Source organism: Sphaerisporangium corydalis (assembly GCF_025506355.1).
GTDB lineage: Bacteria > Actinomycetota > Actinomycetes > Streptosporangiales > Streptosporangiaceae > Sphaerisporangium > Sphaerisporangium corydalis.
Window position 1 is genome coordinate 1 of the sequence record NZ_JANZYP010000055.1, and the last position, 56736, is coordinate 56736.

Below are 56736 nucleotides of genomic sequence, written 5' to 3' on the forward strand. Positions count from 1 at the left end.
CTCCCTCTCCCCTGGACCCCCCACCCCCTGACCCCCACCCCATCCCTCGACCCCGCCGGGCCGCCGGATCTCACTGGAAGCGCGGACCCGGCCGCGTACCAGGATGGGGATGGGGCGCGGTGACCGGGATCGACCTGGTATGGGCCCGCGAGCCGATCCCCGCCGGGCGGCGAAGCGTGTTCCTGGCCGGGCCGACACCGAGAAGCGAGGACGTGCCCTCCTGGCGGCCGGCGGCGATCGAGGCGATCACCCTCGCCTGGACCGGCCCAGGCCCGCTTACCGTGCTCACCCCGGAGTCACGCGGCGGCGTACGCGCCGAGCACTACGACGACCAGTTCGCGTGGGAGAACGCCGCCCGGGAGTCGGCCGGCGCGATCCTGTTCTGGATACCCCGCGACCTCGCGACCCTGCCCGGCTTCACGACCAACGTCGAGTTCGGCCACGACGTCCGCTCCGGCCGCACCGTGCTCGGCTGCCCGCCCGGCTGCCCGAACCCCGAGCGCAACCGCTACCTGATCCACCTGGCTCACCACTACGCGGTCCCGGTCCACACCACCCTCGACGCCACCGTGACCGCCACCCTCGCCCTCCTGCCCCCACCCCACCCACCCGTCCCGGACACGTGATCGACCGTCAGGGCCCGGCGGAGGGCGTCAGCCCTGGGGGATCGCCCGGCGCCGCAGCAGAAGTCCGGTGGCGGCGACGAACGTGACCAGGAGGCCGGCCAGCACGAGGAGCCGCCCGTCAGGCCCGCTCGTGCCGCCGCCCCCGGTCTCGGCCGAGCCCGCCGGCGTACGCGTCACCTTCCCGTCCGGGTTCGCCGGCATCCGGGTCACGATCTCGGTGACGGTATGGGTCGGCCTCGGAGAGGTGGCGACGGGAATCGGGTCCGGGCTCGTTCCGGTGGGGGTGGTGGTCGGCGTAGGGCTGCCGGTCCGGCCCTGGCCGCCCTGGGTGACGGTGAGGGGATAGGTCGTCAGGTCGTTCGCGTTCAGCACGTCACACTCGATCGACGGTGCGTTGGGCCTGAGGCCGAAGTTCATGGCGGCGGCTCGCACCGTCCCCGTCCCCGCGTCGAGTGGGGTCGTCTTCAGGGCGACCTCGGTCGTGGGCAGCGGGACGACCTGTCCCGCGCCGGCCGCGCCGGGCGTGCCCACCCCTGTCGCCGAGCTGAGCCTGGTGATCCCGCTGATCGACGCGTACGCGTAGAGCTTGGTGTCGCTGGACAGCCCTCCGCCGGGCGCCGTCAGCCCGGTGCCGGCGTAGGTCCCGCGCCAGCCTATGGTCATCTGCTGCTCGGTGACGGCGCCGGTCGGCACGGTCAGCTCCACCTTGACCTCGATGTCCTGGCTCTGGATCCCGGCGCCGGTGCATCGGTACTTCACGACGTCGGTGACGACCCGCGAGCCGTGCCGGTGCCCGGGGACGGCGGCCTGGGCCGGGGGACAGCAGAGGCCGAGGCCGCCGGTCAGGGCCGCAGCGACGAGGACGGAGCGGATGCGCAAAATATCTCCTGTTATGCAAGATGCAACACAAAGGGGACGGAATGCGCGGTGGCTCGGTTGTCGTTGTGGCCGGATCCGGACACCGGCCCACCCTGCGGTGGGGTGGGTCAGCGGTCGCGGACATCGCAAGGTGGGCCGGGCGGTGGGGGTGGGTCAGAGGTCGGGGCCGGCGGAGAACATTACGGGGCGGATTTCGATGCCGAGGCCGTTGACGTGGGTGTCGGGGATGAGGAGGGCCAGTTCGATCGCGCGTTCCCTGGTCTCGCAGTCCACCAGGTAGTAGCCGCCCATGTGCTCCTTGGCCTCCGCGTACGGGCCGTCGGTCACCGCGGGGACGCCGTCCAGGCGGCGGACGGAGATGCTCGTGGCGGGGTCGGCGAGGGCGTGCGTACTGATCATCTCCCCGGACTCCTGGATGGTCTTGAGGAACGCCCCGTGGCCGTTCATCACCGCGTCGCGCTCGCCGGCCGGCAGGGCGTCCCAGACGCGGGGGTTCATCTGCATGATCAGCATGTATTTCATGGTCGGTCCTCAGGGGTCGGGGGAGCCCTTTCCGGGCGCCTCTCACCGGGGGGTCGGAGCAGGCGGCCCATCCTCGACATCGCCGGAAAAACGGATTCCGGGCCGTGGTGACGATCGGCCGGAGTGAACGGTTACCAGGCCGGGCCGGTGTGAGTGCCGGGAGAAGTCGGTTCCGGGTCGCGCACGGTGGGGTCGTCGGGGGAGGTCGGGTCGCGTCGGGGGAGGTCGGGTCGCGGCGCGGGGCGTAGGCTCGCGGGGGTGGGGACGCGGTTGATCCTGGTCGAGGGGATGGTCGGTGCGGGGAAGTCGACCGTCGCCGAGCGGATCGCCGGCAGGCTGGTCGCGCGGGGGGAGCAGGCGCGGGCCTTCAACGAGTTCGCCCCTGACCATCCCATCCGGACCGAGGCCGTCGACCTGCTGCGCGCGGCGCATCCGGAACCGGTGTGGTCGCCCGGCGACGTCGGCGAGGACGGCCTGGCGCGGGACCGCCGGGTGTACGCGGACGGCCAGTGGGACCGGCTCGCCGGACGCTGCCGGTTCGGCCGGGAGACCCTGGTCCTGGAGAGCACCTTCCTGCAGAACTCGGTGCTGCCGCCCTTTCTGGACGGCGCGCCGCCCGCCCGGGTCGTCGCCGTCGCCGCCGGGATCGTGCGCCGACTGGCGCCCGCCGCGCCCCTTCTGGTCTACCTGCGGCCCACCGACATCGCCGCCGCGGTCGAGCGCGTGCACCGGGCCCGGGGCGAGCCGTGGTCGTCCTGGAACCTCGCCTCGGTGGCCGGCCTTCCGTGGGCGCGGAGCCGGGACCTGCGCGGACGCGACGCCGTCATCGAGTTGTACCGCGCGTGGGAGGTCGTCGTGCAGGACGTGTTCGACGCGTACCCCCACCCCAAGATCATGATCGACGACCCGCAGGACGACTGGGACGCGACGCTGACCAGGATCGAGGCCAGGGCACGCCCGTGACCGGACGGGGTGGGGGTCAGTAGCCGACGCGGAAGGTCGCGTCCTGTTTGTCGGTGGCGGAGGAGGCGGTGGTGATCGGGTCGATGCGCAGCACGTAGTTGTAGTGCCGGATGTAGCGGGTCGGCTGGCTGTACGACCGGAATGACGACCAGGACGAGTCGGCGAACCCGGCGACCCGGTAGAACGTCGCGTCCGCCTTGAACGCCGTGGAGGAGTCGGCGGTGTTCAGCACGAGCGCGAAGCCGGACTGCCGCAGGTACATGCCCGGGTAGTTGACCGACTGGAACGACACCCCGGCCGCGTCGGCCAGGCCGGGCACCAGTTTCCACTGCTGGTCCTGGTACGGGTCGAACGGGTAGGTGTCGATGCGGCCCACGTTGTTCTGGTGGCGTACGTACCGGTCCGGAAAGTTGTAGGACTTCAGCCGGTTCCAGGCGGGCGACCCCCACTTCGCGATCAGGTCGCTCATCTCGGTCGCGGTGATGGGCGTGATCCCGGGGTGCTTGGAGTTCAATGGCTGGGTGTACGCCCGGTCGCCGAGCGCCGTCCACGAGCCGCTGCCGAGGTCGCCGGTCTGCCAGGAGAAGAACCGCCCGTTGGGATTGTAGGTGTCGCCCCACATGTACCAGGTGTTGCCGGTCAGGGACTTGTACAGCTCCGGCGCCTCCACGCCGCGTCCCGGTGAGATCGCCCCGGTGTGGACGCTGAAGCTCCCCGGGTCGAGCGAGCCGGACCGGGCTCCGAGCAGGGAGCCGTTGGTGTTGTTCTTGAAGTACAGGTAGTTGACGGACCCGCTGGAGACCAGGTCGCCGTCGATGGCCGCGTAACCGGGGTCGAAGAACGTCTGCGGCCCGGTGGCGGTGGCGAAGTCGGTGGTGTAGTCGACCATGATCACATCGTGGCCGCCGGTGGCCGCCGAGTAGATGATCGCGTACTGGCCCCGGGAGGCGTCCCAGAACGCCTCGGGCGCCCAGCTGTGGGTGGCCAGCGAGTGCAGCTTCAGCCGATGGTAGTTCGTGAAGGTGCGCAGGTCCGTCGACTGCCAGACGTGGATGTACTGGTTGTTCTGCGTGAAGTCGGTGCCCTTGAGATCGGTGGCCAGCACCACGAACGTGCCGTCCTGTTTGCGCAGGATGAACGGGTCCCGCAGGCCGCCGGTCCCCTGCGTGGGGGTGACCACCGGGTTGTTCTGGTTCAGCGGGGTCCAGTTGAGGCCGTCGGAGCTGACCGCCAGATGCAGGCCGTAGTTCGCCCCCGTGGTGGCCGGCGACTCGGTGAAGTACGCCATGGCGTAGCCGGAGTAGGTGGCCGCGAAGGCGGCGCCGGTCCGGGACGTACCCGCCGCGCCGGCCACGAGCAGCACGGAGACTCCGAGGAGCACCGACAGCAGCCGTCGGAACGCGGACGCGAGCGGGGAGGTGCCGTGCATCTCGATGCTCCCTCGTTTGTGAGCGCTAACAGCGTGGAGCCGATCTCCGGGCATGCTTTTCTCGTCCCGCACGTCCGGGCCGGATATCCATGCGGAACGGCCCGCCGGAGTTCGGAGTGCCGGAGCTTGTCCGTTCGCGGTGACTGGACGCGATGGTGAACGTTCACATCGGCACCTGTCAAGCGGTGAGCACCCGGGGGAGTTATGCCGGGAATCTCTTCGCCGGGAGGGGAATGCGGGCCGAACACCTCGTCTGCGTGGGCGGAGGTCCGAGAGATATGTCGAAACACGCGCAAAGGGAAGGGCGGGACCGCCCGGTGCCGAACGGTGAAACGTTCAGGCGATTTCGGGTACGCCGCCGGTCGGTGCACGCGAAAGGGATGTGCTCCTGACGGCAGCACTTGACTCGATTCCGAAGGCGAGTTAACACTTGCGGGCAGTCATTCCCGGTCCGGTTCGCGGCCTGCCGTACGGCCGGATGTCCCTGCCCGCCACGACGGGTCGGCCACACGAATGTTAGCGCTAACAGGATTCCATGGGAGAGGACAGGTGCCCAAGGACGCACGACGCCGGCACGCGCCGCTGCCTGCGTCGGGAACGACCTCGCCGCAGGCGCGGGCGACCAGAGGTGGTCCCGTTGAGCCGCCGTGACGAGGCACGAAGCCCCCGACTGGAGTCATGATGCACACCTCCTCCCTCTCCCCGCCCGCCAGGAAGATCGTCGCGCTGGTCGCGGCCGTTCCGGCCCTCGCCCTCGTCGTGGCCCTCGCCCTGGTGCGCCCGGCCGGGGCGGCCATCCCCGCCGCCGCGCCGACCACCCCGCCCGCGTCCTATCCCGGCCCCGGAGTCGTGACCGGCAGCACCAGCGTGCACGACCCGTCGGTGGTGAAGACCTCCAGCGGCTATCTGCTGGCGCACACGGGCAACAACATCGTCCTGAAGACCTCCACGGACCGGACGGCCTGGCGGGACGCGGGCGTGGCCTTCCCCGGCGGCGCGTCCTGGACCAGGTCGTACACCGGCGGCAGCGCCAGCCTCTGGGCCCCCGACATCTCCTACCGCAACGGTAGGTACTACATGTACTACTCGGCCTCGACGTTCGGCTCGCGCAACTCGGCGATCTTCCTGGCGACCAGCACGACGGGCGCGTCCGGGACCTGGGCCAACCTGGGCCTGGTCATCTCCACCACCTCGTCCAGCAACTACAACGCGATCGACCCCAACCTGATCGTGGACGGCTCGGGCCAGTGGTGGCTCGCCTTCGGCTCGTTCTGGACCGGCATCAAGCTCATCCGGCTCGACCCCTCCACCGGCCTGCGCTCCGGGACCTCGATCACCTCGATCGCGCAGCGCACGGGCGGCTCCACCGCCATCGAGGCGCCGTTCGTGTTCAGGCACGGCTCGTACTACTACCAGTGGGTCTCGTTCGACGCGTGCTGCCAGGGCGCGGCCAGCACCTACCGGATCATGGTGGGCCGGTCGGCAAGCGTCACAGGGCCGTTCGTGGACCGCAACGGCACCGCCATGACCTCGGGCGGCGGCACCCAGGTGCTGGCCGGGCACGGCAGCGTCCACGGCCCGGGGCACCAGGCCGTGATCGCCGACAGCGACTCCGAGGTGCTCTTCTACCACTACTACGACAACGCGGGCACGCCCCGCCTCGGCATCAACCTGATCGCGTACGACGCGGCGGGCTGGCCGTTCGTGTACTGATCCCCGGGGCCCGTACGGAGCCGGTCGCTCCGTACGGGCCCGAGGCGTGCCTCAGCCGGCCAGGATCTCGAAGCCGGTCGCCAGCGCGTCCAGCGTCTCGGCGTCCGCCTCGGCGTCGGAGGAGCCGAGGCCCAGGCAGTACATCAGCCCGCCGGTCGCGACGAAGTACTCGCGCACCGACCACAGCCCGTGGCCCGATGCGCGGTCGAAGTCGAGCCGCACCGCGGCCTGGTCGCCGAGGTTGCCCTCGCTCACCTCGAACCGCCCGAACCCCAGCGCTTCGAGGCGGTCGCGGGCCCGCTCGGCGGCCGAGGCGGCCGTGACGCCCTCGGCCGGCCGGCGGAACACCAGGCACGTGCGGTGCGCCTTGTCGTGGGCGACGAACCTCGCCACCTCGTACTGGCTGTTGGACGGGTCGGGCTCGCGCTCGGCCCAGCTCTCGGGGATGTTCACGGCGAAGCCGTACTCGGCCTTCTGGACCCTGCGGAAGGGGACGCGCGCCATCAGGGCGCTCCTTTCTGACAGCAGGAGGCGCCGGGCGGCGGTGTAGGACAGGCCGGTGGCGCGCGCTCGCGCGCGGACCAGCCGCTTGAAGTCCCGGTGAGCCGTCAACGTCGCCTCCACGTTCCGGTCGTGCCCCCCGGCGGCACGAAACGAAACAGGCAACGGTCGTTGGATCCGAGAATGCGCTCCCCTTTGCCTCCCGAACGGGTCGGCGCTGCCGGGAGCGCCGGAGGAGGCTGGCGAGGACGATCGCCGAGGCCACCAATCTGCGGCAGACCGCCCGGTCCTGTCAAGCCGCCCCCGGCTTCGCCGCTGCCGCCCACCGGCCGTCCGGGCGCGGGGCGGACCGAGGCGGGGGCCACAAGGTCTGGGTGGTCCAGGGGTCACAGGTCCGGGTCGGTGGTGTTCACCGGGGCGTCCGGGTCGAGCGGACGCCGGAGGGCGACGATCATCATGGAGAAGTCGGCGGAGGCGACGATGCGGTCCTCGCGGTCGGTGACCCGGCACTCCACCACGATGAGCTGTCGGCCGGCCTTCAGGACGTCGGCCCTCGCGTACACCATGTCGCCGTGCGGCCTGCCGAGGTAGCGGACGTGCAGGTCGGCGGTGACCAGGCTCTGGCGGCCCGGCTGGAAGCCGCTGCCGCGCGCGGCGGCCGCCCCGGCGGCGACGTCGATGAGGGTGGCGAGCGCGCCGCCGTGCAGGTTCCCCGTGCTGTTGAACGACTCGGCGCGCACCGGCATCGACAGGATCGCGTGCCGGTCACCGATCTCGACCATCTGGATGTCGAGCAGGGCGTGCAGCGGCGTCCGGTCGCGGAGCGAGGACCGGACGAGGTCCTGCTGCGCCCCGGGCAGGTCCGCGATGCGGATCGTCCCGGCGGGGATCGGGGAGGACTCGGCCATCATGGTCTCCAACGTCGTCATCCGGGCCGTGCCGACCGCGCCGGCCGTGCTGAACGCGCGCCCGAGCGGCCTCGGACACGGGTAAGAGCGATCCTCTCAGGGGACCATGGCGATCTTGTCAGGGGATCAGGGCGATCTTGCCGGTGACCCGGCGGCCGAGGACGTCGGAAAGGACGCGCCCGCCGTCCTCCAGCGGCGCGGTGGCCGGGGCCGCCGGGTCCAGGGTGCCGTCCGCGACCAGGTCGAGCAGCTCGGCGAGCAGGGCGTACTGCCCGGCCGGGTTGCCGGTCGACCAGGACCCCCAGTCGACCCCGGTGACCGTGCGGTTGCGCAGCAGGACCTGGTTGAGCGGCAGCGAGGGGATGGTCCCGGAGGCGAAGCCGATCACGAGATAACGCCCGTCCGCCCGGAGCGCCCGCAGCGCCGGTTCGGCCAGGTCCCCGCCCACCGGGTCGTACACGAGGTCCACCCCGCCGCCGGAGAACTCCCGGGCCGCGTCCTTGACGCTGCGGCCGGTCGTGTCGACCACGGCGGCGGCCCCGGCGTCCAGGGCCGCCCGCCTCTTGTCCTCGCTGGACGCCCCCGCCAGGACGGTGGCGCCGAGCGCGACCGCCACCCGGACCGCCGCCAGCCCGGCGCCGCCGCCCGCGCCGAGGACGAGCACGCTCTCGCCTTCGCGCAGCCCGCCCCGGTCACGCAGGGCGAACAGGGCGGTGCAGTGGCTCTGGGGGAACGTCGCGGCGCGGGCGGCGTCCAGCCGGTCCGGGATCGGCACCGCCGTTGCGGCCGGGACCACGACCCGCTCGGCGAAGCCGCCCACCCCGCACACCGCGACGACCCGGGTGCCGGCGGCGGGGGAGGTCACGCCGGGGCCCACCGCGCTCACCGTGCCCGCGACCTCGCCGCCGGGCACGAACGGGGGCGGGAGCTTGATCTGGTACCTGCCGTGGACGAGTAACCCGTCCACGAAGTTCACCCCGGCGGCCTCGACGGTGATCGCCACCTCGCCGGCGGCCGGTTCCGGCGTCTCCCGCTCGGCGACCGCGACCGACCCCAGCTCTTCACAGACCAGCGCACGCATGCGCGCCAGCATAGGGGGACGCCGAACATCGTTCTAGCCGGGCCCGGTGGTCTCGGCGATCACCGCAGGTCGTGATCGCCGGCCCCGGGGTGGCCGAGGTCCCTGGCGGCCGGCTCGCCGTCACCCAGGACGGCTCGCCGTCACTCCAGGACGGCTTCCCGTACGGGGTGCCGGGACGACGACCAGGGTGTGGGAGGCGGTGCCGAACGCCGCCCGCCGGCCCATGTCGACCTGGGCGACGCCGGTCAGGCCGGGCACCCGCACCGGTGACAGGCGGGTCTTCTCGGTCCCGTCGCCGAGCTGGCCCTGGAAGTTGAACCCCCACGACCACACGGTGCCGTCGGAGCGCAGCGCCTCGCTGGACCAGAAGCCGGCCGTGGCCTGGACGACCCCGGACAGCCCCGGCACCACGCCGGGTACCGTCCGGCCGGTCCTGGTGCCGTCGCCGAGCTGGCCGTTGCCGTTGTCCCCCCAGGCGTAGAGGGAGCCGTCGGCGCCCACGGCCAGGGAGTGGTCGTCGCCTCCGGCGATGCCGACGGCGCTCGCGGCCAGCGCCACCCGCACCGGCGCCGTCCGGACCGTCACGGTGCCGTCGCCGAGCTGGCCGCTGGTGTTCAGCCCCCAGGCGTAGAGCCGGCCGTTCACGCCCAGCGCCAGGCTGTGCAGTGTGCCGGCGGCGACCCGGACGGCGTTCCCCGGTCCCGGCACCCTCACCGGGGCCGGGCGGTCGTCCCGGGTGCCGTCGCCGAGCTGGCCGTGGGAGTTCAGCCCCCAGGACCACAGCGAGCCGTCCGCGCCCGCCGCCAGGCCGTGCGACGACCCGGCGGCGACGGCGGCGATCACCGGCAGGCCGGTCACCTGGGCCGGGACCGGCCTCGGCGCCCCCGAGCCGTTGCCGAGCCGGCCCGCGTCGTCGCTCCCCCAGGACCACACCGTGCCGTCGGAGCGCAGCGCCAGCGTGAACCCGTTGCCTGCGGCGATCGCGGCGACGTCCGCGAGCCCCGGCACCGGCGCGGGCACCGCCCGGTTGATCATGGTCCCGTCGCCGAGCTGGCCGTCGGCGTTGTCACCCCAGGTCCACACGGTGCCGTCGGCGGCGACGGCCACGCTGTGGTCACCGCCGGCCGCGACCGCGGCGAAGTCGTGGCCCGCTCCTGCCACCGCCACGGGCCGTGCCCGGGAGGTCTCGGTGCCGTCGCCGAGCTGGCCCGAGGTGTTGTAGCCCCAGGCCGCGGTACGGGTACGGACCAGGGCGACCGGGGCGGCGGTGGCGCTCGGCGGCGGCCCGGTGGCGAGCCCCATGACCATCGGTACGAACAGGTTCCGCGGCGAGGCCCACAGGAGCTTGGTCATCGCGCGACCTCCTTCGGCGACCGGGGACGGACCCGCTTGAGGGGTCCCACCTGGAGGGCGTGCCACCACGTTCCACCCCGGGCCACCCGGCCCGCCCGGCTCAGCGCCCGGCGGCCTGGCGTACGGCGTCCAGGGAGGGGGTGGCCGGCCTGCGGAGCAGCCGGGACAGCTCGCCCGACGGGGTGGCCGTCCACCCCGCGCGGAAGGCGGCGTACAGGTCCAGCAGCGGGTCGACGGCCGCCGGGGGGAAGCCGGCGGCCACGACGCCGGCCCGGAACTCCTCTTCCGGCACGTCCCGGTAGGGGATGTCCTTCCCGGCGAGCTCCGACGCCAGCGCCGCCAGGTCGGCCCAGCCGATCGCGTCCGGGCCGTTCAGCTCGTACGTCCGGCCGTCGTGGCCGGGCTCGGCGAGGACGTTCGCCGTCGCCTCGGCGAGTTCGCCGGTGGTGGCGGGGGTCACCCGGGCCCCGGCGGCCGGTGCCGCGAGCACGCCGGTCGAAAGGGCCGACCGCACGTCACGGGCCAGCGCGGCGGGCAGCCCGTAGGTCAGGCGCAGGATCGTCCACGCGCCGGAGGATCCGGTGACGAGCTTCTCGGTGCCGGGGCGGTCGCTCGCGGCCGGAAGCGCGCAGGTGTCGAGGTCGGCCCAGCTCGTGAGGACGAGCCGGGTGGCGCCCGCGGACTTGGCCGCGCGGATCGCGGACGCCTGCTGGGCGGCGCGTACGGCCGGGGCGGTCCCGTAGTTGGTGCCGTTGATCAGGATGGTGCCCGCGCCGGCGAAGGCGTCCGCGAGCGTCTCCGGGTGGTCGAAGTCGCCCCGGCGGACGCGCACCCCCCGCTCGGCCAGGGGCGCCGCCTTCGCGGGGTCGCGGACACTGACGGCCAGCTCGCCGGCCGGCACCGCCGCCAGCAGGTGTTCCACGACCGAGCGGCCGAACTCGCCGTTGGCACCGGTAACTATGATCATGCTGATCCTCTCGGCGACGCCTCGTCGGCTGAGACTAAAGTGGGGCGAGCGCCCCGCTTTCACGATACGGGGCGGGCGCCCCGCTTACAAGCCCGGGAAGGAAGCCATGCCGGACGCCCTGCCGCGCGACGCCCAGGAGCGCAGGCCCCCGCGTGCCGACGCGCGCCGTAACAGGGAGCGGGTCCTCGCCGCCGCCCGCGAGGCCTTCGCCGCCGAGGGGCCCTCGGTCAGCCTCGACGAGATCGCCCGCCGTGCCGGGCTGGGCGCCGGCACCGTGCACCGCCACTTCCCGACCAAGGAGGAGCTGCTCAAGGCGGTCATCGCCGACCGCCTGACGGCCCTGGCCGAGGAGGCGGCCGGGCTCGCCGGCGCGGGCGACGCGGGGGAGGCGTTCTTCTCGTTCTTCCACCGCCTGGTCGCGACCGCCAGGGGACATCTGGCGCTTTCGGCGGCGTTTGCGGGCGCCGAGGAGCTGGCGGACGCGGTCCGGGAGCCCGGCGCGTCCCTCCAGGCGGCCATCGGCGTCCTGCTGTCGCGGGCGCAGGAATCGGGCGCGGTGCGGGGCGACATCGGGCCTGAGGAGCTCCACGCGATCATCGGCGGGGTGCTGGTCATGGAGCGGCGGCTGTCGTCGGCGGCGTCCCGCGGCCGGGCGATGGCGGTGGTCGTCGACGGCCTGCGTGCCTCGTCCTGACGAAATCTAGGCCAGGAAGTCTTCTTCAACACCCCAAAACAGCGCTATCGTGATTAAATGGCACATATAGCCCCATACAGCTCAGGTCGTGGCCCATGTCACTGAAAGCCCATCCCGATGTCTGATCTTCTGATCGCCCTAGGCCGGATGAGGAAGGCCTTCAACAGCCACGACTTGGGCGCGTTGGCGCAGTGCTTCGGCCAGCGGGCCGTCCTGGTCGCCCCCGACGGCATCGGCCAGGACCGGGAGGAGATCATCTCCTACTACGGCCAGTTCATGGACGCGTTCCCCGACGCGAGGTGCACGCCCCAGTCGGTCACCGAGTCCGGTGACGTCATCGTGGCGGAGTACACCCTCACCGGAGTGCACAAGGGACCCATGCTCGCCCCGGGAGGAGGGGTGATCGAGCCGACCCTGCGGCCCATGACCATCCGTGCCTGCAGCGTGTCCTTCATCGAGGACGGCGTGATCGCCTGCCATCGCGTCTTCTACGACCAGCTCGAACTGGCCGCCCAGCTCGGCGCCACCCTTGAGTTCGCCGAGACCGAGGCGTGGGCCTGACGCCGATCACCGCTTGACAGTGCCGCGCCGAACCCCCCTAATGGCGAGATAGCGACACCCGTCCGGGGAGATCGGGCCCCTTCCGGTCCATCCCGCGAGGGGGTGCGGGAAGCGTGCGACGAGGCTCCCCGCAGCCGGTGAGGCCATGATCAGGCTCTCCCGGCGCCCCGCCCCGGGACCTCTGGCCCATGCGGGAACCGGCCCCCCGGCGGGCAGCGTCGTCCCCCGGCGCATCCGCCTGATCTCCGGCGTCACGGTCGCGGCACTGGTGCTGCTGTTCACCGTCCTCGCGACCACCAGCCAGAGCGCCCGCACCGGCCTGCGGATCATCGGGCACGGCGCCGGCCCGCAGGTCGTCGCCACCGCCGGGCTGTACTTCGCGCTCAGCGACATGGACGGGCAGATCGCCCAGGTCCTGCTGCTGGGAAAGGACCACCCCGAACGTCGGCAGGCGGCGCTCCAGCTCTACGACCGCCGCCGAGGCGAAGCCGGCCGGGCGCTGTTCCGCGCCTCGGCGCTCGCCGGTGACGACCCCGCCCAGACGCGGACGACCCAGGCCGTACTCGACGGGATGGGCCGGTACGAGCGGCTCGCCACCCGGGCGCTGCAACTGGACGAGCAGGCCGGGCACCAGGCCGGCCCCCCGCCCGAGCGCGTCCTGTCGATCTACCGCGACGCCACCGACCTGATGCGCGAGGAACTGCTGCCGCAGGCGTACAACCTCACCCTGGAGAGCGGCACGAACGTGCGGAGGGTCCACGACGAGACGCGCTCGTCGCTGGCGGCCGGGCGCGCCGTCGTGGCGGTCGCCGGCGTGCTCGCCCTCGGGTGCCTGGCCGGCCTGCAGGTGTTCCTCGCCCGCCGGTTCCGCCGGGTGATCGGCCCGGCGCTGGTGGTCGCCACGGCCATCGCCGCCATGTACGCCTTCACCGGGTTCGGCCTGCCGGCCCGGGAGGCCGAGACGCTGCTCACCGCCAAGCGGGACGGCTTCGACACCGTGCTGTCCCTGGCCAGGGCCCGCGCGATCGGCAACGGCATGCGCGCCGACCAGACCCGTTACCTGCTGGACCCCCAGCGCGCCGACACCTACGAGCACACCTACCTGGACGCGGCGCAGTCGGTGCTCTACGTCGAGGCGGGCAACGTGCGCGAGTACCACGAGCGGATGTCGGCCGCAGCCGGACCCTCGGGCTTCCCCGGGTTCCTCGGCGCCGCGCTCACCGAGCGGGACGGCGAGGGCGCGCGGGCCGCGTTCCTGGCCTACGTGCGCTTCCAGGGGGCGGACGCCACCCTGCGCGCGCTGCCGGCCCAGGACCGGCACGGCGAGGCCGTCGCCGTCCGGCTGGCGTCGCTGGGCGAGGAGTTCGACGGGTACGACGCCAGGGTCCTCGCGCTGTCCGAGCGACACCGCGCCGTCTTCGAGCGCGCCATCGCCCAAGGGGAGGACGCCCTGGCCGACCTGCTGTTCCTGCTGCCCGCGGCCATGATCTCCATCGCCGTCCTGGTGGTCGCGGGCATCCTGCCGCGCCTCAACGAGTACCGCTGAATCGAGTACCGCTGAAAGGAGGGCCATGCGGGGCGACCACGGCTTCGGCGCCGTCCGCACCGCCGCCCGGCTCACCGCGTTCATGACACGGGTCGCGGTCGCGCTCGCCGTCCTGCTCGCGCCGGCCTGCGGCGCGACCGGTCCCGATTCGGTGGCCGGCAAGGGGACGCTGGTGGTCGGCGTACGGCCCGACCTGCCAGGACTCGGCCTGCGGCTGCCTGACGGCACCTTCGAGGGCTTCGACGTCGACGTGGCCGCCTACCTGGCCGCCAAGCTCGGGGCGAAGGTGCGGTACGTCGCCGTGCTCGCCGCCGACCGCGAGGCGGTCCTGCTGGACGGGCGGGCCGACCTGGTCCTCGCCACCTACTCCATCACCCAGGAACGCAAGAAACGGGTCTCCTTCGCCGGCCCTTACCACGTCTCCTACCAGGACATCATGGTCCGCTCCGGGCAGAAGGGCATCGGCAACGTGCGTGACCTCGCGGGGCGCAGGATCTGCGCCGTGGCCGGCTCCAACGCCGCCGAGCGCGTCGTCGAGGAACGCGGGGTGGCGGCCGAGCTCGTCCCCGCCACGGACTACGACCAGTGCCTCGCCCTGCTCAAGGACGGCGCACTCGACGCGATCACCACCAACGACGTGATCCTCGCCGGCCTCGCCCACCGCGCGGGAGGCGGCCTGCGGCTGGTCAACGCCCGCTTCAACGAACAGCGCACCGGCGTCGGCATCCGCAAGGGCGACCTGGACGGCTGCGAGGCCCTCAACCGCGCGATCACCGACCTCTACCAGGACGGCACCGCCGCCAGACTCCTGCACAAATGGTTCGACGGCACCGGCCTCGACCTCACCTCGATCCACATCCCCCGCTTCGAGGGCTGCGAATGACAACGGGCACCCGGTCGCGCAAGGTCGTCGTCGCCTGCCTGGTGGGCACCTCGCTGGAGTGGTACGACTTCTTCCTGTACGGCACCGCGGCGGCGCTCGTGTTCGGCCGGCTGTTCTTCCCCCAGGCCGACCCGCTGACCGGCACGCTGCTGGCGTTCGCCACCTACGGTGCCGGGTTCGTCGCCCGCCCGATCGGGGGCGTGCTGTTCGGCCACTTCGGCGACCGGGTGGGCCGCAGGAACGTCCTCGCGGTCACGCTGATGGTCATGGGAATGGCCACGTTCCTCATCGGCCTGCTCCCGACGTACGCCACCATCGGCGCCGCCGCACCGGTCCTGCTGGTCGTGCTGCGCTTCGTGCAGGGCCTCAGCCTGGGCGGCGAGTGGGCCGGCGCGGTGCTGCTGTCCATGGAACACGGCCATCCCGGCCGGCACGGTCTGGACGCCGGCTGGCCGCAGGCCGGGGTGCCCGTGGGCAACCTGCTGGCGGTCGGGGTGTTCGGCCTGGCCGGCGCGGTCCTGCCCGCCGACGCCTTCCTGACATGGGGATGGCGGGTGCCGTTCCTGCTCTCGGGCCTGCTCGCGCTCGTCGGGATCTGGATCCGGGCCAACATCGCCGAGTCACCCCTGTTCGTCGAGGTCACCACCCGTTCACGCCTGCCGCTGACCGAGGTCATCCGCACCCAGCCGCGAGCCCTGCTGTCCGCCTTCTGCGCCCGCCTCGGCGTCGACGTCGCCTACTACGTCTTCACCCTCTACCTACTCACCTACCTCACCGCCACCCCACGCGCGGGCGCCGCGCAGCCGCCCCTCGTCGCCCCGAACACCGCCACCGCGGACGCCGGCTTACATGCCGCCACCGTGGACGCCGGCCTGAATTCGGCCGCCGCGGACTGCGGTCTGCACGCCGTCTTCGTGGCCTCCGCCGTCCAGGTCCTGCTCATCCCGCTCTTCGCGGCCCTGTCCGACCGCCTCGGCCGCCGGACCGTCTACCTGGCCGGTGTGATCGTGGCGGCGGTCTGGGTCTTCGCCTTCTTCCCGCTGCTCGACCTCGGCTCCTTCCCCGCGATCCTGCTCGCCGTCGGCGTCGCCCTGGTCGCGCACGCGGCCATGTACGGCCCGCAGGCCGCGTTCATCGCCGAACTGTTCGCCACCCGGCTCCGCTACAGCGGCACCTCCCTCGGCTACCAGCTCGCCGGCGTCGCCGGCGGCGGCCTGGCCCCCATCGTCGCGGTCCTCCTCCTCGACCACTACGCCACCACCACCGCCATCTCCCTCTACGTCGTCGCCACCCTCACCCTCACCACCCTCGGCCTCGCGATCGCCCCCAAGCCACCACCTGAGCCACTGGGCACGCGGTCGCCGACCGTCCCCCAAGGCTCCATCTGACATCTCCGTAGCCTCGGCGCCGTCGTCCTTTCAGTGCCGGACGGCGATATCGAGGTGGACGCATTGAGGTGGAGTGGACGTTGCGACGGAGGGAAGTGATCCTGATCCGCGCGCTCCAGTCGCCGGTAAAGCGCGAAACACCGAGCAAATTTGATCAACGTCGGCTCATGCCTGTGTAGGTCCTTCGCCTGAGGCCGTACTTCGGTTCAGTTTCAGCGCCCACGGTTACCAGAGTGATGTATATGGTCTTATTTGACGGATTGATGCGGGTGTTCCTGGAGGCGTGGATGCGGCGTTCGTCCTGGGTCAAGTTGATGGCCGGACCAGGAATCGTGCTGATTCTCCTTCCTGTTCTGACCGACGTCGCCACGGGAGCCCTGCCGGAATCCTGGAAACCGTATTCGTGGGTCGCCTGGCCACTTGCGATCCTTCTGGCGAGCTGTATCGCGGTCAACGAGGTCGGCCGGCATCATGCTGATCATGCCTTGGCCGACCCGCGTCCGCTATCACCGGTCGCCAACACCTGTGGTGATCAGGTGTGGAACATACCCGCACCTGTGCGAACGTTCCACGGTCGTCAATCGGACCTCGAACGGCTGAAAGCCGCATTCACCGTCGAACAGGCCGGCCCTTTCACCCGCGCTGTGGTGGCGCTGCACGGGCTGGCGGGAATAGGCAAGACCCAACTGGCGCTCGCTCACGCCGCCGACCGTCGTCACCTATTTCGCGTGGGCTGGCTGGTGCCCGCGACGGAGCGGTTGACGGCGGTCACCGCGATGGCGGAATTGGCCGAGAGACTTGGGGTCGGTGACAGCGACCGGGAACGGGCTTGCCGGCGCGTGGTCGAGCATCTCAGCGCCCGAGGCGACTGGTTATTGATCTTTGACAGTGCCCCGGATCGACAGAGTTTGACGGGACTCGTCCCTGTCACCGGGGAGGGTCAGGTACTGATCACTTCGGTCGATCCGCACTGGGACACCTTGGCACGGCCGATGCGAGTCGAAGCGTTCTCCGATGCCGACGCGATCGCTTTTCTGCGCGGGCGTCGCGGTGGTGACACAACCCCGGCAGAGGAGAAGGCGCTGGTCGAACTGGTCGATCAGCTGGGCGGTCTGCCCTTGGCGTTGGAGCAGGCCGCGGCATACTGCACGGCCGGTGCCATCGGATGGCAGGAATTCATGCATCGCTATCGCGCCGATTGTGTCAACGTCTTGGGACGTCACCTTCCATGCGACTACGCCACTCCTCTCACCGTGACCTGGCGACTGACGCTTCGATTGATCGACGGATGCAATCGGGCCGCTGGACAGTCGTTAAGGATTCTGGCCTTCTATGGTCCTGCTCCCGTACCCCGGGATCTGATCTTCTCCCGGGTCGCCGGTCTACCTCGTGCGTTGCGCCGGGCTTCAGCCGACCCGGTGAAGGCGGACGAGGTCGTCGCCACGCTCCTGTCCTGCTCGCTGGTGAACCCGGCGGATACGGCGAGGCCGGACGCTGCTCAGTCTGGAGCGACGGACCTGCAGTTGCATCAACTGGTCCAGACGGTGATCCGGGACTTCACCATCCAGGGGTCAGCCGTAGCCCGGCCTCGGTCGGTCGGCAGCTTGTTGGAACGGTCATGGACCTCTGACCGATATGCACGTATTGCCATGGACGTCCTCCTGGCGGCCACTCCTGCGGATGCCCGAGACTCCCGCCACGGCCCCCGTTTTGTGGCACTCCTCCCTCACGTCCAGGCTCTGCTGGGTCATGCCGATCGGCTGCAGATCGTGTCCAGGAATCTTGCGACTCTTCAACACATCTACGGCAACTTCCTTGAGTACCGTCGGCACGACGGCGCCGCGCGGTTTCTGCTTGAACGAGCACTCCAGGCTCGTCTGGCCACTCTCGGCGCCCGCCATATTGAGACTCTCGAGACCATGTCGCTTCTGGGGTTCGCTCTACATCGTGATCCAACTCAGCGACGCCGGTCTCTCGATCTATGCCGGCAGGCTCTCACCGGCTACCGGCGCCATTTCACCGATCACCATCCCGCGACCCTCACCGCCATAACGTATCTGGGTGCCGCGTTCTTCGGTCTGGAGAAGATCGAACAGGGCCGGGACATGTGTGAGTACGCACTGTGGGGGCGGCGTGCCACTTTGGGTGATGATCACCCCGACACCTTGAGTTCGATGAACAATCTTGCGGTCATGCTGTGGCGTTCTGGGGAATTCAGGAGGGCCAAGGAGTTGGCCGAGCAGGCGTTACAGGGGCGCCGCGCCATACTGGGTGAGCACAACCCCGAGACCTTGCGTTCAATGAACAACATGGCATCCGCGCTCTGGGGATTGGGTGAGCTGGAGCAGGCACGTGACCTATGCGGTCGGGCGTTGTCGCTGCGGCTCGCCCTCTTGGGGCCTGGCCACCCTGATGTGAACAACTCAGTCGGGGATCTGACGGCGATATGCCAAGCCATCGAAATCGCCAATGGTGCGGATGGGGATCGGACGTAGTCCCATGCGATGGCGTCGCCGGCCGGGCGACCACACTCGGCCGATCTGAACGACACCGCCCGGTACGTGGTCGGTACACGGCCTCCCTCGGTACGCGGGCCCGGTTACCAGGGGGAGGTGGTCTCCAGGGTTAGGGCTTGCCCGGGTTGGTCTGATTCGTGGGGCTTGAGCATTATTTCTAGGGCGTGGCGGGCTACTTCGGGGCCCCACGCGCTCACCCGCAGCGCCGGGCCGAGCAGGCCGAGCGCCTCGTGGATCCCGTACACGCCGACGTCCAGGAGCGGACCCGAGCCCTCCTGGTAGAACAAGGTCGGCCCTCGGCGTGGCCTGACGCCGCTGTCAGCAGGTCATCTGGCGGATGTCTTCGGCGAGATGGGGGAGGGGGGTGGGCTCGCCGGTGGAGGCGTACCAGTCCCACAGTTCCAGGGCGTGGAAGAGCCGGTACAGCGGGAAGGCGCCGGGCCAGGTCGGGGGGAGCGGGCCGTACCCCTCCAGCAGGCCGCGCCGCTTGGCCGGGGCGCCGCGCATGGAGTAGAAGTCGGTCTTGGCCAGGTCCAGCAGGGGGTCGGCGGCGAGCGCGTTCTCCACGTCGACCAGGCCGGTGACCCGCCACCCGCCGTCGCCGTGAGCGACCAGGATGTTGCCCTCGTAGAAGTCGTTGTGGCACAGGACCGCGTTCGGGCAGCCGGCGAAGGCCGCGTCGCGCGCGGCCACGAAGGACTCGGCCGAGCGCAGCAGGGCGGGGTCGCCGCCGAGGTCGGCGAACTCGCGGAACTTCTGGGTGAAGCGCTCGCGCATGTACTCGGCGTTGGTCGCCACCGGGGACAGGACGCCGGTGACGACGTACCCGAAGGCGTCCTGCCGCAGCCGGTGCACGGCGCCGAGCAGTTCGCCGAGCCGCCGGTAGATCCGGTGGGTCTCCTCCCCGGTCATCGCGGCACCGGCCTCCGACAGGGGAGTGCCCTCAAGGGCGGTCATGACCGTGTAGGCGCCGTCGATGACCGTCCGGGAGCCGTCGGTGCCGAGCACCTCGGGCACCGGGAGGCCGGCCTCGGCCAGCAGACCGTAGACGTGCGCCTCCTTGGCCATCTTCCAGTCGAGGCCCTCGGGGTAGACCTTGATGATCAGGCGGGTGGGCGGGCGGTCGCAGCGGATCTCGAAGACGCCGCTGTTCTCCCCGCCGGTGCGGGGGACCACCTCCGCGACGGCGACGCCGGGAAGCAGGGAGCGGAGGGCGTCGCGTGCCTGGGCAGCGGTTATCATCACCGGCAGGCTCCAAGGGGGCCAGTGGGCTGGGTTCTCATTACCGGCAGGCTCCAAGGGGGCCAGTGGGCTGGGTTCTCATTCAAGGCGGGCGCGAGGGTCCCGGCAAGCACTTTTCGACGCGCGGCAGGCGGGAGACCGGATGGAAGCGCACCGGCCGGGCGCGGTGGACGAGCCCGTCGACCCTGATGTCGAGCTGCCGGTACGGCGGGGCGAGCTGTGGCGCGGGCAGGGGCCGGTGCTCGCCGTGGTCGCGGCCGGCGGCGCCATCGGGGCCTGCGCCCGCTACGGCGCCGCGCTGCTGTGGCCGACCGCCCCGGAGGCGTTCCCCTGGACGACGCTGCTGGTCAACCTCGCCGGCTGCGCGGCCATCGGCGTGCTGATGGTGCTGGTCAGCGAGATCTGGACGGCGCACCATCTGGTGCGCCCGTTCGTCGGCACCGGCGTGCTCGGCGGGTTCACCACCTTCTCCGCCTACGCCGTCGACGCCGTGCGCCTGATCCAGGCCCGCCACGCCGCGACGGCGCTGGCGTACCTGGCGCTGACGCTGGTCACGGCGCTGGTGGCCGTGTGGGCGGCGGCGACCCTGACCCGCAGGGCGGTCAGGTGACCTGGCTGCTGGTCATCGCGGGCGCGGCGGTGGGCGCCCCCCTCCGGTACCTGACCGACCGGGCCGTCCGTTCCCGGCACGACTCGGCCTTCCCCTGGGGGACGCTCACCGCCAACGTGGCCGGCTGCCTGGTGCTCGGGCTGCTGACCGGCGCGCTGGCCGCCGGGGCCGCCTCCTCCTCCCTGGGACTCCTGCTGGGCACGGGGCTGTGCGGTGCCCTCACCACCTACTCGACGTTCTCCTACGAGACGCTGCGGCTGGCCGAGACCGGCGCGCGCTTCTGCGCCGTGGCCAACGTCGTCGCCAGCGTGGCCGCCGGCCTTGGCGCGGCCGTCGCGGGCGCGGCCCTGGCCCAGGCGATCTGGAACTGACCCCACCACCCGGACCGCCCCGGATCGCTCGTCAGGCGATCGGGGGCCGGCCCGGGCGGCCCGTCAGGGGTAGATGTCGGCGCTGTCCAGCGCGATGTTGCCGCCCGTGCTCGCCGGATCGCGCGCGCCGGTCACCGTGACGGTGAGGGTGTGGGCGCCCGCCGCCAGCACGGCGCTGGTCCACACGACACCGGAGGCGTTCCTGACCGGCGCGTAGTCGTCGACCTGGACCGGCGCCCCGCCGTCGACCGCGACCGTCATGATGGCCTGGTCGGCGTCCTTGACCGCGTGCAGCGCGACCCGGGTCCCGGTGAAGGCGAGCCGGGCCACCGACCCGGCGGTGAAGCTCCAGTTGGCCGTCCCCGCGTACATGTCCGGGACGCCGGTGGTCACCCCCCACCCGCTTCCGTAGGTGAAGTGCGTGCCGGTGGTGGCGTTGGCGTCGACCCGCGTGACCTGCGGCTGCCCCACGTCGGCCCGGTCGAGCGCGATGTTCTGGCCGGTACTCGCGGGGTTGCGGTCGGGGGCGACGGTGATGACGACCACGTGCGGCCCCGGGTCGAGCACGGGGCTGGTCCACACCACGGCGGAGGCGTTCCTGGCGGGCGCGTAGTCGTCCACGGTCACCGGCACCGAGCCGTCCACCGAGACCAGCATCCGTCCCTGGTCGGTGTCGCGGACGGCGCGCAGCGCGACCTGGCCGCCGGTGAAGCGCAGCAGGGCCGTGGAGCCCGCCGTGTGGCTCCAGTTGGCCGTCCCGGCGTACATGTCCGCGACCCCGCTGGTCTGCGACCAGCCGGCGCCGTAGGTGAACTGGTGCGGTCCGGCGGCGGTGGCGGCGCCGTCGACGGTGGCGGAGGCGGTGGTGGCCGGGGTCAGCGTCACGTAGTAGGCGTCGTTGGCGGCTTGCCAGGTCACCGGGACCTGGGCGGAGGTGGTGCCGGGGGGCAGGGTCTGTGAACCGACCACGACCGGCTGGGCCAGGGGGTTCTGGTCGGGGATCCGCTGCACGACGACCCTGACGCCCTGGGGACCTGACAGCCACGGGGTGGCGCCGAGCCCGGTGAGCGCGAGGGTGACCGGCCCGGTGTTCCCCGAGGAGTCGCCGACCAGGATGCCGGCCCGGGCGCGCGCCTGGTCGGCGGCGGCCACCGCGTCGACGCTCCCCGCGCCGCCGGTGACCGTGGCGAGCCGGCCGGTCAGCTCGGCGTACGCCTTGTAGACCCACCACTGGCCGGTCGGCCGTAGCGTCCCCCCGACCGGGACCAGCGTGGAGTCCAGGGTGCCGGCGACGCAGCAGTCGGTCCAGATGGCGTGGTCGGCGGTGACGAGCCCGGATCTGGCGATCCTGGCCAGGTGCCAGGCCTGGACGCCGGCCCGCTGCTGCGGGGAGAATAGATACTCGTTCATGGACAGCCGGACGCCGGAGATCCCCGCGGCGGCCAGCGAATTGCGTGCCGTCTGCGCGTCGGCGGCGGGGTCGGTGCTGAAGTGCCAGTTGAGCACGTCGGGGACGGTGCCGGCCGCCTTGACGTGGCCGAGGAAGGTGGCGATGTCACCCGGGTAGAAACCCGCCTGGGACGGGCCCACGATGGCGGCACCCGGCAGCAGACGCCGGATCTCCCGTACGGCGGTGTCCCACATCTGGAAGTACTGGACGGTGCCGAAGCCGGGCGGGAAGAACGCGCCGGCGGGCTCGTTCCAGATGTCGAACATCACCGTCTGGCCGGAGGCCCTGACGTCGGCGGTGACCCGGCCGAGGAAGGCGAGCCAGTTGGCGCAGTCCCCGCCGGCGCAGGGGTAGACGGTGCTGCCCGGCTGGGTGGTGTCGGCACCCCAGACGTCGCTGACGAGCAGGTGGTAGGCGGCCGAGTAGGGGGCGGTGCGCAGCCGCCGCGCCTGTGACAGGGCGGAGTCGATCCGCACGCGGTACCCGTTGCCCGCGGCGTAGCCGTCGCCGACCCAGCCGTGGCCGTCCAGCCGCGCGCCCCCTCCCCGGGCCGAGGTCGGGGCGAGCGGGGCAAGCAGGTGGTCGGCGGGACCCCTGCCGTCTTGGCTGAGCCCGTACAGGAAACCGGCGCCGGCGCCGGTGACCGGGCCGGTGGTGGCCGACAGGTCGACGGTGAGGACGGGGGCCGCCGCGTCCGCCCTGCCGGGGGCGGCGAGCCCGCAGGCGAGCAGGAGGACGGTGAGCAGGCGGGCGAGGGCGTGGCGTGCGGTCCGGGGGGTGAAGCGCATGGGGCCTTCCTTCGGGGGAACGATGCACTCGAGGTTCGGACGGGCCCGGGCGCCGCCCCGGGACGTGGGTCGCCGGCTACCGGATCCGGGGTACGCGTGAGCCGGTGCGGGCGAAGACGGGGATGTGTTCCAGGGGGGCCTCGACCCGCAGGGTCCGCCCGCCCGGGTGGTCGGTGCCGGTGGCGGTGTCGGTCCAGGACGTCCCGCCGGGGAGGTGGACCGCGCGCGAGCGGGCGCCCGCCTCCAGCACCGGGGCGACGAGCAGGTCGGGGCCGAGCAGGAACTGGTCGTCGGCCCGCCAGCTCGGCTCGTCGCCGGGGAAGTCCACGAACAGCGGGCGCATCGGGGGCAGCCCGCTGCGGGACGCCTCGCGCATCTGCTCCATGATGTAGCCGCGCAGCCGTTCCCGCAGCCGCAGCTGGCCGGCGATGATGGCCGACGCCCGCTCGCCGTAGGACCACACCTCGTTCGGGCCGCCGGAGTGGCCGGCGTGGAAGCCGTCGCGCGGCTCGCGGTGCCCGTGCAGCCGGAACAGCGGGCAGAACACCCCGTACTGGAACCAGCGCACCATCAGCTCCCGGTACTCCTCGGACTCCGGGTCGCCGCCGTGGAAGCCGCCGATGTCGGTCGTCCACCACGGCAGCCCGCTCATGGCCACGTTCAGCCCCGCCCTGACCTGGGCGTTCAGTGACTCGAAGGTCGAGGGGACGTCCCCTGACCACAGGGCCGCGCCGAAACGCTGGCTGCCCGCCCAGGCCGAGCGGACCAGGCAGACGACGTCCTGCTCGCCCTCGGCGCGCATGTGCTCGTAAAAGCCGCGCACGTGTTCGAGCGGGTACATGTTCGCCACCTCGCGCGCGGGCCCGGCGGCGAGGTGGGTGACGGCGGGCCGCTCGGGGAAGATCTCCGGCTCGCAGGCGTCCAGCCACCAGACCCGAACGCCGAGGTCGTAGTAGTTCTTCTTGACCTTCGACCAGACGTACGCGCGGGCGCGCGGCTCGGTCGCGTCGTAGAAGGCCACCCCCAGGGAGTGGCCGCCGAACCCGGTGTCGGGGAACCGGTGGAGCAGCGGCGCCCCCTCCTCGGTGGTGACCAGCAGGCCCTGGCCGAGCATCTCCTCGTAGTTCTCGCTGAGCGGGCTCACCGACGGCCAGATCGACACCATCAGCTTGACGCCCATGGCGTCGAGCTCCTTGACCATGGCGGCCGGGTCGGGCCAGTCGGCGGTGTCGAAGCGCCAGTCGCCGAGGTGGGTCCAGTGGAAGTAGTCGACGACGATCACCGACAGCGGCAGACCGCGGCGCCGGTGCTCGCGGGCGACCTCCAGCAGCTCCTCCTGGCTGCGGTAGCGCAGCTTGGACTGCCAGAACCCGGTGGCCCATTCGGGAAGCGGCGGGGCGTGCCCGGTGGCGTCGGCGTAGTGGCCGAGGATCTCCGCCGGGCCCGCGCCGGTGGTGACCCAGTAGTCGATCTGCCGGGCGGAGTCGGCCACCCAGCGGGTGCCGTTCGCGGCGAACTCGACGCGGCCGAGCGCGGGCGTGTTCCACAGCAGGCCGTACCCGCGCGAGGACACGACGAACGGGATGGTCACCTCGCCGTTGCGCTGGACCAGGTCGATCACGGTGTGCTTCTGGTCGAGCAGCCCGTGGGTGTGCTGCCCGAGGCCGAAGATCTTCTCGTCGTCGTAGGCGGCGAAGCGCTGCTCGATGCGGTGGCGGCCGTCGGTGCCCGCGGTGAACAGGCGGGGGCCGGGCCAGGCGAAGTGGGCCGGCGCCTCCGACAGCAGTTCGGTGCCGTCCCCGGCGCGGCTGAAGCGCAGCTCCCCCGACGGGGACAGGTCGGCCCGCAGGTCGCCGACGGTCAGCGTCGACCCGTCCGGCCCGTGGGAGACGACCGCCTCGGCCGGGCCGGGGTCGCCGGCCAGCGCTCCGGGCAGGTCGCCGGCGATGTCCCCCCGGGCCGCCCGGACGCGGACGCTGCCGGGCCCCCAGGGTTCGACGCGCAGCACGTGCTCGCTGCTGCGGAATTCCAACCGGTTCGTGTCCTGCTGACGCACATGAATCCTTCCGGGCTAGTCCTTGACCGCGCCCGCGGACAGTCCCGCGGCGACGTAACGCTGGGCGATCACCAGGAGCGCGGCGACGGGCAGCGACGCCAGGACGGCGGTCGCCATGACGGCGTTCCAGCTCGTGGTGTTGGTGCCGGCCCCGATGAAGTCGTACAGACCGACGGTGATCGGCGTCCATCGCGGGGCGCCGAGGTTGAGCGAGGTGGCGAACAGGAAGTCGCCCCAGGCGAACAGGAACGCGAAGAGCCCCGCCGTGATCAGCGCGTTGCGGCTGACGGGCAGCACGATCGTGAGGAACGCGCGCACCGGCCCCGCGCCGTCGATGCCGGCCGCCTCGATCAGCTCGCGCGGGATGGAGACCATGAACGCCCGCAGGATCAGCACCGCGAACGGGACCGACAGCGTGGAGTCGGACAGGATGAGCGCCATCGGGGTGCCGAGCAGGCCGAGCGGGGAGAAGATCCGGTACAGGGCGTTGGCCAGGACGATGCCCGGGATGAGCTGCACGATGAGCAGCACGAACAGCAGCGGCCGGCCGCCGGGGACGCGCAGGAGCGTCAGGCCGAACGCGGCCGGGGCCGCGACGAGCAGCGTGAGCGCGGTCGCCGCCGTGGCCACCAGCAGCGACGTCAGCAGGTGGCCGCCCTGCGCGGCGAGCGCGTCGCGGTACCCGGCCAGGGTGCCGCCGAGCGGCAGCCACGACGGCGACCGCGCGGCGATCTGGGCGTTGGTCTGGAAGGAGGCGTTGACCATCCAGTAGAGCGGGAACAGCATCACCGCGACGAGCACGGCGCCGATCACGGTCCTGCCCCTGGAACGGCGGCCCTCGGCCGGGCGGGTCATGGGGTCTCCGAGCGCAGCGAGCGGAGGTACAGGAACGCGAAGACCATCGCGACGACGATGAGGACGTTCCCGGCGGCGGCCCCGGCGCCGAACTCCGACAGCCCGCCGAACGAGAGCTGGTAGGCGTAGGTGGTGACGGTCTGGGTGGCGTTGGCGGGGCCGCCCTTGGTGAGCACCCAGATGACGTCGAACACCTTGATCGTGTAGATGAGCCCGAGCGTCAGCACCACGGTGATCACCGGGCGCAGCAGCGGCAGCGTGATGTGCCGGAACCGCCGCAGGGCGCCGGCGCCGTCCAGCTCGGCCGCCTCGTACAGGCCGCGCGGGATGGACCGCAGCCCGCCGTAGAGGATCACCATGTTGAACGGGACGCCGATCCACACGTTGCACAGCAGCACCCCGATCATCGCGGTGTCCACGCTGTTCAGCCACGGCACCGGCGCGCCGATCACGTGCGCGGCCAGCAGGACCTGGTTGACGACCCCGTTGCCGGTGTCGAGCATCCAGCGGAAGACCGTGCCGGACACCACGAGCGGGAGCAGCCAGGGGACCAGCAGCAGGGAGCGCAGCAGGCCGCCGAGCGGGAAGCTCCCTTGGAAGAACACGGCGAGCGCCAGGCCGATGACGAACTGGAACAGCAGGGACGCCACCACGAACACCACGGTGTTGGCCGCCGCCGTGCGGAACACCGCGTCATGCAGGACGCGCGCGTAGTTGGCGAGCCCGTTGAACGGGGCGTCGCCGGTGTAGACCGACTCGATCCCGTAGTCCTGGAACGACAGCACGACGTTGCGCGCCAGGGGGTAGGCGAAGAACGCGAGCACGTACACCACGACGGGGGCGACGAAGCCGGCCCTGACGAGCCTCGCCCGGAGCCGGGGGCCGCCCCGCGCCCGGCGCGCGGCGGGGCCGGCCGGCGCGGGCGGGGACGGGCGGGCGGCCGGGTGCTCACGCAGCGGCATGCCCATGATCCACCTCCTTGTCCGTGAGCGCCGGGCCCGTCAGCCGGCGGCCTGCCGCTGGGCGGCGTCGAGCGCGGCCTTGGGCGGGTTCTGGCCGGACAGGGCCGACTGCACGGCCGTCCACAGCGCCTGGGAGTACGCGGGGTACTTGGCCCCGAGCTCGGCCGTGCGCCCCTTGGCTCCGGCGATCAGGTCGACGAACGTCTTCATCCGGGGGTCGGATGCGCCGAGCCGGGCCGCCGCCTCCTTTCCCGACGGGACGTAGTTGGTGAGCTTCGACCACGTCAGGCTGTTCTCGGTGGAGGTCAGGCACTTGATGACCGCGGCGGCCTTCACGGCCTTCGGCCCGTTGTTCCCGGCCGCCCACACCTCGCCGCCCAGCGGGCTGGAGGGGGTGCCGCCCGCCTCGGGCACCGGCATCGGCACGATCCCGAAGCCGGTCACGCCGGCCTTGACGAGCTGGGGGATCTGCCAGGGGCCGTTGACCATCATGGCCAGGCCGCCGTTGGCGAACTGCTCCTCGACGTTGGCCTGCGTCCACGACAGCACGTCCTTGGGCGCCGCGCCCGAGGTGACCAGGTCCGACAGCAGGCCGAGCGCCGAGACCGCCTCGGGGGAGTTCAGGGTGGCGAGGTCGGCGCCGGCGCTGAGGAAGAACGCCTCGAACTGGAAGCTGCCCTCCTCGGTCGCCGGGACGGCGAAGCCGAGGCCGTGCCGCTTGGTGCCGTCGGTCAGCTTGGTGGCCGCGGCCTTCAGCTCGTCCCACGTCGTGGGCGGCTTCAGTCCGGCAGAGGCGAACAGCTTCTTGTCGTAGAACAGCGCCAGCGCGTTGACGCCGGGCGCCAGCCCGTACAGCCTGCCCTCGTAGCGGCCGGCCGCGACGATGTTGTCGTAGAAGCCGTCGGTCTTCAGGCCCGCGGCGCCGAGGTCGGCCAGCGCCCCGGTCGCGGCGAGCTGCTGGAGGTCGGGGTTGTCCAGCAGGACCAGGTCGGGGATCGCGTGGCCGCCGGCGAGCTGCAGCAGCTTGGTCCGCAGGTCGGGGACCACCTGCCGCTCGATCTTCACCCCGGCCTGCGCGCCGCAGGTGTCCAGGAGCTTGGGCAGCGCGCTCAGGGCCGGTTCGGTGTTGTAGTAGTCCATCGCGGTCAGCGTGACCGGGCCGGTGCCCGAGGCGGTGGCCGTCTCGGCGGGCGTGCCGCCGCAGGCGCCGAGCAGGAAGGGGGAGATGACGAGCGCCGCCGCGCCCGCCGCCATGCGGGCGCGTGGGCGGCCGGGACCGTTGGTCATGTGGGGGGGTCCTCTCGGATATGGCCGGTGGCTCCGCCGGGCGCCGTCAGGAGAGGGCGCGTTTCCCGGTGGGCCAGGGAAGTGAGGTGGGGGTCGTCCGGTCAGCCGGGCCGGGGCGCGAGGCTCTCGCGGTCGACGAACGGCGGGGACAGAAGGACATGGGCCAGTTCGCCCTCGGGCTCGGCCAGGCGGCGCAGCAGCGCCTCGACCGCGTGCCGGCCCATGCGTTCGGCCGGCACCTCGGCGGCGCTGACCTTCGGCCGCAGGCTCATCGCGTTGCGCGCCGACGCTATGGCCAGCACCGAGACGTCCTCCGGCACGCGCGACCCGCGTTCGGCCAGCGCGGTGACCAGCCCGGCCAGGGACCGCTCGTTGATGGTCAGGATCGCGGTGACGGCGGGCGCGGCGGCGAAGATCGCCTCGACGCACGCGGCCGCCGCATCGTCGTCGTCGTCGCAGCAACGGGCGACGCCGTGCAGTTCCAGCTCCACCACCGCCTTGTCGAAGGCGTCGGCGGCGCGGAACGCCGGGCCGTACTCCCGGTCGAGTAACTCCTGGGGGCGGTTGACCAGCGCGATGTCCCGGTGGCCGAGCGCGTGCAGCTTCCCGACGCCCTCGGAGACCAGGCCCGCGTAGTCGAGGTCCACCCAGCCGTGCTCCTGCCCTGACCCGGTGCGGCCGATGGTGACGAACGGGAACCCCCGCTCGATCAGCGTGCTGACCCGGCTGTCGTGCAGCAGGGTCTCCATCACGATCACCCCGTCGACGCGGCGCTCGCCGAGCATCCGCTCGAAGGCGCGGTCGCGGTCCTGGCCGCTCGGGGAAAGCAGGATGTCGTAGTCGTGGTCGGCGGCGGCCTCGGCCACCGCGCCCACGAAGTGGAGCTGGTCCACGCTCAGGTGGTGGCGCATCGGCGGGATGACCAGGCCCAGCGTGCGGGTCTCACCCTGGGCGAGGGCGCGCGCGGTCGCGCTGGGCCGGTATCCGGACTCCTCGATCACCGCGGTCACCCGGTCGCGGATCTCCGCGGAGACCTGCCGCTTGCCGCTCAGGACGTAGGAGACCGTGCTCCGGGACACGCCGGCGCGGCGGGCGATCTCACCGATGTTCATGCTGCTCCCTAGCCCTCGACGAGCCCTGCGAACCGGTTCGCGAACCGGTTCGCTAAGAGTAGGAGCGTGTTTCCGGCAGGTCAATAGCGAGTTACGTGGAACCTGCGCGCCTCGTACGTCCCCCCGCGGTGCGTGCCTGGCGCCCGCCGGTCCGCCGTCAGGTCACGTCGCTCGCGGACGCCACGCCGGGCCGGGTCAGGCGCGCGGGGTCCACGACCCGGTCGTACAGGGACTCGGCGACGCCGGACCGCAGGGCGGCGTCCTTGAGCGTGAGGTCCTCGTCGAGCGCGCGGTGGGCGATGCGGGCGGCGCTGTCGTACCCGATGGCCGGGCTGAGCGCCGTCACCATCATGACCGACCGGTCCACGTCGGCGGCGAGCCGCGCGGTGTCCAGCTTGACGCCCTCCACGAGGAACGCGCGGAAGTGCTCCATCGCGTCCGACAGCAGCCGCACCGAGCGCAGGACGTTGTCGATGATGATCGGGCGGAACGCGTTCAGCTCGAAGTTGCCCTCGGCGCCGGCCATCGCGACCGCGCCGTCGTTGCCCATCACCTGGATCGCGACCATCAGCACCGCCTCGGCCTGCGTCGGGTTGACCTTCCCCGGCATGATCGAGGACCCTGGCTCGTTGGCGGGCAGCACCAGCTCGTGCAGGCCCGCCCGGGGACCCGACCCGAGCCAGCGCATGTCGTTGGCGAACTTGAACAGCGGCACCGCCAGGCCGCGCAGGGCCGCCGAGAACCGCACCAGCGCGTCGCAGGAGGCCTGGGCGGCGAACCTGTTCGGCGCGCTCTCGAAGGGGTGGCCGGTGAGGCGGGCGATCCGCGCGGCGGCCTCGTCCCCGAACCCCGGCGGCGCGTTCAGCCCGGTCCCGACGGCCGTGCCGCCGATCGCCAGCCGGTACAGCCCGGTGAGCGCGTGCCGCAGGTCGTCGTCGGCGTCCTGGAGCTGGGCGGCGTACCCCGACCACTCCTGGCCGACGGTCAGCGGCGTGGCGTCCTCCAGGTGGGTACGGCCGATCTTGACCACGCCGTCCCACTCGCGGCTCCTGGCCGAGGCCGCGTCCCGCAGCCGTGCCAGCGCCGGCAGCAGCCGGTCGCCGGTCGCCTGGACCGCGGCGACGTGCATGGCGGTGACGAAGGTGTCGTTGGAGGACTGGCCCATGTTGACGTGGTCGTTCGGGTGCACCGGCTCCTTGGAGCCCAGCCGGCCGCCGAGGAGCTGGATCGCCCGGTTGGAGATCACCTCGTTGACGTTCATGTTCGACTGCGTGCCGGACCCGGTCTGCCAGACGTACAGGGGGAACTCCCCGTCCAGGCCGCCGCTCACGATCTCCTCGCAGACCCGGCAGATCAGGCCGGCCTTCCACCGGGGCAGCCGGCCGGCCCGGGCGTTGACCATCGCCGCGGCCTTCTTGACGTACCCGTAGGCGTGGTAGACGGCCTTCGGCATCCGGTCCTCGCCGATGTTGAAGTGGACCAGCGACCGCTGAGTCTGGGCCCCCCAGTAGTGGCCGGCCGGCACCTCGATCTCGCCCATGGAGTCGCTCTCGGTACGGGTGCCCCGGGCGGCCAGCCCGATCGGCAGGTCCAGGATCCGCGGCGAGGTCTCCTCGCGGGCCATCTCACGCCGCCCGGACGGGCCGGTAGTCCGGCCGCCACATCGTCTCCTGGACCCGTTCGACGGGGTCGCCCACCTCGGCGCGGGCCAGGCCCTCTTCGGCCGCCTTCCTGGCCACCGCGACCGCCACGGTCGCCGAGACCTCCCGCAGGTCGTCGACCTGAGGGAGCAGCGAGGCGCCAGGGGCGGTCACGTCCACCATCCCGCCGACGGCCTCGGCGGCGGCCTGGAGCATGCCGTCGCTGACCCGCCGCGCCCGCGAGACGATCACGCCGAGCCCGAGGCCCGGGTACAGCAGGGCGTTGTTGGCCTGGGCGATGGCGTAGGTGACCCCGTGGTAGGTGACCGGACCGACCGGGATGCCGGTGGCGACCAGGGCCCGGCCGCCGGTCCACCGGATCAGGTCCGCCGGCATCGCCTCGATGCGGGTGGTCGGGTTGGAGATCGGGAAGATGACCGGCCTCTCGACGCCGGCGGCCATGGCCCGCACGATCTCCTCGGTGAAGGCGCCGTGCGCGGTGGAGGTGCCCAGCAGCATCGTCGGACGCACCCGGCCGACGACCTCGCCCAGCCCCGCGCCGCCGCCGTCCCGCGCCCAGCCGGCGACCTCGGCGGCCGGCCGGGCGTAGGGGACCTGGAAGTCGCGCAAGCCGGGCATGTCGCCGGTCAGCAGCCCCTGCCTGTCGACCGCCCAGATCCGGCGGGTCGCCTCCTCGGGGGACAGGCCGTCGCGGACCATCGCGTCGCGAAGCTGGTCGGCGATCCCGATGCCCGCCGTGCCGGCGCCGAACACGATGATCCGCTGGTCGCGCATCGGCGTCCCGGTGACGCGCACGGCGCCCAGCATGGCGGCGAGCACGATGGCGCCGGTGCCCTGCATGTCGTCGTTGAAGGTGGAGATCCGGCCGGTGTACCGCGACAGGATGCGCCGGCCGTTGGAGGGGCCGAAGTCCTCCCAGTGCAGCATCGCCTCGGGGAACATGCGGGTCGCCGCCGAGACGTAGGCGTCGACGAAGTCGTCGTAGCGCCGCCCGCGTACGCGCGAGTGCCGGTTGCCGACGTACAGCGGGTCGTTGAGCAGCTTCTCGTTGTCGGTCCCGACGTCCAGCGCGACGGCGATGACGCGGGCGGGGTCGATCCCGGCGGCGGCGGTGTAGACGGCCAGCTTGCCGGTCGCGATGCCCGCGCCGCCGCCCACCCCCCAGTCGCCGATGCCGAGGATCTCCTCGGCGTCGGAGGCCACGATCAGGTCGACGTCTCCGGGGCCCATGCCGAGGTTGGCGAAGGCGTGCCCGACCCCCTCGGCGTCGTCGATCGACAGGTAGACGCCCCCCGGGCGGCGGTACTCCTGGCTGTAGCCCTCGATCGCCTGGGCGATCGTCGGGTCGTAGACGATCGGCAGCATCTCCCGCAGGTGGTCGGTGAGCAGCCGGTAGAAGAGCACCTCGTTGCGGTCGCGCAACGCGGTCAGGTGGACGTTCTTCAGCAGGTCGGTCGGCTGCGCCAGGTACTGCGCGTACGCGCGGCGCGCCTGTTCCTCCAGCGTCTCGACCACCGGCGGGACCAGCCCTTCGAGGCCCAGTTCCTCGCGTTCGCGCGGGCTGAAGGCGGTGCCCTTGTTCAGCAGGGGGTTCTCCAGAACGGTGAGGCCCCGCCCCGGGGTGACGTAGCCCCCGTCGGGGTCCTCGGCGAACCCTCGGTGGTGCGCCCCGTCCGGCCGTGCGTCCTTGGCAGGCGACATCGTCATCCCCGTCCCTCGGCGTCGGCCCGCCCCGCTGGCGGCGGGCTCCCGTACTGGCCCTTGCCCGCCCCGCCCCCGTGAACGCGGATCAATCATAAAAAGTACTTTTGTCCTGCTTTCACCCTATAAAGGTGGATATATGAAAGCGGGCCCGTACGCCGGGCCGGGCGGCGGCCGGCACCCCGGCGGACCACCCATGCCGGCCGATGACCGGTTCATTCCATCCGTTTTGAAATGCGGGGAATCGCGCGATGAGCTGCCGGGGAGACGCCGGGGCGGGCCGGCGGCGGCGCGGGCGGCCGCATGGGCCGGGCCGATGTGGGCAGGCTGTCCCGCGCCCCGGGGGGTGTCCCTCGCGGTGGGATTTGACCGTCGGGCTTGACACGCGGGCAGGACGGGTCTTTATCTCCCCGTTAGTCCGCCGGGGTTTCAATCAGGACAACCGGATGGAGGACTATGGTGACGCCAACAAACCATGACATTCCTGAGGAAGCACGTCCGACGCGATCAGGTGCGCCGTACTGGAGCAGGCTACGTCCGCCGATCTTCGCGGCCACCGCCGCCGTGCTGCTGGCGTCCGGCGGCATAGGCGCGGCCGCCGCGTCGGCGGCGTCGGCGCCCGCGCCCGTACCGACGCCGACGGCGAGCGAGACGCCGTCGGAGACCCCCAGCGCGACCCCCAGCGAGACACCGACCGACACCCCGACCGAGACTCCCACCGAGACCCCGACGGACACGCCGACCGAGACCCCGACCGAGGTCCCCGAGACCCCCGCCCCGGTCGTCAAGATCCCCGCGATGGGCGCGCTGGCGTCCATCGGCGCGATGCACGGCGAGTTCGCCGTCGCGTCGGAGGACGGCTGCGCCTCGGTGACCGTGGTCACCCAGACCGGGCAGGCGACCGCCGTCGCCGAGGACTCGATCACCGTGACCAGCCGCGACGGGTACGCCAAGACGTACGCGGTCGGCGACGACACCCGGGTCGTCACCGGGCGCCGGGGGGCCGAGAAGATCAAGCAGGACGACTGGGTGTCGGTGACCGCCGCCACCGAGAACGAGACGGCGAACGCCGCCTACGTCTTCGACCTGACCAGGCCAAGCAGGAACCTCTACAGGACCAAGGGCTGGTGGTACTCCGGCGTGACCCGGTCGGGCAAGCTCAGGTGGCGCGCGCCCGCCGCCTGTCCCACGCCCTCGGTCACGCCCACCCCGACGCTGAGCGTGACGCCGCCGGAGACGCCCCCCGCGACCCCGTCCGAGACGCCCACCGTCACCCCGCCCGAGACGCCGACCGTGACCCCGTCCGAGACGCCCAGCGTGCCGCCCTCGGAGACCCCCGCGCCCGAGGCGACGCCCACGGTGACCGTGACGGTGACCGTGCCGCCCAGCCCCTGAGCGGACGCGCCGCCCAGGCGTGAGCCTTCGGTGCTCAGTGCCTCTTGGAGTGCTGCAACGGCCGCGGTACGGGACCCCCGTGCCGCGGCCGTGGGCGTTCGTACGCCCGGGCGCGCTCCTGCCAGAGCCACCCGACGTCCCGGCCGAAGGACCACACCAGCGACGCCAGCGCCACCGCGACCAGGCCGGCGGCGACCGGCGGCGGTGCCACACCGGAGCCTGCGGCCACCAGGATGATCCCCTGCGTCGCCGCCACGGTCTTGCGGGCGAAGCTCGGCGGCAGGGGCGCCCGCAGCCAGGGCGCCGCCCAGGCGGCCGCCGCGAAGGCGTACCGCATGGCGCCGATCGCCAGCACCCACAGGCCGACCGACCGGGCCACGAAGACGCTCAGCACCAGGATCAGGAAGGCGTCGACCTCCATGTCGAAGCGCGCCCCGAGCGCCGACGCGGTGCCGGTCCGCCGCGCCACGTGGCCGTCGACCGCGTCCAGGACGAGCGCCACCGTGGCCAGCACGACGATGAACGCGATCGGCGCCTCCCGGCCCATCCGGTCGGTGGTCACCAGCGCGGTGACACCTCCGACCAGTTCGGCGCGCGCCAGGGTGACCAGGCCGGCCGGTCCCAGTGACCGGGTGTTGGACCGGAGCAGGGCACAGGTCAGGATGACCGAGAGGACGACGGCGTAGGCGGTGCCGGCGAGCCAGCCCGCGGGGCACAGCCCCACACCCACCCACAGCAGGGCGAGCAGCACTATCTGCGCCCCCACCCCCGCGGCCGGCTCACGTACCGAAACCCCCGTGCCTCGCCAATCCAGTGTGGTCACCGAGCCTCCTGTTCCGCCTGTCTGGATACAATGCGTCCCACATCATGGCCCTGATCGTGCCCGAAAATAGCCTTTTTGCTGTGATTAAAGGAGGTCGAGGACGCCGATGGAGCGTGAAGCACGCGCCTTCTGGCTCCGATCTCCCGGTCAGGGAGAGATCCGGCCGGTGACCCTGCGGCCGCCCGCCGACGGCGAGGTGCTGGTGCGCACCCTGTACTCCGGGGTCAGCAGGGGCACCGAGACGCTCGTCTTCCGCGGCGGCGTGCCGCCGAACCAGTACGAGGTCATGCGGGCCCCCTTCCAGGATGGCCTGTTCCCCGGACCGGTCAAGTACGGCTACCTCAATGTGGGCGTCGTCGAGCAGGGACCGCCCGCCCTGCGGGGCCGCACGGTCTTCTGCCTCTACCCCCACCAGACCCGGTACGTGGTCCCGGCCGAGGCCGTGACCCCGGTGCCGGAGTCGGTGCCCGCCGCGCGCGCGGTGCTGGCCGGCACCGTGGAGACCGCCGTGAACGCGCTGTGGGACGCGGCGCCGCTGGTCGGCGACCGGATCGCCGTCGTCGGGGCCGGCATGGTCGGCTGCTCGGTGGCCAAGGTGCTCGCCGGGTTCCCCGGCGTCCGGGTGCAGCTCGTCGACGTGGACCCCTCGCGGGCCGCCGTCGCCGCCGCGATCGGCGTCGGCTTCGCCACCCCCGAGGCGGCCGAGGGGGAGTGCGACATCGTCGTGCACGCCAGCGCCACCGAGGCCGGGCTCGCGCGGTCCCTGGAGCTGCTCGCCTTCGAGGGCACCGTCATCGAGCTGAGCTGGTACGGTGACCGGCAGGTCAGCGTGCCGCTGGGCGAGGCCTTCCACTCCCGCCGCCTGGTCGTGCGCGGCAGCCAGGTGGGCGCGGTGTCCCCGGCGCGGCGGGGACGGCGGACCTTCGCCGACCGGCTGGCGCTGGCCCTGCGGCTGCTCGCCGACCCGGCGTTCGACGCGCTGGTCACCGGCGAGTGCGCGTTCGCCGACCTGCCCGAGGTGCTGCCCCGCCTGGCCGCGGGTGAGCTGCCCGGTTTGTGCCACCGGGTCGTCTATGACGCGGCCGAGCATTTCAACTGAACGCCTCAGGGCTCGAATCCGTTTGTTCAGGTGAGGTCCGCCGCAGGACCGATCCACCGCCGTGCGCCCTGGAGGGTGAATCCGATTGTTCAGCATCACCGTTCGCGACCATCTGATGGTCGCGCACAGCTTCCACGGCGAGGTCTTCGGCCCGGCGCAACGGCTGCACGGGGCGACGTTCGTGGTGGACGCGACCTTCCGCCGTGCCGAGCTCGACACCGACAACATCGTGGTCGACATCGGGCTGGCCACCCGGGAGCTCGGTGCCGTGCTGGGCGATCTCACCTACCGCAACCTGGACGACGAGCCGGCGTTCGCCGGGATCAACACCACCACCGAGTTCCTGGCCAAGACCATCGCCGACCGGCTCGCCGGCCGGGTGGGCGCGGGCGCGCTGGGCGAGCAGGCCCGCGGGCTGGCCGGGATCACCGTCACCCTCCACGAGTCGCACGTCGCCTGGGCGAGCTACGAGCGCCCGCTGTGACCACCGCCGAGCGCGCCGTCCACGTCGTCCTGCCGGGCGACGTGGACGACGCGGCGGTGCCGAGCGGCGGCAACACCTACGACCGCCGCGCCTGCCAGGGCCTGGCCGAGGCCGGCTGGGCGGTGCGCGAGACCGCCGTCCACGGCGCCTGGCCGCGACCCGGGCAGAACGCCCGCGCGCGGGTCGGCCGCACGCTCGCCGGCCTCGCCGACGGCGAGATCGTCCTGCTGGACGGGCTGGTCGCCTGCGGGATCCCCGAGGTCGTCGTCCCGCACGCGCGCCGGCTGCGCCTCGCGGTCCTGGTCCACCTGCCCCTGGCCGACGAGACGGGCCTCGACCCCGCGACGGCGGCCGAGCTCGACGCCGCCGAGCGGGCGACCCTGCGCGCGGCCGGCGCGGTCCTTTCGACCAGCCCGTGGGCCGGGCGCCGGCTGGCCGCCCACCACGGCCTGGACCCCGGCCGGGTGCACGTCGTCCCGCCCGGCACCGACCCCGCCCCGCTCACCCCCGGCACCGACGGCGCGTCCGAACTGCTCTGCGTCGCGTCGGTGACGCCGCGCAAGGGCCAGGACCTGCTGGTCCACGCTCTCAAGGAAGTGATCGACCTGCCGTGGAACTGCGTGCTCGCGGGCCCGCTGCGCCGTGAGGCCGCCTACGCCGAGCGGCTCCGCACCCTGATCGGGGACCTCGGGCTGGACGGCCGGGTGGAGCTCGCCGGGCCGCGCACCGCCGGGCGGCTCGCGGAGAGCTACGCCGCCGCCGACCTGGTGGTGCTGGCCTCCCGCGCCGAGACCTACGGGATGGTGGTGACCGAGGCGCTCGCGCGCGGGATCCCCGTGCTGGCGACCGCCGTGGACGCGGTGCCGGAGACCCTCGGGCACGCGCCCGGCGGCGCCGTGCCCGGACTGCTGGTCCCCCCTGACGACCCGGCGGCGTTCGCCGGCGCGCTGCGCCGCTGGCTCGGCGACCCCGGCCTGCGCGACCGGCTCAGGACCGCCGCCCGTGAACGGCGCGAGGCGCTGGACGGATGGGACGTGACCTCGCGCGGCCTGGGCGCCGTGCTGGACCTGCTCAGGTCACGGGTGCGTGCGGCATGAGCGAACCGGAGTTCTCCCCCGAATGGCTGGCGGTGCGCGAGCACGCCGACGCCGCCTCCCGCGCGGCACGGCTGCTCCTCCTCCTGCGCCCCCACCTGGTACGCAGCCCGGACGCGGCCGACCCGGGACCCGGGCGCGCCCACCCCGCGGCCCCGCCGCTGGTCATCCGCGACCTCGGCTGCGGCACCGGCGCCATGGGACGCTGGCTCGCCGGGCGGCTGCCCGGCCCGCAGAAGTGGATCCTGCACGACCGCGACCCCGAGCTGCTCGCCCGCGCGGTCACCGGCTTCGACGGCCCCGCCGAGGACGGCGGCACGGTGACGGTGGTCGCCGAGCGGCGGGACGTCACCCTGCTGAGCGCCGCCGAGCTGGCCGGCACCTCGCTGGTGACCGCCTCCGCCCTGCTCGACCTGCTCACCGCCGAGGAGGTGGACCGCCTCGCCGGGGCCTGCGCCGGGTCCGGCACCCCCGCGCTGCTGACCCTGTCGGTCGCCGGCCGGGTCACGCTCGACCCCGCCGACCCGCTCGACGGCGACATCGCCGCCGCCTTCGACGCCCACCAGCGCCGCAGCACCGGCGGGCGCCGCCTGCTCGGGCCGGACGCCACCGCCGCCGCCACCGCGTCCTTCGAGGGCCGTGGCGCGGTGGTGCACACGCTGCCCAGCCCGTGGCGGCTCGGCGCCGCCGACGCCGCCCTGACCGCCGAATGGCTGCGCGGCTGGGTCGGCGCCGCCTGCGAGCAGCGGCCGGAGCTGGCCCCGGCGGCCGAGGCCTACCTGCGGCGCAGGCTGGAGGCGTGCGAGGCCGGCGAGCTGCGGGTCGTGGTCCAGCACGACGACCTGCTGGCGCTCCCGGCGGGAGGTGCGGGCCGATGACCCGGCGGATGTGGCCCTGGCTGCGCATGTTCCTCGCGGTGGCCATCCTGGGCGTGCTGGTGTGGCGCCTCGGCACCGGCGCGTTCGTCGACGGGCTGCGGCTGGTCGACGGCCCGGCGGTGGCCGCCGCGCTCGGCATCGGCCTGCTCACCACCGTGCTCAGCGTCTGGCGGTGGAGCCTGGTGGCCAACCGGCTCGGCCTGCCGCTGCCATTGCCTGCGGCCGTCGCCGACTACTATCGCGCCCTGTTCCTCAACGCCGTCCTTCCGGCCGGCGTGCTCGGCGACGCGCACCGCGCCGTCCGGCACGGCCGGCAGGTCGGGGACGTCGGCCGAGGCGTCCGCGCCGTCGTGCTCGAACGGGCCGGCGGCCAGATCGTCCTGATCGCCGCGGGGATGACGGTCCTGCTCGCCGAACCGGCGCTGGCCGCCGCGGTGGCCCGCGACATCCTGCCGGGCCTCGGTGTCACGGCCGCCGTGCTGGGCGGGCTCGCCGCCGCCGGCGTGCTCCTGGTCCGGGGCCGCTGGGGCTCCGCCGTCGCCAGGCTGCGCCGCGCGGCCGCGACGTCCCTGGCGGACGCGCGCCTCGGCCTGTTCGCCCGGGACGCCTGGCCGGGGGTGCTGGCGCTGTCCGCCGCCACCCTGCTCGGGCACCTCTCGCTGTTCCTGGTAGCCGCGCGCACCGCCGGGTCTTCCGCGCCGGCCGGGCAGCTCCTCCCGCTGATGCTGCTGGCGCTGCTGGTGATGGGGCTGCCGGTGAACGTCGGCGGGTGGGGGCCGCGCGAGGCGTTCTCCGCGGTGGCGTTCGGCGCCCTGGGGCTGGGCGCCAGGCAGGGGCTCACCGCCGCCGTCGTGTACGGGGTGCTCACGTTCGTCTCCAGCCTGCCCGGCGCGCTGGTGCTGCTCTCCCGCCTGGGCTCCCGGTCCACCCGGCCCGCGACCGGCGCGGCACCCGTACGGGCGCCGGAGACCGCTCCCGTACGGACGCCGGAGACCGTTCCCGGGCGGCGGACGGAGGACGGACGGACGCTCTGGCCGGGCGCCGAGGCGGAACCGGTCTTCACCCTGGACGTGGAACCGGCCTTCGCCCTGGGCGCCGCGCCCGGGAGGAGTCTCGGGACGCGCGGTGAGGGGCGAAGACCGTTCGGGTCAGCGGAGGACGGCGAGATGGTCGCCGAACGACGCGACCAGGCTGTCGAGCACGCCCTTCCCCTTTCCCGCCGAGGCCAGTGACGGACTGCCGATGACGCCCGACTCGGTGTACGCCGCCATGCCCAGCGTGAGCAGGTGCCTGCGGTCCTCGGCCGGCGAGTCGCTCGACTCGTACCCGGGCCTGACCAGCCGGGGATGGGCGTGCAGCAGGATGGAGGTCTCCAGTTCGCCCGCGTGCATGTCGCTCCACGCCGAGGTTTCCAGGCCGCCCGCCGCCCGCGCCGCGTCCCAGTCCGCAGGGCCGGGGAACAGCGCCATGCGCCGGCCGTCGGCGGAGGCCTCCTGGACGACGTTGCCGAGGACGTAGTTCCCGCCATGACCGTTCACGATGACGAGCCTGGTGATCCCGGACCTGCGCAACGAGTCCGCGATGTCCCGCACGACGGCGTACAGCGTCGCGGCGGAGATGCTCACCGTCCCCGGCCACGCCGTGTGCTCGTGCTCGTGCGAGCACGAGATCGTGACCGGCGGCAGGTGCAGCACGGGGTGGGCGGCGGCGATCGCCGCGGAGATCGTGGCGGCGATGACCGTGTCGGTGGCCAGCGGCAGGAAAGGCCCGTGCTGCTCGAAGCTTCCGACGGGCAGCAGCGCCACCTCGGCGTGCCGGTCCCGTTCGTCGCTTGTCGTCCACATTGGCAGGAGATAGGCGAAGTCGTTCATAGACTGCTAGCCTCTGCCGCCGTTCGCGAACGCGCAACTCACGGTACCGCCGGGAGGGAAGTGGCGCGGGCGTCCGGGGGGCCGGCAGCGACAGATGAGGAGGGGCAGATGGGTGATCACGGCATCGAGGACGAGGACATCGCCGAGGCGGATCTGGTGACCCGCCGAGGCACCTTCCGCACGGTGGCGTTCCGGGACCCGGTCGACAGGAACGAGCACTTAGCCCTCGTCTTCGGCGAGACGGCGCGCGAGGAGGCCCTGGTCCGGGTGCACTCGGAATGCGTCACGGGCGACATCTTCGCCGCGATGCGGTGCGAGTGCGGCGACCAGCTCGACGCCGCGCTCGACGCGATCGTCCACGAGGGCAGCGGCGTCCTGGTCTACCTGCGCGGGCACGAGGGCCGGGGCATCGGCCTGGTCGCCAAGGTGCGCACCCACATGCTGCAGGACGACCACGGGCTGGACACCGTCGACTCGGCCACCGTACTCGGCCTGCCGGTGGACACCCGGGACTTCGGCGCGGCGGCCCGGGTGCTGAAGTACCTGGGCGTCCGGTCGGTCCGCCTGATGTCCAACAACTCCGACAAGATCCGCGCCCTCGAGGGGCACGGGATCCGGGTGGCGGCCCGCGTCCCCCTGCTGGTGAAGGCGAACGAGCACAACATCCGCTACCTCACCGCCAAGCGCGACCGCCTCGGCCACGACCTCCCCCACCTCGGCACCCCCGTCCCCGGTCACCAGGGCACCGCCGCCGCGGGCCACCCGGGCACCCCCGTCGCCGGTCACCAGGGCACCGCCGGTGGCTGACCCGTCCGGCCACCTCCCGCTGCTGCCCGTGGCCGAAGAGGCGGTGGCGATCGCGCATCGCATCATCCGGTCCCGGGGGCCGGGCTCGGTCACCGCCAAGGGCGAGCGCGACATGGTGACCGACGTCGACCTCGCCGTGGAGGACGCGGTGCGCGGGTTCCTGTCCCGCGAGACCCCCGGGATCGGGATCCTCGGCGAGGAGCACGGGCACACCGGCCCGGCCGGGGACGCGCTGTGGTGGGCCCTGGACCCGGTGGACGGCACGGCCAACTTCGCCCGGGGCATCCCGCTGTGCGGGGTGTCGCTCGCCCTGGTCCAGGGGCGGCGCAGCGTGCTGGCCGCCATCGACCTGCCGTTCCTCGGCGCCCGGTACACCGCGGCGGCCGGGCACGGCGCGTACGCGGGCCGGGAGCGCATCCGCGCCTCGGCGGCCGGCGCGCTGTCCGAGGCGGTGATCTCGATCGGGGACTTCGCCGTCGGCGACGGCGCGGAGGCCAGGAACCGGGTCCGCGTCACCCTGCTGGCCCTGCTGGGCGCGCGGGCGCAGCGCATCCGGATGATCGGGACCGCGGCCATCGACCTGGCGTGGGTGGCGCAGGGCAGGCTCGACGCGTCGGTCATCCTGGCGAACATGCCGTGGGACACGATGGCGGGCGTCCTGCTGGTCCGCGAGGCGGGCGGGGTCGTGCTCGACCAGGACGGCACCGACCACACCGCCGACTCCACCGCCACCATCGCGGTCTGTGCGGGCCTGCGCGACCACCTCATGCCCCTCCTCACCCAGGCCCGCGCCCAGCACCCGGACTGACCTCCGGGGGGGCGGGTCAGGTGCGCAGGGCCAGGGCCAGGCGGGCGGTCAGGCCGGTGTTCCTGGGGTGGCCCGCGCGGTGGACGGCCAGTTCGAGTGCCTCGCGGTCGCCGACCAGGACCACCCACGCCTTCGCCCGCGTGACCAGCGTGTACAGCAGGCTGCGGCGCAGCATCACTCCGCCGGCCTCGGCCACGACGGGCGCGACCACGAAGGGGTACTCGCTGCCCTGGGAGCGGTGGACGCTGATCGCGTACGCGTGGGTCAGCTCGTCGGTCTCGCCGAAGGCGTACTCCACCGTGCGGCCCTCGTCGGTGCGGATCTCCAGCCGCCGCTCCAGCGGGTCCACGGCGGTGACCGTCGCGCTCTCGCCGTTGAAGACGCCCTTGTCGTAGTTGTTGCGGATCGGCATGACCCGGTCGCCCACCCGGAAGACCGACGCCCCCGACCAGTGCTCGGCGTCGCCCTCGCGGGCCGGATTCAGCCGCTCCTGCAACCGGCGGCCCAGCTCGGCGGTGCCCGTCTCGCCCTTGCGCATCGGGCACAGCACCTGGACCTGGTCGGCGCCGATGTTCTGCTTGCGGGGGATCGCCTCGGTCGCCAGGTGGATCACCCGGTCGGCGACCAGCGCCGGGTCGTCCAGCTCCTCGAACCAGAAGCCGCCCCCGCCGGGCAGCTCCGGCGGCTCCCCGGCCCGGATGCGGTGGGCGGCCCGGACGATGCCGCTGTCCTGCGCCTGCCGGAAGACGTGGGTCAGCCGGACGCGCGGGACCTCCGGCACGCCCAGCAGGTCGGCCAGCACGCTGCCCGGCCCGATGCTGGGCAGCTGGTCGCCGTCGCCGACCAGCAGGAGGTGGCCCCCCGACGGGATCGCGGCGGCCAGCCGGGTCGCCATCTGCAAATCGAGCATCGACGCCTCATCCACCACGACGAGGTCGGCCCGCGCGGGGGACTCCTGGAACAGGGTGCCGTCGTCGGGGTCAGTGCGGTGGGCGAGCATGCGGTGCAGCGTCATCGCGGGCAGGCCGGTGAGCTCCGACAGGCGCTTGGCGGCCTTGCCCGTGGGGGCGGTGAGCGTCACCGAGCCGCCCATCGCCCGCACCGTCGCGGCGATCACCTTCACGGTGTGGCTCTTGCCGCACCCGGGGCCGCCGGTCAGGACGGACACGGTGCTGGTCAGCGCGAGGTTCACCGCCGCGCGCTGGTCGGGGTGCAGTGTTTGGTCCTCGGCGTAGGGGCGGTGCGGCAGCGTCGAGCGGGCCCCGCACAGCCTGGCGAGGTTCGCCGCCAGCGCGACCTCGCGGCCGTGCCGCTCCTTGGAGTACACCACCGACTGCCCCTGGCCGGCCGGGGATGCCTCCACGACCACCCGGCGTTCGGCGGCCAGCCCGTCGACGGCCCGCTCGACCGGCTCCCGGTCCTGCTCGACCAGGGCCGCCGCCTGGGCCAGCAGCACCGGCAGCGGCACGAAGCAGTGGCCGTCGCGGGCCGCCGCGGCCTCCAGCCGGTCCAGGACCGCCGCCCTGATCCGCCGGGGACTGTTCTCCGGCACCCCCGACCGCAGCGCGATGCGGTCGGCCGTGTGGAAGGCGATGCTCCTGACCTGGCCGATCAGCTGGTACGGGTCGCCGGTGAGCACCTCGCGCGCCGCCGCGCCGTACACCTGGTAGATCTTGGTCGCGAGCAGGGGGCTGATGCCGAAGCCCTGGAGGACGACCATCAGGGCGGCGATCTCCTTCTGCTCCGCCCAGGCCTGGACGATCTGCTCCTGGCGCACGGCGCCGATGTTGACCACGTCGCGCAGGCGGCCTGGCTCGGTGTCGATGACCGTGAGCGTGCTCGCGCCGAAGTGGCTGACGATGGCGTGGGCGAGCCTCGGGCCGATGCCGCGGATCAGGCCCGAGCCCAGGTAGAGCGAGATGGCGCGCACGGTCGAGGGGACGACCCGCTCGCACCGCCCGACCACCAGGCGGTGGCCGTGGCGCGGATGGTCGTCCCACTCGCCCGTCAGCCGCAGCGTCTCGCCGGGCTGCACCCCGGCGAGCGCCCGGCCCGAGGCGACGAAGCCCGGCAGGCCGTCGGCGCTCATCCGCGCGACGGTGTACTCGTCATCGCGGACGTACACCAACCGGTCGACGGAGACCTCCATCTCCGCCGCGTACGGCTTCGCGAGCACGGTCACCGCGGGCTCCCATCGTGTGCGGCTCGTCACCGCAGGACACTAGCGCCCGGCTGCGACAATCCCGCGCCTAGACGCCCAGTTCCGCGGCGAGCCACGGGCGCAGGACCGGCAGGACCTGGGCGGCCTGCATCGCCTGCGTGTGGTCGAGCCCCGGAATCGTACGCACGTCCCAGCCGAGGTCCGCGAGCTCCGCGCCGTGGGCGGCGAACGCGTCCGCCATGCTGACGACCACGCCGCCCCAGCGCTCGCTGTACTCGATGCGGTCCGCCGATCCTGCGAAGCAGAGGCGCGGGCAGCCGATCCGCGCCTGGGCGGCCCGGTCGTCGAACCCCTGCAGGGCCTGGTACAGCGTGACGAACTGCCGGGTCTGGGCGCCGGTCATGGACGGCTCCACCGCGTCCCAGTCGCCGGGCGCCGCCGGTGCCGCCGCCGGGACGGTCCGCGGCGCGACGGACAGCTCGTGGGTCGCCGCGGTCACCTGGAGCATCTCCGCGTACGGCCCGCCGACCGGCGGGAAGCCGCCCATGACGAGCGCCGAGAGGCGGTCGGTGCGGATCGCGAGCTGGAGCCCGCTGAGGGCGAGCCAGGAGTACCCGTAGTACGCGAACCGGGCGGCTCCCGCGGCGTCGGCCACGGCCAGCAGGTCGGCGGCGATGGCGTCGGGGGTCAGGGTGCCGGGTTTGGGGGTGCCCAGCACGTGGCCCTCGTAGTCGAAGGCGACCACCTGGAACGCGTCCGCGAGCCCGTCGATCAGGGAGCGGCCGAGGGCGGGGTCGGTGCCCCACGCCCGCATCTCCTCCGCCCTCGGCCCGGTGACCGGCGTGGGGTCGACCGGGATGAGGACGGCGGGCCCGGTGCCGTGCACCTCCACCGCGATGGTGCTTCCGTCATGCAGTCTCGCCTCGGGCATCTCATCTCCACCTTCCGCACGGCAGGACCGGCCGGTGATCGCCGGTCCTAACTCTTTAGGCCGTAAACTAACGGCCCCGGAGAAGGATAGCTTATGTTGTAAGGAGTTGGGTATCGGGGGGATTTATCCAGGTCCGGGGCCCGGATCCCGCCGTACGAGGGAGGCGGGCCGAAGAATCCGAGGCGGTGACCGGTGTGGCATTGATCCGGGCGAGCCGGGGCCGTGCCCGGCGCCCCTCGCCAGGGCGCTGCGTCCTTCCAGGCTGTCCCTCCGCGCGTCGCCGGAGCGCCCGCGCCCCGGCCGGTGCTCGCGGTGCGGAAGTGGCCGGGTGTCACCTGCTCGCGTTAATTCTGATGACAATTCAGACTTTCGGCAGTCAAGTCCTTGAAAAGTGGACAAGATCCATTCACGATTCTCCACGTGGGCTGTAAAGATCAAGTGCGGCCCACGTCCCTCTTCCCGGCGGGACACTCCCGTCCGGCGCGAAGGAGATCGTGTGTCCAACACCCCCCGACGCTGGCGAGCGGCCCTGATCGGGACCCTCGCGGCTCTCGCGCTCGTATTGCCCCAAGGCGTGGCCCAGGCCGCGCCCGAGCCCGAAAAGATCGACAAGACGGTCCTGGCGAAGCTGGCCGCCGACGACAAGGCCACCTTCTGGGTCCGGCTGAAGAGCGGCGCCGACCTCAGCGCCGCGCGCAGGGCGACCACCAAGACCGAGAAGGCCAAGCAGGTCTACCGGGCCAAGACCGAGGTCGCCACCTCCTCGCAGGCGGGCCTCCGCGCGCTGCTCAACGCCCAGAAGGCCGACTTCACCCCGTTCTGGATCGCCAACGCCATCCAGGTCACCGGCGACGCCAAGCTCGCGGACGAGATCGCCAAGCGGCCCGAGGTGGAACGCATCGACCCCGTCCGCGTCACCAAGCTGCCCGACCCGCTGCCCGGCAAGGCGGCGGCCAAGGTCGACGCGGTCGAGTGGAACATCGACCGCGTCAACGCCCCGAAGGTCTGGGACGAGCTCGGCGTGCGCGGCGAGGGGATCGTCGTCGCCAGCATCGACAGCGGCGTGCAGTTCGACCACCCCGCGCTGGCCGCCGCCTACCGGGGCAAGCACGCCGACGGGAGCGTCGACCACGACTACAACTGGTTCGACCCGGCCGGGGTGTGCCCGAGCGCGGCGCCGTGCGACAACAACGACCACGGCACCCACACCATGGGCACGATGATCGGCGACGGGGGCATCGGCGTGGCGCCCGGCGCCAAGTGGATCGCCGCCAAGGGCTGCGAGACCAGCAGCTGCACCGACGCATCACTGCTCGCCGCCGGCCAGTGGATCCTCGCGCCCACCGACCTGAACGGCCAGAACCCGCGCCCCGACCTGGCGCCGGACATCGTCAACAACTCCTGGGGCGGTGCCGGCCTCGACCTGTGGTACAAGGAGATCGTCGAGGCCTGGGTGGCGGCGGGCATCTTCCCCGCCTTCGCCAACGGCAACCTCACCGGCGCCGGCTGCAACTCCAGCGGCTCGCCCGGCCAGTACGTCTCCAGCTACAGCGCCGGTGCCTTCGACGAGAACAACGCGATCGCGAGCTTCTCCACCCGTGGCTCCGGTGAGAACGGCGAGATCAAGCCCAACCTCGCCGCGCCCGGCGTGGACGTGCGCTCGTCCATCCCCGGCGGGTACGACAGCTTCTCGGGCACCTCGATGGCCAGCCCGCACCTGGCGGCCACCGTCGCGCTGATGTGGTCGGCCTCGCCCGCGCTGCAGGGCGACATCGCCGCCACCAGAGCGCTGCTCGACCGGACCTCGATCGACGTGGACGACACGCGCTGCGGCGGCACCGCCGCCGACAACAACATCTGGGGCGAGGGCAAGCTCGACTCGTTCGCCGCCGTCCAGGCCACCCCCACCGGCGACCTCGGCGGCCTCCAGGGCACCGTCACCACCGGCGGGACCCCGGTCGGCGCGGCGACGCTCACCGTCATCGGCCCGCTGACCCGCACCGTCAGCACCGCGGGCGACGGCACCTACGCGCTGCCCCGCCTGCTGGCGGGCGACTACCAGGTCACCGTCAAGAAGTTCGGCTACGACGACGCCACCGCGGCCGTCACCGTCCTCGCCGACCAGACGGTCACCGAGGACGTGTCCCTGACCGCGCAGCCCTCGGGCACGGTGTCGGGGACGGTCACCGCCGCAGGCGCACCCGAGGCGGGCGCCACCGTGGCCGCGACCGGCACCCCGGTCACGGCGGTCACCGACGCGGCCGGCCACTACTCGCTCACGCTGCCGCAGGACGACTACGACCTGAGGGCCACCCCGCTGTCCCGCTGCGCGGACGCCCTCACCGTGGCGGTCTCGGTGACCGGCGACGTGACCAAGGACATCGTCCTGCCCCGCAGGACCGACTCCTTCGGCTACACCTGCGCCGGCGCCGCCGAGGCGTACGTCGCGGGCACCGAGAAGCAGGCCCTCACCGGCGACGACGTGGCCCAGCCGATCACGCTGCCGTTCAGCTTCCCGTTCTACGGCGCCGGGCAGACCGCCGGATGGGTCGGCAGCAACGGCCTGCTCAGCTTCGTCGCGAGCAACACCACGGCGAGCAACGGATCCCTGCCCTCGACCACCACGCCCAACGGGGCCCTGTACCCGTACTGGGACGACCTGGTCCTGGACGACCAGGCCGGCCTGTACACCGCCACCATCGGGACCGCGCCGAGGCGCACCTTCGTCATCGAATGGCGGAACGCCCGGTTCTACTCCGACGCGGCCCAGCGCATCTCGTTCTCCGCCCTGCTCGGCGAGGACGGCTCGATCGGGTACCGCTACAAGGGCATCGACAACGAGCACTCGGCCGGCGACAGCGCCACCGTGGGCATCGAGAACGCCGGAGGCACCGACGCGCTGCTGTACTCCTACAACAGCCCCGCGCTCAACCCCGGCCAGAGCCTGACCTTCACCGCCAGCCGCCACGGGCTGCTGACGGGCACCGTCACCGACGCCAACGACGGCAGGCCGGTGCCGGGCGCGACGGTGAAGGTGGGCGACGTGGCCACCTTCACCACCGGGGCCGACGGCACGTTCATCGGGCAGATCCTGGTGGGCGACTACCAGGTGGAGGTGTCCAAGGAGAACTACGGGACCTTCACCCAGGAGGTCACCGTCACCCCCGGCGCCCTGACCCGGGTCGACACCGCGCTCACCACCGGGCAGGTCGCGGCCTCGGCCGCCGAGCTGACCCTGGTGATGCCGGCCGGGGCCACCAGGACCGGCACGGTCGAGCTGTCCAACCTCGGCGTCGCCACGGCCTACACCGTCGTGACCGACCCCGCGGGAGGCTGGCTGAGCGTGACCCCCGCGAGCGGCAGCCTGGCCCCGGGCAAGTCGGTGACGCTCAAGGTCACCGCCTCCAGCACGGGCGTCACACCGGGCACCGTCCGCACCGGCAAACTGCTGGTGCGCTCGGCGAGCGGCCGGAACCCGCAGATCGAGATCGCGGTGACGGTCGTCGTGCCCAAGCACCAGGTGGCCGTCGACGTGGGCGCCACCAAGGACCTCCTCGACGCCGCGGGCGACCGCTGGTCCGCCGACCGGAAGTACACCACCGGCGGCTACGGCTACGTGGGGTCCAACACCAGCACCAGCACGGCCAGCAAGACGATCAAGGGGACCACCGAGCAGGAACTGTTCAAGCGCGCCCGGGAGAAGATGCTGGAGTACCGGTTCGACGGGGTGCCGAACGGCACGTACACCGTCGAACTGGGCTTCGCCGACACCCATGCCACCCGTGAGGGCCGCCGGGTCTTCGACGTCATCGTCGAGGGCCAGCTCGCGATCCCCGCGCTGGACCTGGCCCTGGAGGTCGGCACCTACACCGCCACCACCCGCCAGTACACGGTGCGGGTGACCGACGGCCAGCTCAACGTCCGGTTCGCCGAACGCGCGGGTGACACCATCGTCAACGCCATCCGCATCTCCGAGCGGCCCGACAAGGCCACCCCGTAACCCGATCGCCCGGCTCGCCCCTCCACGGGGGCGGGCCGGGCCTCGACCTCGGCCTCACAGGTGCCCTTTGTCACCCGTTCTTGTGGTCCTTGGCCGTGGAGTAGGAGTGGGCGCCGGCGCCCGCGAGCTTGCCCTCGTGGACGATGAGGTACTCCGGGCGCATCGGAGCACCGGCCAGCCAGGACTCCAGGATCTCGCGGGTGCCGGCCGCGTAGCGGCTCTGGGCCGACAGCGACGAGCCCGAGATGTGCGGGGTCATCCCGTGGTGCGGCATGGTCCGCCACGGGTGGTCGGCCGGAGCCGGCTGCGGGTACCAGACGTCGCCCGCGTACCCGGCGAGCTGCCCGCTCTCCAGGGCGCGCACCACCGCGTCGCGGTCACAGATCTTGGCGCGCGCGGTGTTGATCAGGTACGCGCCGCGCTTCATGGTGCCGATCAGCTCGTCGCCGAACATCCCCTTGGTCTCCGGGTGCAGCGGCGCGTTGATGGTGACGACGTCGCACGCCGGGAGCATGTCGGCGGTCGTCGGGTGGAAGGTGAGCCCGAGCTCCTCCTCGACCGCCTGCGGGAGCCGGTGCCGGTCGGTGTAGTGCAGGTGGGTGTCGAACGGCTTGAGCCTTCGCAGCACGGCCAGGCCGATGCGCCCGGCGGCGACCGTGCCGACGTGCATCCCCTCGACGTCGTAGGACCGCGAGACGCAGTCGGCGATGTTCCAGCCCCCGTCGAGCACCGTCTGGTACGACGGCAGGTAGTTGCGGACCTGGGACAGGATCATCATGACGACGTGCTCGGCGACGCTGATGCTGTTGCAGTAGGTGACCTCCGCGACCGTGACGTTGTGCTCGATCGCCGCGTCCAGGTCGACGTGGTCGGACCCGATGCCGGCCGTGATGGCCAGCTTCAGCTTGCTCGCCTTGGCGATGCGCTCGGCGGTGAGGTACGCGGGCCAGAACGGCTGGGAGATGACCACGTCCGCGTCCGGCAGCTCGCGGTCGAACTCCGAGTCGGCGCCGTCCTTGTCGGAGGTGACGACCAGGGTGTGCCCCTGGCTCTCCAGGAACCGGCGCAGCCCCAGCTCGCCGGAAACGCTGCCGAGAAGGTGCCCCGGGGCGAAATCGACGTCGTGCGGGGTGGGCAGTGACTGCCCGCTCGGGTATTGGTCGATCCGGGGGAGGTCGTCTCGTGCGTAGGACGTCGGATATCCGTTGATCGGGTCGTCGTACAGGACGCACAGAACTTTAGCCATTTCGCATGGCTCCTCTTCTGTTTCGGGTGTCTTTCACCCTCCTCTCCGTTGTTGTGAGGCGTCAAAATGAAACTTCCTATGAGTAGATAGAACGCATCTATCTGCTTTCGGTTTTCGCCAGGTGGTCGCGCAGCAGGCGGTCGAGAATCCCGTGGACGTCGACGTCGCGGGCGACGTCCAGCAGAGCGCGCGCCAGGGCGGGCTCGGGGGTCCGGTCGGCGATCACCAGGCCGACGCGGGGGGCCCGCGCCGGGTTCTCCAGCCGGATCACCCGCATCCCGTCAGGGACGCCGAACATGTGCAGCCACGCGTGCGCGATCACACTGGACCAGCGGTGCGTGGCGACGTGGGCGTACAGCGCCGAGACGGTGTCGGTCTCGATCGCCGGGACGACCACCGTCCCGGCCTCCTTGAAGATCTCGTCGAGGATGCGCCGGTTGCGCATCTGCGGCGCCAGCAGGCACAACGGGAGGGTGGCCACCTCGGCCCAGCGCACGACGGCGCGGTCGGCGAGCCGGCCGTCATCGGGGGTCAGCAGCAGGTACCACTCCCCGTACAGCGGGGTCGTGCGCACGTTCCCGAGGGCCTCGCCGTCCAGGTACGTCATCGCGACGTCGAGCTCGAACTCGGCCAGGCGGCGGGTGATCTCCCGCGACGACAGCGACTCCAGCGACACCCGGACGTGCGGGTGCCGCTCGCAGAACGGCGTGGTCAGCAGCGACGCGGCCGTGAGCGCCGTGGGGATCGCCCCCATCCGCAGCATCCCCGACAGGCCGCCGCGCATCGCCGACAGGTCCTGGCGCAGCTCGCCGCACTCGGCCAGGATGCGGTGCGCCCACAGCAGGACGCGTTCCCCCTCGGGGGTCAGCCCGCCGAACCGGCGGCCCCGCAGCACGATGGGCACGTCGAGGTCGCGTTCCAGCTTGCGGATCGCGGCCGACAGGGACGGCTGGGACACGTGACACGCCGCCGCCGCCCGCGCGAAGTGCCGCTCCCGGGCCAGCGCGACCAGATACTCCAACTGACGCAACAACACGCCACAGGATGTCCCACCCGGCACCCCCACGTCCACATCACGGCCTGACGGCGGGGCGTCGCCCGACCGGGGGACCCGGCGACGCGTACCAGAGGGCGGCCATGTCCGCGGGAGGTCGTCTGTCGGTGGTCGTGTGCGCGGGAGGTCGTCTATCGGCGGGCGGCGATGGCGAGGAAGCGGTGGGGCGGGTCGTCATAGCCGGTCAGCCGCCAGCCGGTCAGCTCCGCCGACCGCCGCAGCGGCGCCTCGGCCAGCGGCTCGTCCGGACGCAGGGCGCGGCCGTGGCGGGCCGCCAGGGCGGCGCGCCCGGTGGGGTGGAAGATCGCCAGCACCCCGCCGGGGCGGGTGACGCGGGCGAGTTCGCGCAGGCCCGCGTCGGTGTCGGGCAGGTGCATGATCAGCCCGGCGGCGAACACCGCGTCCACGGACGCGCCGGCCAGGGGCAGGCGGCGGGCGTCGGCGATGACCAGCCCGGCCTCCTCGGCACGGCCTTCGGCGCGGGCGCGGGCGAGCATCTCGGGGGTCAGGTCCAGGCCGATGACGACGCCGCAGGGCCCGACGGCCTCGCGGAGCGCGGGGATGGCCCGGCCGGTGCCGCAGCCGGCGTCGATGACGACGCCGTCCCGCCGGATGCCCGCCTCGGCGATCGCGGCGGCGTACGCGGGCATGTCGTCACCGAATTTGGTGTCCCAGGTGGCCGCGCGCGGGGCGAAGAAGGCCCGGCTCTCGCTGATGTACCACCGATCGTGGCCGCCCAGCCGGGGCGCCACCCGCCGGATCACCGGCCACCCGGGATCATGCAGGTCGACCACCACGTCGGCCCCACCCTCACCGTCCGCCCTGGACCCCCCGCCCCTGGGCGCCGACCGCACCCAGACCACCACATCCCCCGCTCCCGCTCCCGCTCCTGGTCCCGGTCCCGCCCCCGGTCCCGCTCCCTCCGCGAGCGTGATCCCCTCACCCGTGCCGGAGTTCCGCAGGGCGGCCGCGAGGTGGGTGGCGAGGAGGTGGGGGCGGTCGCCGGTGCCGTCGACGAGCACGCGCGCGGGGCCGGGTGGGAACAGCCGGACGAGGGCGTCCAGGACCTCCTCCCAGCGGCGGGCCTGGGGACCGGTCATCGCCCGCCCCTCCGCCGTGCCGTCGCCAGTACGCCCGTCTTGCGGATGCTCGCCGACCATGCCCCCCAGGCTAGAAGATGCCAGCCCCGCCGTCCGCCCCGGCCCTTCTTTCCCCGCAGTGCCCGGAGGGAGCGTGGCGGGCGGGGGAGGGTCATCCGGGGGTGTTCAGGAATAGGCCCGCCGTGGACGAGGGGCCGTAGCCGTATCGTGCGGGGATCACGATATGTCCGGCGGTCGCGGCGGCGAGGTCGATCCAGCCGTTCTCCGCGAAGCCGGGCAGAGCGCGCATCCGCCAGGTCCTCCCGCCGTCCTCGGAGGTCCAGACCGCCGGCACCTCCGCGCCCGCGTCGTTGACCGCCGCGCCCGTCGCCAGGAACAGGGAGCCGATCGCGACGACCCTCCGCACCCCGCCCAGCACCATGCCGCCCGCCACAGGGAACGGTGCGAACCGGGACCAGCCGCCCCCGCCGGTCGACCGGACGTAACCCGAGTCGATCGCCTGCCCGTCCTCCGAGCCGTTCCCCACGTGACGGTCGACGTACTTGTACCCGGCCGCCACGGTCACCGTCCCGCTCGTCGCGACGGACTCCACGGCGTCGATGTCCATCCCGGTCGCCATCTCGCGCGGCGGCCCGGTGCCGTTCAGCGCGACGAGCGACGCCCGGGACCCGGCGTTGGCGGCCGGGTCCGCGCACGCGCCCACGAGCACCGGGCCGAAGGCGGCGTCCCCGTCCTGGAGGGATTCGTAGGAACACTTCCCGGAGACACCGGTGTCGACCGGCCGCCACCCGCCGCCGGACGCCCGCGACACGTCCTGCTGCGCGGCCAGCGCGTAGACCTCGCCCGCGTGCGCCGCCAGACCAGGATGCCGGTAGGTCACGCCCGCCCGGATCGGCAGGTCCGGCATCGGCGACCATGAGTCGCCGTCCGCCGACCGCCACGCGACGGCCCTGGTCGTCGGCCCCGCGGCGCCCATCTCCGTCGTGGTGCCCACGGCGACGACCTCCCCTGCCACGCTCGCCAGCCCGGTGATCCAGGTGGCCTGCCGGGGGCGGGACGTCAGGTCGCCCAGGCGCCCGGCGCTCCAGTGCCGGCCGTCCGCCGACCGCCAGGAGTCGGTCCGGGTGCCGCCCGGCGTCGCGGTGTGGCCGACGGCGACCAGCCCGGGACCGCCGCGTACGACGAGGTCCGGGTTCAGCGGCGGCCCCGAGACGACCAGGGCCCGGGATGGGACGAGGGTCCAGGCGCCGACGTCCGGCCGCGCGGCCGTCGCGGTGAGCGAACCTGCGGGGAACAGGACCGCCACGAGCAGCAGGCACGCCACCCTGGCCCGGCGCCAGGTCACCGATCGTCCTTCTCGCCGCAGGCGTGGGAGGGCGCCCTGTCCGACCTGGTCACGACCCGTCCGGGCCCCGCCGCCGCGGGCGCCATCTCGTAGGTGCGGGCGTGCCGCACGCCGCCCACCGACACCAGCGGGCGGTCGGGGGAGCCGGCGGTGAAGTTGCCCCGCGTCCCGTCCACCGAGTACCGGACGTCCACCATCCACGCGTAGAGCGCGTGGCAGGCCTTCACCTCGATCGATATGTTCAGCGGCTTCTCCGAGGTGATGGGGCTGCCGAGGATCCGGGGCGCCTTGGGGGAGGAGTCGGGCAGTTCCCTCCCGTCCGGGGCGACCACGACCCGCCGGTCCCTGTCCAGGTCGTACCGCAGGAAGTAGGAGCCGCCCCCGCCGCACCCGGAGTGCCGGGCGAGGATCCAGTCGAGCCGCGCCTTCCGGTCGACGCGCAGGGTACGGAACTGCAGGCCGTCCAGGTAGGCGACCGTTCCCTCGCGCGCGCGAAGGGAGATGATCAGCGAGCCCTTCTCGTAGGACGCCGCGCCCGACCTCACCGCGGTGACCAGGGGATTCTCCTGGAAGGTGAAGGTCAGGGCGTCCAGCGCGCGCCCGCCTGCGGGCATGGCGACGGCCCCCTGCCCGCAGGTGCCGGAGACGGGCCACAACGTCTGGGCGGTAACCGGCCGCACGCCCAGGACGGGGTCCAGCCTCTTCCCTATCTCGGGGACGTAGCGCTGCGCCAGCGGGGCCAGGACGTTCGCGCCGCCGAACGCGGCGACGGCCACCAGGAATGCCCCGGAACCCGCGAGAATTCGCTTTCGCGCGGGCCAGGACTTGGTGGCGTCTTCGCCGTCCCCTTTCCGTTCCATGACGCCAGTGTAGAAACGCTCCGGCGCGGCCCGCGCCACCTTTGTGTTTCCCCTGCCACCCCGATCCGATCGCTAAAATGCGAAATATCCGAATTAATGGAAATATGTAATCTCGGGCGGCGCCGGCGCGGCGGCGATTTCACGGCGTGAACCGCGAGATCCGCCGACCGGCGGTGGCGGGGGCCGGAACTGTCGGTGGCGTGGGGAATACTTGCTGCCTGTCATGAGGGATTCGACAGGTGGTCACAGAGCGCTCGACCTGGACGCGCGCGCGGTCGGCGACAGGTTCCGGCTGTTCAACTTCACCCAGAGAGGCGACTTCGTCGGCTATCTGTGGGTGCTGCGCGCGATGGACCGGCTGCGCGCGGTCCACCGCGTGCAGGTGGACGACGAGGACGTGGCGGCGGCCCTCCGCGAGCTCGCCTCGGCCCACGACGAGGTCCCGCACGTCGACGCGACCCTGCGGGACCGGCTGGACGCGCTCGCCGCCGACGGCATCATCCACCGCCTGGAGGACGCCTCCCGCGCGGGCACCCTCGCCCGCTACCGCAACCGCCAGTCCGTCTACCAGTTCAGCGAACTGGGCTACCGCGCCTTCACCGCCGTGGAGGACGTCCTCGCCGCCAGGGTCCGCGACGCGAACCTGTCCCGCCTGGTGTTCTCGGACATCCTCGACGACCTCAGGTCGCTGGCCGCCGCCAACCTCGCGGGCGACGAGGAGCAGGTCCACCGGCGGCTGTCCCGGCTCGACCAGGTCATGGAGGACATGGTGCGCCGCTCGGCCCGGTTCCACGTGACCCTCGGCGAGATCGTCACCTCCACCGACGCCTCGCCCGACCTGTTCCTGCGCTACAAGAACGCCCTGCTGACCCACATGAGCGACTTCATGGCCGAGCTCGACCGCCACCTTCCCCGCCTCGGCCAGGCCGTGCGGGACGTCGAGGCGAGCGGGACGGCCGCGATGCTGGACCGGGCCGCCCGCGCGGACGATCGGCCGTTCCTGACCGGCCCCGAGCGGGTGGAGGACTGGAAACGCCGCTGGGAGGCGCTGCGTGCCTGGTTCACCGCCGAGCCGGGCTCGGGGTCGGGGGCCGCCGGCCTGCGCCGCGCGACCAGGTCCGCGGTGTCGGGCGTGATCGCCCTGCTGCGGCAGCTCACCGAGGCCCAGCGTGGCGGGGTGAACCGCGCCTCCGAGCTGCGCCATCTCGCCGAGTGGATCCACAACACGCCGGACGAGGACGCAGCGCACGCGCTGGCGGCGGCCGCGTTCAACATGGGCTCGGCGCGGCACCTCGGCGGGGCGCACGACGACGCCGAGCAGATCTCCTCGCGGGCCACCTGGTGGGACGCCCCGGGCATCGAGGTCGCCCTCACCCCCTTCAGGACCGGCCGCCCGGCGGGGCCGGGGCTCCCGCAGCCGGTGCGCACCGACACGGGGGCGCGCGCCGACCTGCGACGGCGGCAGATCGCGGCCAGGGCGGCCGAGCGGGCCGCCGCCCAGAGCCTGGCCGGCGGCGGCGCCCACGGCCGGGTTCTCGACGAGCCCGAGACCAAGGTGCTGCTGACCCTGCTGACCCGGGCGCTGGAGGCCCGCTCGGTGGTCGCGGGCCGGTTGAAGACGGGCACCGGCGGCGACGGCACCGTCGTGATGCGGCTGGTGCCCTCCCCCGAGGGCGGCAGCGTCCGCACCCCCCACGGCACCCTGCACCTCCCCGGCTTCACCCTGGAGATCGCCCCGCACGCCGGAGGCACCGATGACTGAGCCCATGGCCGCGCTCGTCCTGCGCGCAGGGAGTGCTCCGCTGGTCGTCCCGCGCGGCACGACGGCCCGCGTTCCCGTGGTCTCGCGCGCGGGAGGCACCGATGGCTGAGCCCTGGGCGGCGGGGGACGTCGCGAGCGGTGACCTCGGGGCCTATCAGGACGCGGTCCGGCTGGTGCTGACCACCGACCTGATCACGGCGGCCCATCCCCGGCCCGGCATGCTGGAACGGGTGCTGCCCTGGGCCGACCGGCTCACCCGCGACCTGCGCGAGCTGTTCGGCTACACCCTGGTCGCCACCACCCGCCAAGTCCGGCTGATCCGCCTGCTCGACACCCTCGACCCCTCCCGGGGAAGGACCTTCACCAGCCGGGCGGGCAAGCCGTTCGACCGCA

At 72.7% G+C, this 56736-nt stretch carries 49 protein-coding genes (1 of these 49 only partly in view); 22 read left to right on the forward strand and 27 right to left on the reverse strand.

Going from position 1 to position 56736, the window contains the following annotated elements; translation table 11 throughout:
• The first annotated feature begins 119 nt into the window (after window positions 1-119).
• A complete protein-coding gene (locus NYZ98_RS30110) occupies window positions 120-626 on the forward strand; it encodes a nucleoside 2-deoxyribosyltransferase domain-containing protein (RefSeq protein ID WP_262846957.1) in 507 nt (168 codons plus the stop codon).
• Between the two features lie 27 nt (window positions 627-653).
• Here NYZ98_RS30110 and NYZ98_RS30115 read toward each other — a convergent pair whose 3' ends face one another.
• Both NYZ98_RS30115 and NYZ98_RS30120 read right to left on the reverse strand, forming a co-directional pair.
• Complete coding sequence (locus tag NYZ98_RS30115) at window positions 654-1505, reverse strand: hypothetical protein (protein WP_262846958.1); 852 nt, start codon at window positions 1503-1505, stop codon at window positions 654-656.
• Window positions 1506-1658: 153 nt separating this feature from the next.
• Window positions 1659-2027, reverse strand: coding sequence for a YciI family protein (locus NYZ98_RS30120; protein ID WP_262846959.1), 369 nt, complete (start codon window positions 2025-2027; stop codon window positions 1659-1661).
• A gap of 258 nt (window positions 2028-2285) precedes the next feature.
• Here NYZ98_RS30120 and NYZ98_RS30125 point away from each other — a divergent pair, with 258 nt between their 5' ends.
• Window positions 2286-2990, forward strand: coding sequence for a P-loop NTPase family protein (locus NYZ98_RS30125; protein ID WP_262846960.1), 705 nt, complete (start codon window positions 2286-2288; stop codon window positions 2988-2990).
• Between the two features lie 16 nt (window positions 2991-3006).
• Here the strand turns inward: NYZ98_RS30125 and NYZ98_RS30130 are convergent, their stop codons facing one another.
• Window positions 3007-4419, reverse strand: a complete 1413-nt coding sequence (locus tag NYZ98_RS30130) for a glycoside hydrolase family 43 protein (RefSeq protein WP_262846961.1) — start codon at window positions 4417-4419, stop codon at window positions 3007-3009.
• A 681-nt stretch (window positions 4420-5100) separates the two neighbouring features.
• Between NYZ98_RS30130 and NYZ98_RS30135 the strand changes: the two genes are divergently transcribed.
• A complete protein-coding gene (locus NYZ98_RS30135; RefSeq protein ID WP_262846962.1) occupies window positions 5101-6132 on the forward strand; it encodes an arabinan endo-1,5-alpha-L-arabinosidase in 1032 nt (343 codons plus the stop codon).
• A gap of 51 nt (window positions 6133-6183) precedes the next feature.
• Here NYZ98_RS30135 and NYZ98_RS30140 read toward each other — a convergent pair whose 3' ends face one another.
• From NYZ98_RS30140 to NYZ98_RS30160, 5 genes are all read right to left on the reverse strand, one after another.
• A complete protein-coding gene (locus NYZ98_RS30140) occupies window positions 6184-6744 on the reverse strand; it encodes a hypothetical protein (RefSeq protein WP_262846963.1) in 561 nt (186 codons plus the stop codon).
• Window positions 6745-7019: 275 nt separating this feature from the next.
• Complete coding sequence (locus NYZ98_RS30145) at window positions 7020-7562, reverse strand: PaaI family thioesterase (protein ID WP_262846964.1); 543 nt, start codon at window positions 7560-7562, stop codon at window positions 7020-7022.
• A 97-nt stretch (window positions 7563-7659) separates the two neighbouring features.
• On the reverse strand, window positions 7660-8622 hold the full coding sequence (locus tag NYZ98_RS30150) for an NADPH:quinone oxidoreductase family protein (protein WP_262846965.1): 963 nt from the start codon (window positions 8620-8622) through the stop codon (window positions 7660-7662).
• 120 nt (window positions 8623-8742) lie between these two features.
• Window positions 8743-9975 carry an RCC1-like domain-containing protein gene (locus NYZ98_RS30155; protein WP_262846966.1) on the reverse strand — a complete coding sequence of 411 codons (1233 nt, stop codon included), beginning with the start codon at window positions 9973-9975 and terminating at the stop codon, window positions 8743-8745.
• 100 nt (window positions 9976-10075) lie between these two features.
• Window positions 10076-10942 carry an NAD(P)H-binding protein gene (locus tag NYZ98_RS30160; protein ID WP_262846967.1) on the reverse strand — a complete coding sequence of 289 codons (867 nt, stop codon included), beginning with the start codon at window positions 10940-10942 and terminating at the stop codon, window positions 10076-10078.
• 106 nt (window positions 10943-11048) lie between these two features.
• Between NYZ98_RS30160 and NYZ98_RS30165 the strand changes: the two genes are divergently transcribed.
• From NYZ98_RS30165 to fxsT, 6 genes are all read left to right on the forward strand, one after another.
• Window positions 11049-11636, forward strand: a complete 588-nt coding sequence (locus NYZ98_RS30165) for a TetR/AcrR family transcriptional regulator (protein WP_262846968.1) — start codon at window positions 11049-11051, stop codon at window positions 11634-11636.
• 117 nt (window positions 11637-11753) lie between these two features.
• Complete coding sequence (locus NYZ98_RS30170) at window positions 11754-12197, forward strand: ester cyclase (protein WP_262846969.1); 444 nt, start codon at window positions 11754-11756, stop codon at window positions 12195-12197.
• Between the two features lie 145 nt (window positions 12198-12342).
• Window positions 12343-13743: a hypothetical protein gene (locus NYZ98_RS30175; protein WP_262846970.1), complete on the forward strand. Its 1401-nt coding sequence runs from the start codon at window positions 12343-12345 to the stop codon at window positions 13741-13743.
• A 25-nt stretch (window positions 13744-13768) separates the two neighbouring features.
• A complete protein-coding gene (locus NYZ98_RS30180; RefSeq protein WP_262846971.1) occupies window positions 13769-14626 on the forward strand; it encodes a glutamate ABC transporter substrate-binding protein in 858 nt (285 codons plus the stop codon).
• Window positions 14623-16014 carry an MFS transporter gene (locus NYZ98_RS30185; RefSeq protein ID WP_262846972.1) on the forward strand — a complete coding sequence of 464 codons (1392 nt, stop codon included), beginning with the start codon at window positions 14623-14625 and terminating at the stop codon, window positions 16012-16014. The genes NYZ98_RS30180 and NYZ98_RS30185 overlap by 4 nt, the downstream gene beginning before the upstream one ends.
• Before the next feature lie 242 nt (window positions 16015-16256).
• Window positions 16257-18509 (forward strand): FxSxx-COOH system tetratricopeptide repeat protein, encoded by a 2253-nt coding sequence (gene fxsT / locus NYZ98_RS30190; RefSeq protein WP_262846973.1) that lies wholly within the window; start codon window positions 16257-16259, stop codon window positions 18507-18509.
• Window positions 18510-18613: 104 nt separating this feature from the next.
• On the opposite strand, the gene NYZ98_RS30195 is transcribed toward fxsT, so the two are convergent.
• Window positions 18614-18817 carry a hypothetical protein gene (locus NYZ98_RS30195; RefSeq protein WP_262846974.1) on the reverse strand — a complete coding sequence of 68 codons (204 nt, stop codon included), beginning with the start codon at window positions 18815-18817 and terminating at the stop codon, window positions 18614-18616.
• A gap of 31 nt (window positions 18818-18848) precedes the next feature.
• On the reverse strand, window positions 18849-19772 hold the full coding sequence (locus tag NYZ98_RS30200) for a phosphotransferase family protein (protein ID WP_262847008.1): 924 nt from the start codon (window positions 19770-19772) through the stop codon (window positions 18849-18851).
• A 142-nt stretch (window positions 19773-19914) separates the two neighbouring features.
• Here NYZ98_RS30200 and crcB (NYZ98_RS30205) point away from each other — a divergent pair, with 142 nt between their 5' ends.
• On the forward strand, window positions 19915-20382 hold the full coding sequence (crcB, locus tag NYZ98_RS30205) for a fluoride efflux transporter CrcB (RefSeq protein ID WP_262846975.1): 468 nt from the start codon (window positions 19915-19917) through the stop codon (window positions 20380-20382).
• Complete coding sequence (crcB, locus tag NYZ98_RS30210; protein WP_262846976.1) at window positions 20379-20753, forward strand: fluoride efflux transporter CrcB; 375 nt, start codon at window positions 20379-20381, stop codon at window positions 20751-20753. The genes crcB (NYZ98_RS30205) and crcB (NYZ98_RS30210) overlap by 4 nt, the downstream gene beginning before the upstream one ends.
• 63 nt (window positions 20754-20816) lie before the next feature.
• Here the strand turns inward: crcB (NYZ98_RS30210) and NYZ98_RS30215 are convergent, their stop codons facing one another.
• The 8 genes from NYZ98_RS30215 to NYZ98_RS30250 form a co-directional block, all read right to left on the reverse strand.
• The gene (locus tag NYZ98_RS30215; protein ID WP_262846977.1) at window positions 20817-22991 is read right to left on the reverse strand and encodes a hypothetical protein; all 2175 of its coding nucleotides are present in this window, start codon (window positions 22989-22991) and stop codon (window positions 20817-20819) included.
• A 76-nt stretch (window positions 22992-23067) separates the two neighbouring features.
• Window positions 23068-25047 carry a glycoside hydrolase family 31 protein gene (locus NYZ98_RS30220; protein ID WP_262846978.1) on the reverse strand — a complete coding sequence of 660 codons (1980 nt, stop codon included), beginning with the start codon at window positions 25045-25047 and terminating at the stop codon, window positions 23068-23070.
• A gap of 15 nt (window positions 25048-25062) precedes the next feature.
• Window positions 25063-25902: a carbohydrate ABC transporter permease gene (locus tag NYZ98_RS30225; protein WP_262846979.1), complete on the reverse strand. Its 840-nt coding sequence runs from the start codon at window positions 25900-25902 to the stop codon at window positions 25063-25065.
• On the reverse strand, window positions 25899-26870 hold the full coding sequence (locus NYZ98_RS30230) for a carbohydrate ABC transporter permease (RefSeq protein WP_262846980.1): 972 nt from the start codon (window positions 26868-26870) through the stop codon (window positions 25899-25901). The genes NYZ98_RS30225 and NYZ98_RS30230 overlap by 4 nt, the downstream gene beginning before the upstream one ends.
• A gap of 33 nt (window positions 26871-26903) precedes the next feature.
• Entirely contained in the window at window positions 26904-28151 is a 1248-nt protein-coding gene (locus tag NYZ98_RS30235; protein ID WP_262846981.1) for a sugar ABC transporter substrate-binding protein, read from the reverse strand.
• A 101-nt stretch (window positions 28152-28252) separates the two neighbouring features.
• Window positions 28253-29263 (reverse strand): LacI family DNA-binding transcriptional regulator, encoded by a 1011-nt coding sequence (locus NYZ98_RS30240; protein WP_262846982.1) that lies wholly within the window; start codon window positions 29261-29263, stop codon window positions 28253-28255.
• 157 nt (window positions 29264-29420) lie between these two features.
• Window positions 29421-30887, reverse strand: coding sequence for a class II fumarate hydratase (locus NYZ98_RS30245; RefSeq protein WP_262846983.1), 1467 nt, complete (start codon window positions 30885-30887; stop codon window positions 29421-29423).
• 1 nt (window position 30888) lies between these two features.
• Window positions 30889-32631: an NAD-dependent malic enzyme gene (locus tag NYZ98_RS30250; protein ID WP_262846984.1), complete on the reverse strand. Its 1743-nt coding sequence runs from the start codon at window positions 32629-32631 to the stop codon at window positions 30889-30891.
• 450 nt (window positions 32632-33081) lie between these two features.
• Here NYZ98_RS30250 and NYZ98_RS30255 point away from each other — a divergent pair, with 450 nt between their 5' ends.
• Window positions 33082-34020: a hypothetical protein gene (locus NYZ98_RS30255; RefSeq protein ID WP_262846985.1), complete on the forward strand. Its 939-nt coding sequence runs from the start codon at window positions 33082-33084 to the stop codon at window positions 34018-34020.
• A gap of 34 nt (window positions 34021-34054) precedes the next feature.
• On the opposite strand, the gene NYZ98_RS30260 is transcribed toward NYZ98_RS30255, so the two are convergent.
• Window positions 34055-34843, reverse strand: a complete 789-nt coding sequence (locus NYZ98_RS30260) for a CDP-alcohol phosphatidyltransferase family protein (RefSeq protein WP_380706575.1) — start codon at window positions 34841-34843, stop codon at window positions 34055-34057.
• 106 nt (window positions 34844-34949) lie between these two features.
• On the opposite strand from NYZ98_RS30260, the gene NYZ98_RS30265 reads away from it, so the two are divergent.
• The 5 genes from NYZ98_RS30265 (at window position 34950) to NYZ98_RS30285 (ending at window position 39630) form a co-directional block, all read left to right on the forward strand.
• Window positions 34950-35942, forward strand: coding sequence for a zinc-dependent alcohol dehydrogenase (locus NYZ98_RS30265; RefSeq protein ID WP_262846986.1), 993 nt, complete (start codon window positions 34950-34952; stop codon window positions 35940-35942).
• A gap of 85 nt (window positions 35943-36027) precedes the next feature.
• Complete coding sequence (locus NYZ98_RS30270) at window positions 36028-36426, forward strand: 6-pyruvoyl trahydropterin synthase family protein (protein WP_262846987.1); 399 nt, start codon at window positions 36028-36030, stop codon at window positions 36424-36426.
• Window positions 36423-37523: a glycosyltransferase family 4 protein gene (locus NYZ98_RS30275; protein WP_262846988.1), complete on the forward strand. Its 1101-nt coding sequence runs from the start codon at window positions 36423-36425 to the stop codon at window positions 37521-37523. The genes NYZ98_RS30270 and NYZ98_RS30275 overlap by 4 nt, the downstream gene beginning before the upstream one ends.
• Window positions 37520-38398 carry a class I SAM-dependent methyltransferase gene (locus tag NYZ98_RS30280; RefSeq protein WP_262846989.1) on the forward strand — a complete coding sequence of 293 codons (879 nt, stop codon included), beginning with the start codon at window positions 37520-37522 and terminating at the stop codon, window positions 38396-38398. Before NYZ98_RS30275 ends, NYZ98_RS30280 begins: the two co-directional genes overlap by 4 nt.
• A complete protein-coding gene (locus NYZ98_RS30285; RefSeq protein WP_262846990.1) occupies window positions 38395-39630 on the forward strand; it encodes a lysylphosphatidylglycerol synthase transmembrane domain-containing protein in 1236 nt (411 codons plus the stop codon). The genes NYZ98_RS30280 and NYZ98_RS30285 overlap by 4 nt, the downstream gene beginning before the upstream one ends.
• Here NYZ98_RS30285 and NYZ98_RS30290 read toward each other — a convergent pair.
• Window positions 39547-40242 carry a creatininase family protein gene (locus tag NYZ98_RS30290; RefSeq protein WP_316249617.1) on the reverse strand — a complete coding sequence of 232 codons (696 nt, stop codon included), beginning with the start codon at window positions 40240-40242 and terminating at the stop codon, window positions 39547-39549. The two genes, NYZ98_RS30285 and NYZ98_RS30290, sit on opposite strands and share 84 nt — an antisense overlap.
• 135 nt (window positions 40243-40377) lie before the next feature.
• On the opposite strand from NYZ98_RS30290, the gene ribA reads away from it, so the two are divergent.
• Window positions 40378-41076, forward strand: a complete 699-nt coding sequence (gene ribA, locus NYZ98_RS30295; protein WP_262846992.1) for a GTP cyclohydrolase II — start codon at window positions 40378-40380, stop codon at window positions 41074-41076.
• Window positions 41069-41884, forward strand: a complete 816-nt coding sequence (locus tag NYZ98_RS30300; RefSeq protein WP_262846993.1) for an inositol monophosphatase family protein — start codon at window positions 41069-41071, stop codon at window positions 41882-41884. Before ribA ends, NYZ98_RS30300 begins: the two co-directional genes overlap by 8 nt.
• Window positions 41885-41900: 16 nt before the next feature.
• Here the strand turns inward: NYZ98_RS30300 and recD2 are convergent, their stop codons facing one another.
• The gene (gene recD2 / locus NYZ98_RS30305; protein WP_262846994.1) at window positions 41901-44096 is read right to left on the reverse strand and encodes an SF1B family DNA helicase RecD2; all 2196 of its coding nucleotides are present in this window, start codon (window positions 44094-44096) and stop codon (window positions 41901-41903) included.
• A gap of 37 nt (window positions 44097-44133) precedes the next feature.
• Entirely contained in the window at window positions 44134-44976 is an 843-nt protein-coding gene (locus NYZ98_RS30310; protein ID WP_262846995.1) for an alpha/beta fold hydrolase, read from the reverse strand.
• Window positions 44977-45472: 496 nt separating this feature from the next.
• Here NYZ98_RS30310 and NYZ98_RS30315 point away from each other — a divergent pair, with 496 nt between their 5' ends.
• On the forward strand, window positions 45473-48976 hold the full coding sequence (locus NYZ98_RS30315; protein WP_262846996.1) for a S8 family serine peptidase: 3504 nt from the start codon (window positions 45473-45475) through the stop codon (window positions 48974-48976).
• 70 nt (window positions 48977-49046) lie between these two features.
• Here the strand turns inward: NYZ98_RS30315 and NYZ98_RS30320 are convergent, their stop codons facing one another.
• The 5 genes from NYZ98_RS30320 to NYZ98_RS30340 form a co-directional block, all read right to left on the reverse strand.
• A complete protein-coding gene (locus tag NYZ98_RS30320; RefSeq protein WP_262846997.1) occupies window positions 49047-50222 on the reverse strand; it encodes an NAD-dependent formate dehydrogenase in 1176 nt (391 codons plus the stop codon).
• A gap of 97 nt (window positions 50223-50319) precedes the next feature.
• Window positions 50320-51258, reverse strand: coding sequence for a LysR family transcriptional regulator (locus NYZ98_RS30325; protein ID WP_380706568.1), 939 nt, complete (start codon window positions 51256-51258; stop codon window positions 50320-50322).
• 149 nt (window positions 51259-51407) lie between these two features.
• Window positions 51408-52376 (reverse strand): class I SAM-dependent methyltransferase, encoded by a 969-nt coding sequence (locus NYZ98_RS30330; protein ID WP_262846999.1) that lies wholly within the window; start codon window positions 52374-52376, stop codon window positions 51408-51410.
• A gap of 151 nt (window positions 52377-52527) precedes the next feature.
• The gene (locus tag NYZ98_RS30335; protein ID WP_262847000.1) at window positions 52528-53721 is read right to left on the reverse strand and encodes a hypothetical protein; all 1194 of its coding nucleotides are present in this window, start codon (window positions 53719-53721) and stop codon (window positions 52528-52530) included.
• Window positions 53718-54581, reverse strand: a complete 864-nt coding sequence (locus NYZ98_RS30340) for a hypothetical protein (RefSeq protein WP_262847001.1) — start codon at window positions 54579-54581, stop codon at window positions 53718-53720. The genes NYZ98_RS30335 and NYZ98_RS30340 overlap by 4 nt, the downstream gene beginning before the upstream one ends.
• Window positions 54582-54804: 223 nt before the next feature.
• On the opposite strand from NYZ98_RS30340, the gene NYZ98_RS30345 reads away from it, so the two are divergent.
• A complete protein-coding gene (locus tag NYZ98_RS30345) occupies window positions 54805-56343 on the forward strand; it encodes a TIGR02677 family protein (RefSeq protein ID WP_262847002.1) in 1539 nt (512 codons plus the stop codon).
• Between the two features lie 101 nt (window positions 56344-56444).
• Window positions 56445-56736, forward strand: the 5' portion of a protein-coding gene (locus NYZ98_RS30350) for a TIGR02678 family protein (RefSeq protein ID WP_262847003.1). The gene runs 1055 nt beyond the window's last position; the window shows 292 of its 1347 coding nt (coding positions 1-292); it begins with the start codon at window positions 56445-56447; the stop codon falls past the right edge of the window.

Excerpts from the sequence above, each read along its gene's own strand:
- NYZ98_RS30120 (WP_262846959.1), bottom strand. The coding sequence starts at position 2,027 with ATGAAATACATGCTGATCATGCAGATGAACCCCCGCGTCTGGGACGCC.
- NYZ98_RS30130 (WP_262846961.1), bottom strand. The coding sequence starts at position 4,419 with ATGCACGGCACCTCCCCGCTCGCGTCCGCGTTCCGACGGCTGCTGTCG.
- NYZ98_RS30135 (WP_262846962.1), top strand. The coding sequence starts at position 5,101 with ATGCACACCTCCTCCCTCTCCCCGCCCGCCAGGAAGATCGTCGCGCTG.
- NYZ98_RS30145 (WP_262846964.1), bottom strand. The coding sequence starts at position 7,562 with ATGACGACGTTGGAGACCATGATGGCCGAGTCCTCCCCGATCCCCGCC.
- NYZ98_RS30150 (WP_262846965.1), bottom strand. The coding sequence starts at position 8,622 with ATGCGTGCGCTGGTCTGTGAAGAGCTGGGGTCGGTCGCGGTCGCCGAG.
- NYZ98_RS30155 (WP_262846966.1), bottom strand. The coding sequence starts at position 9,975 with ATGACCAAGCTCCTGTGGGCCTCGCCGCGGAACCTGTTCGTACCGATG.
- NYZ98_RS30160 (WP_262846967.1), bottom strand. The coding sequence starts at position 10,942 with ATGATCATAGTTACCGGTGCCAACGGCGAGTTCGGCCGCTCGGTCGTG.
- NYZ98_RS30165 (WP_262846968.1), top strand. The coding sequence starts at position 11,049 with ATGCCGGACGCCCTGCCGCGCGACGCCCAGGAGCGCAGGCCCCCGCGT.
- NYZ98_RS30170 (WP_262846969.1), top strand. The coding sequence starts at position 11,754 with ATGTCTGATCTTCTGATCGCCCTAGGCCGGATGAGGAAGGCCTTCAAC.
- NYZ98_RS30175 (WP_262846970.1), top strand. The coding sequence starts at position 12,343 with ATGATCAGGCTCTCCCGGCGCCCCGCCCCGGGACCTCTGGCCCATGCG.
- NYZ98_RS30180 (WP_262846971.1), top strand. The coding sequence starts at position 13,769 with ATGCGGGGCGACCACGGCTTCGGCGCCGTCCGCACCGCCGCCCGGCTC.
- NYZ98_RS30185 (WP_262846972.1), top strand. The coding sequence starts at position 14,623 with ATGACAACGGGCACCCGGTCGCGCAAGGTCGTCGTCGCCTGCCTGGTG.
- fxsT (WP_262846973.1), top strand. The coding sequence starts at position 16,257 with ATGGTCTTATTTGACGGATTGATGCGGGTGTTCCTGGAGGCGTGGATG.
- NYZ98_RS30200 (WP_262847008.1), bottom strand. The coding sequence starts at position 19,772 with ATGATAACCGCTGCCCAGGCACGCGACGCCCTCCGCTCCCTGCTTCCC.
- crcB (WP_262846975.1), top strand. The coding sequence starts at position 19,915 with ATGGAAGCGCACCGGCCGGGCGCGGTGGACGAGCCCGTCGACCCTGAT.
- NYZ98_RS30215 (WP_262846977.1), bottom strand. The coding sequence starts at position 22,991 with ATGCGCTTCACCCCCCGGACCGCACGCCACGCCCTCGCCCGCCTGCTC.
- NYZ98_RS30225 (WP_262846979.1), bottom strand. The coding sequence starts at position 25,902 with ATGACCCGCCCGGCCGAGGGCCGCCGTTCCAGGGGCAGGACCGTGATC.
- NYZ98_RS30230 (WP_262846980.1), bottom strand. The coding sequence starts at position 26,870 with ATGGGCATGCCGCTGCGTGAGCACCCGGCCGCCCGCCCGTCCCCGCCC.
- NYZ98_RS30235 (WP_262846981.1), bottom strand. The coding sequence starts at position 28,151 with ATGACCAACGGTCCCGGCCGCCCACGCGCCCGCATGGCGGCGGGCGCG.
- NYZ98_RS30240 (WP_262846982.1), bottom strand. The coding sequence starts at position 29,263 with ATGAACATCGGTGAGATCGCCCGCCGCGCCGGCGTGTCCCGGAGCACG.
- NYZ98_RS30245 (WP_262846983.1), bottom strand. The coding sequence starts at position 30,887 with ATGGCCCGCGAGGAGACCTCGCCGCGGATCCTGGACCTGCCGATCGGG.
- NYZ98_RS30250 (WP_262846984.1), bottom strand. The coding sequence starts at position 32,631 with ATGACGATGTCGCCTGCCAAGGACGCACGGCCGGACGGGGCGCACCAC.
- NYZ98_RS30255 (WP_262846985.1), top strand. The coding sequence starts at position 33,082 with ATGGTGACGCCAACAAACCATGACATTCCTGAGGAAGCACGTCCGACG.
- NYZ98_RS30265 (WP_262846986.1), top strand. The coding sequence starts at position 34,950 with ATGGAGCGTGAAGCACGCGCCTTCTGGCTCCGATCTCCCGGTCAGGGA.
- NYZ98_RS30280 (WP_262846989.1), top strand. The coding sequence starts at position 37,520 with ATGAGCGAACCGGAGTTCTCCCCCGAATGGCTGGCGGTGCGCGAGCAC.
- NYZ98_RS30285 (WP_262846990.1), top strand. The coding sequence starts at position 38,395 with ATGACCCGGCGGATGTGGCCCTGGCTGCGCATGTTCCTCGCGGTGGCC.
- NYZ98_RS30290 (WP_316249617.1), bottom strand. The coding sequence starts at position 40,242 with ATGTGGACGACAAGCGACGAACGGGACCGGCACGCCGAGGTGGCGCTG.
- ribA (WP_262846992.1), top strand. The coding sequence starts at position 40,378 with ATGGGTGATCACGGCATCGAGGACGAGGACATCGCCGAGGCGGATCTG.
- NYZ98_RS30310 (WP_262846995.1), bottom strand. The coding sequence starts at position 44,976 with ATGCCCGAGGCGAGACTGCATGACGGAAGCACCATCGCGGTGGAGGTG.
- NYZ98_RS30320 (WP_262846997.1), bottom strand. The coding sequence starts at position 50,222 with ATGGCTAAAGTTCTGTGCGTCCTGTACGACGACCCGATCAACGGATAT.
- NYZ98_RS30330 (WP_262846999.1), bottom strand. The coding sequence starts at position 52,376 with ATGACCGGTCCCCAGGCCCGCCGCTGGGAGGAGGTCCTGGACGCCCTC.
- NYZ98_RS30340 (WP_262847001.1), bottom strand. The coding sequence starts at position 54,581 with ATGGAACGGAAAGGGGACGGCGAAGACGCCACCAAGTCCTGGCCCGCG.
- NYZ98_RS30345 (WP_262847002.1), top strand. The coding sequence starts at position 54,805 with ATGAGGGATTCGACAGGTGGTCACAGAGCGCTCGACCTGGACGCGCGC.